The following is a 56,378-nucleotide window of genomic DNA, read 5'->3' as shown; positions in this document are numbered from 1 at the left end:
AGCGTGGTGCGCAGCTCGGCGGGCAGGGGGCCGTCGGCCGCACGCTGTGAGGAGTCCACGACGATGCGCTCGGTGCCGCGCTTCGCATAGGCGGCGACATCGAAGTCGGTGCGCACCACCGGCGAGATGGTCTCGTCGAGGTGCAGATGGCCGACGAACTGACCGGTCTGCTGGGCTCCTGGAGCTGTCTCGGGAGCGGCACGTCGCCCTGTGCCCACTGCCGAACCGATGGCCACGCTCCACCTCTCCTCGGCCCATGACTGTGGTGTGGACGGTGCGTCCACGCCCGCAGGGCCGGTGAACAGTGTATGGAGTGGATCTGATCTGTGCAGGAGTCGACCTGGTCCGCTGTGTCGCCCAGGCGCGGGTTGGTAGGTTCTCTGCCGTGACCATTTCCGGCGCTTCCTCCCTCCCGGAGTCGGAGGAACGCCCCGAACTGGGCGAATTGCCGGATTTGCACGACCTGCGCGGCGCGCTGCGGCCTCCGGAGCTCCCTCTGCCCTACCCGCGCGATGTGCTGGCCGCGGCCGGTCGCGTGAGCGATCTCATCCATGCCGAGCGGTATGGCGACGCCCGTCGGCTCGCCGAGGCCTTCCGCGACCGCCCGGCCGACCCGGCGCACCGCCTCGCCCTGCTGGGCGCCGCCCTGCGCGGCGCGGTGCTGACGGCGGACGGCGAGCAGATCGACCGCGACACCGGCGACATCGTGACGATCCTGAAGCGATCCGGCCACCGCGAGCTCGCCGGGGCCCTGGTCGCGGAACTGCTGGCCCGCGGCCCCCGGCAGGGTCGGACCCCACCTGCCGGCCCCTCCGGTCACGGCCCGTCCGAGCCGCGCGGCCGTCGGCGCGGCGAGCAGTTGCAGCCCCGCCCCGAGATGAAGGCCCTCGTGCGCGGACTGGCCCGGACCGCCCTCCCCGGCCCCGGGGAGATCCGCGGCGCCGAGGTCGACCCGCGGCGCGCCGTCGCCCAGCTGCGCGCCGCGCTCGACGCCGTGCCGGTGGTGCGCGAGCAGCTGCCCGGCGATCCCGAGACGCAGCTCCGGGTCGGCCTCGCGCAGGCCCTCGAGCTGATGGGGGACCGGGCATCCGCCACCTCCCAGGCCCTCGACGCGCTCGAACGGATCGAGCAGGCCGACGCCGACGCCGGAGGAGCCCGACCGGACCCCCTGCGCCTCGCGACCGCAGCTCGCACGGTCCTCGCGCGCACCCTGGGCACCGAGCGACCGCTGCAGGCGGCCCGGCACGCCCTGGACGCCCTCGACGCCCTCCATGAGGTCGACGACCCGCCGCTTCGCGTCGGCCTGATCACGCACCTGCTGCAGGCGTTCATGGCCGCCGGCGCGATCGACCACGCGTCCCTCACCGCCGGGAGGCTCGCCTCCCTCCAGCGCACCGTGCAGCGGGAGTCGCTGCGCACCGGCCCGCTGCTCGCGGTCGCCGCCCAGCGCGTGCAGGCCGAGCGCTACGACGCCGCCTGGGTGCCTCTGGGGCGCGCCCGACGCATCGCCCGTGACCACCGCGACCACCGCTCCTGCCTGGAGGCGGCGCGGCTCGCGGCCAGCATCCATGAGCGCGTCGGCGATCATCCCGGGGCGCTGCACGAGCTGGGACTGCTCGCCGCCGAGGCCCGGTGGCTGGCCGATGACCTCGCCACCGCCCGCCCCGAGCGCGCCCAGCTCGTGAGCACGGAGCTCAGCGCCCAGGCACTGGTGCTGCGCAGGGCCCTGGACCTCGGTCATACCGCGATGGTCCACGAGGCCGCCGCGGCGATCGAGCACCGCGCCCGGCCCGAGGGCGGCAGGCCCCTGCTGCCGCCCGAGCTGCTCTGGGATCACCGGGTCGACGCTCGCGTGGCACGGTTCATCGCGGCCGGGGAGGCGAGCGGCCGGCAGGAGGAGGGGGCGACCCTCGCCGACTGCGACCGCCGACGCCGCGAGGCCCTGCAGATCGTCGACGAGGCTCCCGCCGGGCACGACGCGCGCGCCCGCTACTGGGCGGCGTACGTCGACGACCGCCACGCCCAGATGCTCGCCGACCGCGGGAAGCGGACTGCGGCCCTGCGCGCGGCCCGCCGCGCCCGCGACGGCTGGGAGCACCTCGGCCGGGCCGACGACGTCACCCGCACCGAGGCGCTCATCGCGCAGCTCGACGAGGCCTGAGCCGGGTCAGTGCTCGTCGGCCTCGAGCATCGTCGTGCGCAGCACGTCGATTACGGCCTGCGGGTCCGTCGAGGGGTTCACGAAGGCGAGCCGCAGGGCGATCTCGCCGCGGAAGGCCGTGGGCACGCAGAGGATCGTCCCGTCCTTCGCCAGACGCTGCGACCAGCGTCGATACGCTTCCGGGGTCCAGCCGGGGCGGCGGAACACGACGACGGACAGCTCCGGCTCGAGCAGCAGCTCGAGGTGCTCGGTCGTGGCGATCGCACGGGCCACGGTGCGGGCGGAGGCCAGGCATCGCTCGACGGCATCCCGGTAGGCGTCCGTGCCGTGCGTGGCCAGCGAGTACCACAGGGGCAGGCCGCGGGTGCGCCGGGACAGGTGCGCGGCGAGGTCCGCCGGATTGGACTCTCCGCGGTCGATCGAGTCGAGATAGGCGGCGTGCTGGGAGTGGGCGGCGGCGGCCGGGCGCGCGTCGCGGTACAGCAGCGCGCAGCAGTCGTACGGTGCGAACAGCCACTTGTGCGGGTCCACGATGAAGGAGTCCGCCTGGTCGATGCCCGCGAAGCGTCCTCGCGCGCTGGGGGCCGCGAGGGCCGCGCCGCCGTAGGCGCCGTCCACGTGCACCCACACATCGTGGCGGTGCGCGACCTCGACCACCGAGGCGATGTCATCGACGATCCCGGCGTTGGTGGTGCCGCCGGAGGCGACCACGGCGCAGATCCGCGGGTCGGCGGCCAGCGTGCTCTCCAGGACGTCGCCGGTGAGGTGGCCGCGGTCGTCGATCGGCACCGTCACCAGGTCCATGTCCAGCAGCCGAGCGGCGGAGGCGATCGAGGAATGCGCGGTCGACGCGCAGGCCAGGGCCCAGCCGCCCTCGGGCCGACGCCCCCGCGTGCGCAGGGCGTGGTCCCGGGCGGTCGCGAGCGCCGAGAGGTTGCCGGTGGTGCCGCCGGAGACGAACACCCCGGCGGAATCGGCCGGCCAGCCCAGCAGATCGCTCAGCCAGCGCAGCACCTGGTTCTCGGCGAAGATCGCCCCGGCGCCGTTCTCCCACATCCCGCCGAACACGTTCGCGGCGGAGACCACGGTGTCGAAGGCGACGGCGGCCCGTGTGGGCGCGGCCGGGATGTAGGCGAGGTTCATCGGATCCTCGGAGGCGCGCGTGGCCGGCAGCAGCACCTCGTCGAACAGGTCCATGGCGCGCTGCGCCCCGATGCCGCCGGCGGTGATCGTCTCGCCCGCGGCCTCGTGCAGCTCGGCGGCGCTGCGGGCGGTGGTCTTGGGGTCGGAGGCGACGGTGGCGCGGGCGGCCGCCCAGTGCAGGGCGATGTTCACGGCCTCGCGCTCATCGCCCCAGATCTCGGAGGGCTCACGATGACGTTGCAGGGCGTCGGAGGCGCGGGAGAACGCGGAGCGCTCGGCCTGATCCACCTGAGCTGACTGGTCACCGATGCTTCTGCGGGTGTCTCCATCGGCGTTCTCACCGGACCCGCCTGATCCGCCGGCCGCAGCAGCCGCGGCAGCGGAGGCTGCGGCGTCGGTGCGGGCGGGCAGATGGTCGGCGGTTTCGTCAGTCACGTCCTGCATGGTCGCACGGTGGCGGCCCTGGGCGGGACGGAACGAGTCCTGTCCACCCGGGCCTCCCTGCCGTACCGTGGAAGCACCTGCTGGAAGGAGCCGCCGCGCCATGGTGATCGACGCCGACGACGACACCCCGGACCCCGAGGACCACAGCCACGGTCCCGATGAGAGCATCGCCGTGCGCGACAACGCCGTCGCCGGTCGCTATGAGGCGGTGCGCAGCGGCGCCGTCGTCGGCATCATGATCTACGAGCGCACCCGCTCGCGCATCGAGCTGATCCACACCGTCACCGACCCCGCGCATCGCGGCGAGGGCGTGGCCTCGGTCCTGGTGCGCACCACACTGGCGGAAGCCCGCGCGAGCGGCCTGGGTGTGCTCGTGATCTGCCCTTTCATCGAGAGCTGGCTGCAGCGGCACCCCGAGCAGGCTGGCGGAGTCATCGCCGACGACTGACCTGCCCTCGCGCTCTGCGCTCCCGCCGGTCGGCCCGACGGCGTAGCGTCGGTCCCATGGACGCTCTCGATCTCCTCCGTGACCTCACCTCCCGCCCCCGCGACGCCGCCGAGCGGCTGCGCCCGGACCTCAACCCCGTGACGCTCAACGCCCGACCCGGCGGCCACGACAACTCCGTGGCCTGGCTGCTGTGGCACTCCGGCCGCGAGATCGACGTGCAGCTCGCCGCCCTCACCGGCGAGGAGCAGCTGTGGACCGCCCGCGGCTTCGCCGAGCGCTTCGACCTCGGCACCGAGGGGGACGGCGTCGGCTACGGCCATACCCCGGAGCAGGCCCGACGCATCCTCGTCGACGACGCGGACCTGCTGCTGGAGTACCTCGAGGCGACCCTCGACGCGGTGGTCGCCTATCTCGATCGGCTCACCGAGGCCGAGCTGGACGACGTGATCGATGAGGAGTGGGATCCGCCGGTCACGCGCGGCGCCCGCCTGATCAGCATCGTCGACGACGCCATCCAGCACCTCGCCCAGGCCGCCTACGCGCTCGGCATGCCGGTGGGCGACTGACCGTTCCGGCCTGCCGCCGGCACGGTCACTCGCTGGTGCCGGTGCTGGTCCCCGTGTCCGTCCCAGCGACGTCGCCCCCGGCGTCGCTGGCAGCCCCGGAACCGCTCGAGCCGTCGGGCTGCTGCCCGTTGGCGGGGGGCTCGCCGGAGCCCGGGCCCCCGCCCATCCCGCCCCCACCCATTCCGCCGCCCCCGCCCATCCCGCCGCCGAGGTCGTCGGCGGAGGTGATCTCGCTGCCGTTGGCGGTGAGGGTCGCCCCGTCCAGCGTGATGTCGCCGTTGGCGTCCACGGGGGAGTCGCCGCCGTTGTCGGCGCTCGTGATGGTCAGGTCGCCGCCGGTCAGCGAGATGGACCCGTTGGAATCCAGTCCGTCGAAGTCGGCGTCGATCGTGAGCGTCCCCCCGGTGACCGAGAGCCAGGAGCCGTCGTCGGTCTCGCCGCCGCCTCCCATGCCGCCCCCGCCCATCCCGCCCATACCGCCGCCGGGGAGCGTGTCCGAGGCCGCGCCGTCCGTGGTGGTCTCGTCGGTGTCGGTGTCGGTGTCCTGCGCCGCAGCCTCTGCCTCCTCCTGCTCCGCCTCCGTGGCGGCCTCCTCAGCCGTGGTCGCGGCGGTCGCGTTGATGCCGTCGTCCGAGGCGGTGATCGAGACGGTGCCCCCGTCGAGCATCACGTCCTGCGCTTCGATGCCCTCGACGGATTCCGCGATGTCGACCGTGCCGTCCACGATCTCGACGGCCTGCTCGGCGTCGATCCCGTCGTCGCCGGCGCTGATCGTGAACTCGCCGGCGGTGATGAGCACCCAGCCACGGTCCTCATCCTCGTAGTTGTCCGCCTTCACGGCGTCTCCTCCGCTGGTCAGATCGAACGTGCCGCCGGAGATCGTCACGTAGTCCTTCCCGCGGATCGCGTCGTCGACCGCAGTGACGGTGAGATCGCCGCCCGTGATCGCGAGGCCGTCCCGCGAGGAGATGCCGTCGTCGGTGCTGCCGGTGACGGCCAGCGCGCCGGTCCCGGCGATCGTGAGGTCCGAGGCGGAGGCGATCGCGGCCACCGGGGTGGAGTCGTCCGCGAGCTCGTACCCCGAGCCGTCCGTCACCGCGTTCGAGGTGCCGTCCTCGAGCACGAGGGTGGCCTCATCAGCGCTGGTCACGGCGATTCCCGGGCCTGTGCTGCTGGTGATGGTCGCGTCGTCCAGGATCACGGTGACGGTCTCGTCGTCCGGGACGGCGATCACGAGCTGACCGTCCGTGAGGCTGCCGGAGACGCGGTACACGCCTCCGGCGGCGATGGTCACTGTCGAGTCCTCGACCGTGACGTCGGAGGAGCTCGAGGAGGAGCCGGAGTCCGCGAGGTCGATGGTCTGCTCCTCGGAGGCCTCCCAGTCGAGGTCGTCGTCATCGACATGGGTGTCCAGGTTCGTGAGATCGAGGGACGAGAGCAGATCGTTCGTGACCGAGGCGGATTCGGCGATGCTCGCCGAGCCGGTGCTGCCGGAGTCGGTGGACGTCGAACCGGTCCCGGCGGTGGCCGCGCCGCAGGCGGCCAGGGCGAGGGCCGCCGCGCCGGCGACGACGGCGGCGGAGAGCCGGCGCACGCCGCGACGGCGGGAGGTCGTAGGGGAGGTGGTGATCGTGGAACGCATGGTGGGTCCTTCCGGAGGGTGTGCGGGTGGTGGGTCTGGAGTCGTGGATCAGGCGGTGCGGGCGATGCCCCGCACGGTGCGGTGCCAGCGGTTGGCCGACAGATCCGCGTCCAGCAGTGCGAGCCCGGTCGCGTATTTGGACAGGCGCTGCGGGCGATGTCCGGCCCGCCACAGCGCCCGGTCGACGCTGCCGGGACGGGTGCCGGCCTTGGTCTCGACGACGGTCAGCTCCTGGAGGCGCCGGCCGTGGCCGTCGGGATCGGTCCACTCGAGGGCCTGATCGATGGTGAGGCGGGAGTCCTCGTCGGCGACCAGCAGGGTCGTGCGGTCATAGGTGGTGGTGAGCGCCGGCAGCAGCGGACCGGCGGGGACGGCGCAGCGGGCGCAGGAGAGCTGGCCTCGGACGAAGTCGAGGGCCGGCCCGGCGAGGCATCCGTCGGCCGTTCCGTGCCCGTCGGCGGTCACGGCGATCCGTGCCTTCGAGGACTCGCCGCGGCCGGTGCGCGTCTTCACCTCGAGGAACGAGGTGCCGGTGTCGACGTAATCGCGCTGCCGCACCTTCCAGCGGCGTCGGCGGCCAGTGGCGGCGGCGCGGAAGGCGTCGAGACCGCCGGTGTCGTAGTACGTGGACCGGTAGGCGAAGCGGCGTCGGCCCTCGATCTCGAGCACCCGCAGGTCGAGGGTCAGACCCTCGAGCAGGTCCTCGATCTCCTCGCGGGGCACGAGGTACTTGCGGTCCACGCGGGTCATGAGCCCGGCGCGGGCGGTGAGATCCGCGAGGCCGATGCCTGCCAGGGCATCCAGTGTGCTCATCGCGTCATCGCCGGGAGGGAGGAGGTCGGGGCGGCTGTGCCGACCGCCGCGTCGGCGACCGGATCGTGGGCCGTGGACTGGGTGGCCGCCGTCCCCGGGACGAGGGCGCGCCGGCCGGCGCGCAGCCGATATCGGGCGTCGACCCAGGTGGTGTCGCTGACGGTGTCCAGCCGCTGGACGCTCACGGCGGTGACGTCGGCCCCGAGCATCTCCTCGAGATGGGCGCGCAGGGTCGCCTCGTCGGCGATCGCCCGGTCGAGCACGATCAGCTGGCGGCGGTGCGCGCCGAGCAGCCGCGGATGGTCCACGATCGCCATGGTCACCACGATGAGCGCCATGAACCCGGCGGACGCCCAGGTCAGTGCGGGGGACAGCCCGCCGACCAGTCCGAGGGCGAGCACCGCGAAGTAGTAGGCGATCTCGTGCTGGGTGAGCTCATCGGAGCGCAACCGGATGATCGACAGCACGCCGAACAGCCCCAGGCCGAGACCGGCGGAGAACGCGGAACTGGCGAGCAGGGCGGCGACGGCGAGGATCCCCATGTTGATGCCGAGGAACGCGACCACGAGGTCGCGGCGGCGGTGGCGGGGCCAGTAGACGCCGAACGTCAGGATGAGGGCGGCGACGAGATCGAGGCCGTACAGGGCATAGGCGGACATAGGAACCTTCTCCGGTAGTGGTGGTGTGCCGAGGAGTCTCCGGGGCCTGCCTATGGATCACCTATGTGTGCACTGTCGGCGACGTATGAGGGAGGGGCCGGTCGAGCGGAGAGATCGGTCGGATCGGGACCGGCGTCGTCTCATAGCGATCGCACAGCTGTCCCGTGACTCCGCCATAGCGGACCGGGAGAGCCTTCCGGCCATGAGCACCCCACGCAGCCCCCGCCCCTCCGAGACCGCGCCGCCCCGCAACGACCCGGCGCCATCACCACCGAGACCCCGACCGAGACGGCGACCGACGCGGCTGGGCCGGCGCGCCCTGCTGGGAGGGGGAGCGGCGGTCCTCGCCGGGACCGGAGGATCAGCGGCCTGGGCCTACGACCGCTTCCTGCGGGAGAAGGTGGAGGTCGCGGACGTCGCCGCGGCAGAATCCGCGGCCGGCACCTCGACCACGGCCGCGGAGCTCCCCGCCGACGGGACCTTCACGGCCGACGGGTACACCTCCTCGACCACCACGGTCACGGTCCGCTCCGACTCCATGGGCAGTGGTTCCGACACCTTGACCTGGTACGCCGCCGACGTCCAGGTCGCGGACGCGACCCTGGTCCGCTCCGCCTTCGCCCAGGACGAGTTCGGCCGGAACATCACCGAGAAGCCGAGCACCATTGCCGCCGACCACGCTGCCGTGCTCGCCATCAACGGGGACTACTACGGCTTCCGCGACACCGGCATCGTGATCCGCAACGGCGTCATCTACCGCGACGAACCGGCACGGGACGGCCTGGTCCTCTTCGCCGACGGCACCGTCGAGGCGTACGACGAGACCGCCACGAGCGCCGAGGAGCTGCTCGCCGCCGGGGCCTGGAACACCCTCAGCTTCGGGCCGACGGTGCTGGCCGACGGCCAGGTGCCTGCGGGCATCGAGGACATCGAGATCGATACCAACGTCGGCAACCACTCCATCCAGGGCGAGCAGCCGCGCACCGCGGTCGGTGTCATCGGGACCAACAACCTCGTGCTCCTGGTGGTCGACGGCCGCGACGAGGGGTACTCCCGGGGTGCGACGCTTCCCGAGCTGGGAGAGATCCTCGCCGACCTCGGCTGCACCACCGGGTACAACCTCGACGGCGGCGGCTCCTCGGTGATGATCCTCGACGGCGAGGTCGCGAACCAGCCCTCCAACCACGGGGAGCGCGCCACCAGCGACATCCTCTACGTGGCCGGGTGAGCGCGATGACCACCTCACCCCGCAGCGGATCTCTCCCGCGCCGCACCGGAGCCCACGCCTCCTTCCCGTCCGTGATCGTCATCCCCGCCCTCGAACCCGGTCCCGAGCTGGTGGAGCTGGTCTCCGCGCTGCGCGCCGAGGGCACCGAGGTGCTCGTCGTCGACGACGGCTCGGGGCCGGACTGGTCCGCCCTCTTCGACCGCTGCGTCGACGCCGGCGCCCGGGTGCACCACGAGAGCCTCAACCGGGGCAAGGGGGCGGCGCTGCGACGGGCGTTCCGCCTGGTCCACGACCGGTTCCCCGACCACGGGGTGGTGACCGCCGACGCCGACGGCCAGCACACCGTGGAGGACATCCGTCGGGTGCAGGAGGCGCTCGCCGGCGTGGAGCGCTCGCGGGCCGACGCCCTCGTCCTGGGCGTGCGCGACTTCTCGCTGCCCGAGGTGCCCGCCCGGTCACGACTCGGGAACGCCGTGAGCTCCGCCATGCTCGCCCTGGTCGCCGGGGTGCGGCTCGGAGACACGCAGACCGGACTGCGCGGGATCCCCGCCTCCAGGCTGGAATGGGCCCGCATGGTGCCCGGGGACCGCTACGAGTACGAGTTCTCGATGCTCCGGCAGGCGGCCTGCGACGGCCTCCCGCTGACGTCGGTGCCGATCGCCACGGTGTACCTCGACGAGAACGCGACCAGTCACTTCCGGCCGGTGCGCGACTCCCTGCGGGTGCTCGGGCCGGTCGTCGCCTTCTCGCTGTCGGGACTCGCCTCCTGCGCGGTGGACACCGCGATGTTCCTGGGCCTCCACGCCGTCGGGATGCCGTTGTGGGCCGCGCTCGTGCTGGCTCGGGTGATCAGCGGCTCCGCGAACTTCCTGCTCAACCGCCGCGTGGTGTTCGACAAGGAGGGACGCGCGCCGCTGGGGCGTGCCGCCGGGCGGTACGGCCTCCTCGCCGCCGCGATGCTGGCCGGCGGGGTGCTCCTGGTGGACGCTTCGGTCGCGCTCGGTGCGTCGCCGCTGTGGGCGAAGCTGGGGACCGACGTCGTGCTGTTCGGGCTCAGCTTCGCGGTGCAGCGACTGGTCGTCTTCCGAGCCCGGTGAAGGCCTGGTCGGATCAGGTGCTCAGATCAGCTGGCCGGATCAGCTGCTCAGACCAGCTCGCCCTCGATGCGCCCGAGATACGCGCGGCCCACGGGGGTGAGCGCGAAATCCTGCCGCTTCGCCCCGGTCCGGGCCACATCGACCTTCTCCAGGCTGAGCACTCCCGAATCGGCGAGGCGCCGCAGCGTGCGGTAGAGGCCGCGGTCGGTGATCGTCCATCCGGTCGCCGTCGCGAAGCGGGGCGCGATGTCCGCGGCGGGGATCGGGCCGTGGTCGCGGATGATCCGCAGCAGGGTGAGCGTGGTCGCCGACTTCTTGTAGACCTCGACCCAGGATCGGGCCAGCTCGTCGGCCCATTCGACGTCCTCCGGGGAGGGGGAGGCCTGCGGGACGGGGGCAGCGTTCTCGGTCATGCCCGCGGCGCCTCGAAGCCGCGTTCGCGCAGGGCGGCCAGGCCGTGCGCGATCAGTCCGAGCCCCCAGAATCCGGCCATGCCGACGGTGGCGCCGAACCATCCGGCGTCTAGGGCGAGATGGCCGTCCCCCTGGATGGCGGGCGCGGCCGACGCGAGCAGCACATAGGCGTGCAGCAGATAGCCGGTGGTGACGATCGCGTAGGTGAGGGCATGCGCGACCAGGCGCCCGTAGCGGACCCGGCCCAGCGAACGGCCGTAGGTCACCAGGTAGATCGCGTAGCCCAGGGCGATCACGACCAGGGGGAGCGTGGTCAGCACGGTGATCCGGTTGCCCGCCAGCACGATGAGCAGATGCACGACCGCCGTGGCCACGAGCACGGCGAGGGCGTAGGGGAGCAGGCTGGAGTGGGCGCGGGCGGCGCTGGACGGGATCCCGGCGCGGGGTGACGCGGATGAGGCGGTCATGAGGTGTCCCTCCTGAGTGCCCAGCGGCTGTGTACCACTGGTGCAGTGATGTGGGAACTGTACCTTTGGTGCACCACAGTGTGTCAAGGCCTCGTCGGGGTCGGGGTCGGGGTCGGGGCCGGGGCGGGAGCGGGAGCCCGCCTCCGAGGATCAGTCCGGCCGCACCGCGCTCAGGCAGAACGGGTGCCCGACGGGATCGAGCATCACCCGCCAGGCCGACGGATCGGGCTGCACGTCGGCCTGCCGCGCCCCGATCCGACGCGCCGCGTCGACCGCGCTCTCGAGGTCCTCGGCAGCCAGGTCCAGGTGCATCTGCGCCCGCTGCGGACCGTGCGGCCACTGCGGGGCGACGTACTCGTCGGCCTGCATCAGCGTGATCATCGGACCCGCGCCGGCCAGGCACACCACGCTGCGGTCCTCGGCGGCGAAGGCTCCCTCGAGGCCGAGCAGCGCACAGTAGAAGGGGGCCAGATCATCCGGTCGGGGGCAGTCGATCGAGACGGAGGCGAGCGGGGCGATGGCGGACGGGGGAGTGTTCTCAGGCATCGCGCCACTCTAGGGGCGCGGTCCGACAACGGAGCGGCGCCTTGTTGCTCCACTCAGCCTGTTCTTTCCTCCACACCGTCCCGTCGTCCCCAGCCCGGACAAGGATCACGTCCCGACGGTCAGTGGAGGTTCCTACACTGGAGCGGTGACATCTACCGAGGCCTTCGAAGCTGGACCCGATCGCGCCCTGGAGCGCACCCCGCCCCAGGATCTCCCGGCGGAGCGCGGCGTGCTGGGCGGCATGATGCTGTCCAAGGACGCGATCGCCGACGTCGTGGAGACCCTGCAGGGCAATGACTTCTACCGCCCCGCGCACGAGATGGTCTTCGAGGCGATCATCGACTTGTACGGCCGCGGGGAGCCCGCTGACCTGGTCACCGTCTCCGATGAGCTCTCCAAGCGCGGCGAGCTCGCGCGGGTGGGCGGCGGTGCCTACCTCGCCGACCTCATCGACATGGTCCCCACCGCGGCGAACGCCGGGTTCTACGCCGAGATCGTCGTCGAGCGCGCGCAGCTCCGTCGTCTGGTGGAGGCCGGGACCCGCATCGTCCAGCTCGGCTACGCGGCCGACGGCGGCGAGGTCGACGAGGCCATCAACGAGGCGCAGGCGCAGGTGTACGCGGTCACCGAGCGCGGCGCCTCGGAGGACTTCCTGCCGCTGGGCGAGGTCATCGACGAGACCCTCAACACGATCGAGGCCACCCAGAACCGCGGCGGCCAGGTCACCGGCGTTCCCACCGGCTTCGCGGAGTTCGACGAGCTCACCCAGGGACTCCACGGCGGCCAGATGATCATCTTCGCCGGCCGTCCCGCCATGGGTAAGACGACCCTCGGCATGGACGTGCTGCGCTCGGCCTCGATCCACAACGGCAAGGCCAGCGTCATCTTCTCTCTGGAGATGGACAAGACCGAGATCACGATGCGTCTGCTCAGCGCCGAGGCGCAGGTGCCGATGAACCGCATGCGTGACGGCTCGATGGACGACCGCGACTGGCAGGCGATGGCGCGCGCCATGAGCCGCATCGCCGATGCCCCGCTGTTCATGGACGACTCGGCGAACATGTCGCTGATGGAGATCCGTGCGAAGTGCCGTCGTCTGAAGCAGAAGCACGACCTCTCGCTCGTAGTCATCGACTACCTGCAGCTGATGAGCTCGGGCAAGAAGGTCGAGTCCCGTCAGCAGGAGGTCTCGGAGTTCTCGCGTGCGCTGAAGCTGCTGGCCAAGGAGATCCAGGTGCCGGTCATCGCGATCTCGCAGCTGAACCGTGGCAGCGAGCAGCGCACCGACAAGACCCCGATGATGAGCGACCTGCGTGAGTCGGGCTCGATCGAGCAGGACGCCGACCTCATCCTCCTGATCCACCGCGAGGACTACTACGAGAAGGAGTCCGCCCGCGCCGGCGAAGCGGACCTCATCATCGCCAAGCACCGTAACGGCGCCACCAAGACGATTCCCGTCGCCTTCGAGGGCCACTACTCCCGCTTCAAGGACATGGCGCACGGCGGGGGCGGCTTCAGCGGCTGACCTGCTGACCTGCTGACCTGCTGAACCGTCCGGCGATGTTGCGGGTGGCTCGTCAGGCGGCGAGCTCCACGGCGTTGTCGCAGAGGGCAGCCACGCAGTCCGCGAGGCGGAAGCCCTCCCCTCCGGTGGTCGCGGCGATGCGCTCCGGATCCGGGCGGATGTCGTTGGTGCTGGTGCTGGTGCTGGTGCTGGGAGCGCCGGACGTGCTGGTCGTGGCGGGTGCACGGTGGATCGAGAGGTGCTCGAGCATGGCGGGCCAGCGTGCCTGGACGGGGCGACCGTCGGCGTCGACCACGGTGAAGCGCTGGCCCAGGGTTTCGGCGGCGGGGTCTCGGGGCATCAACCGCAGGCCCCCTTCATGGACTATCACGTGATGACGGCGGCACAGCAGCGCCAGACCGTCGATATCGGTGGGTCCGCCTTCGGACCACGGGACCACATGGTGGGCGTCGAGGTGCTGGGACTGGTGGCAGCCTGGAAAGCTGCAGGTCGTGTCCCGCAGGCGCAGCGCGCGACGCTGAGCCCGCGATGCCAAGCGCCGTGACCTGCCCAGATGGAGGATCTCGCCCCCGGTATCGGTGATCGTGATCGCGACCTTACCGGTGCAGGCGAGCCGTTCGGCGGTACGTGCCTCCAGTGGTCCCGCCCCGAGCGCCCTGCAGAGCTCAGGCGTTCCCGCGGGAACGTCCGGTGACGGTGCGTCGGCGGTGGTTCTCTCGCCGGCAAACGTTCCCGCGGGAACGTTCTGGATGAGTGACTCGGCGCTGACCTGGACGACCACCAGGTGGCGGTCCTCGCCGGAGCGATCATCGGGCTCCGCATCGAGGAAGGTGCGGGCGAGCTGCAGCACGGCATCGGCCTTGCGCTGATCAAGGGTCGGGTCCGTGGTGACCTCGGCGGCGCTCTGCGTGGCCTCCGCCTCCGAGAGTTGATCCGCACGGGAGACGGCCCGCGGGGTGACACGGTTCCCGGAGCCGTCGAGTGACGGTGCGTCGGCCCCGGAGTCACCGGGCCTGGGGTCGACGGCCCCGGGATCGACGGGCGGCGGCTGGGTCCCGTCGCGGTCCAGTGCGAGGTTGAGAGCGGTGACCACCTCGGCGCCCATCTCGGCGGGGAGCAGTGCGCGGATCTCGACCATCCCGTCGTCGCGGACCTGCCAGCGGGCCTGGCGCACGGCGTCCTGGCCGAGCCGGCTGCCATCGACCGCACGGAAGGAGGCGATGGTGCTGGCGAGCTGCGACGCCGTCATGGAGCGCGCGAAGTCCACGAGGAGCGCCTCGTCGATGCGGTCGACGACGCGGGTGATCTCGCGGACCTTCGAGTAGGAGAGGCGCCCGGCGCGGAACTCGGCGACGGTCAGCGGCATCGTCGGCAGCGCGCGGGCCACGCGGACGTGCTCGCGGGCGGTTCCCGGCGACATCGAGCAGGACCAGGACAGCCAGTGCGCCGTGGACTTCAGGCCTCCGAACCAGCCGAGCCCGTCGCGGGCGTCGAACTCGCCGACCATGAGGAGCAGCTCGCACGTGGCCTCGGCGATCACCGCCGCCTGCTGCTGGATCCGGGTCCCGAGCTCTTCGGCATCGGTGCGCGTGAGCCGGGCAGGGACCTCCGGCGTGGGCGGTGGAGCCGCCGAGAGGCTCTCGGGGCTCTCGGGGCTCTCGGGAGGTTCGGAACCCTCTGGTCCTCGAGCACTCTGGGGCGGCGGGCTGGCGGTCATGGCACTCTCCAAGGGACGTCGACTCTGATCGTCGATGTCAGTCCATCAGAGGGGTGTGACAGATGAGCCGCACCGCCCACCGGGTGCGGGGACGGGGTGCGGAGACGGGGTCCACTTGTGCGTGGTGCGTCGAGTCAGGAGCGCTCGGGGCGCGCGACCTTCCGCAGCTCGGCGCCGGTCGCGCTGTCGGGGGCCTCGAGGATCTCCGCCGGGGCGCCCCGGGCGATGATCCGTCCGCCCTTGTCCCCGGCGCCTGGCCCCATGTCGATCACGTGGTCGCTCTGGGCGATCACGCGCTGGTCGTGCTCGACCACCACCACGCTCTGCCCGCCGTCGACGAGCCGGTTCAGCTCGCCCACCAGCAGATCCACGTCGGCCGGATGCAGTCCGGAGGTGGGCTCGTCCAGCAGGTACACGCTGTGCCCGCGCACGCTGCGCTGCAGCTCGGTGGCCAGCTTGATCCGCTGCGCCTCGCCGCCGGAGAGCTCCGTGGCGCTCTGCCCGAGGGTGAGATAGCCGAGTCCGATCGCGGCGAGGGCGTCCAGGGCCCGCGTGATGCGGGGATCGCCGGCGAACACCTCGCGGGCACGGGCGACGGACAGCTCGAGCACCTCGGCGATGGTCAGGCCCTCCCAGCGCACCTCGAGCGTCTCGTCGGCGTAGCGGCGGCCGTGGCAGAGCGGGCAGGTGGCGTACGAGCCGGGCAGGAACACCAGCTCTACCTCGATCTGGCCCGTGCCGCTGCACTCGGGGCAGCGCCCCTCCGCGACGTTGTACGAGAAGCGGCCCACGCCCCAGCCGCGCCGACGGGCCTCCGGGGTGTCCGCGAAGAGCCGACGCACCCGGTCGAAGAAGCCCGTGTAGGTCGCCAGGCACGAGCGCGGCGTGCGACCGATCGGCTTCTGCGTGATGTGCACCAGACGGTCGATGCCCTCGGCGCCGCGGACCTCGCCATGGCGCACCTGCTCGCCGCCGCGATCCTGATCCGATCCGGCACCGTGGCCGGCCCCGACGAGGCCCGCCGAGAGATCCTCCGCGCCGGCGTCGGCCGACGGGTCGGGCTCGTCGGCCACCGTGGTGCGCACGCGCTCACCGAGGATCGTGCCCAGGCAGTGCGTGACCAGCGTGGACTTGCCGGCGCCGGAGACGCCTGTGACGGCGGTGAACGTGCCGAGGGGGAGGCGCAGGTCGACATCGCGCAGGGTGCGGGCGGTCAGGGCGTCGACCTCGAGCCGGCCGCGCGCCTCGCGCACGTCGCCGGGCCCTCGCAGCGCCAGCGGCCCCGGGTCGAGATAGCGCGCGGTCATGGACTCCTCCGCCTCGGAGAGGCCCTCGACCACGCCGGAGTAGAGCACCTCGCCGCCGTCGGTCCCCGCCCCGGGTCCCACATCGATCACCCAGTCGGCGTCGGCCACCAGCGTCATGTCGTGCTCGACCAGCAGCACCGAGTTGCCCTCGGCGAGGAAGGAGTCCAGCAGATGGCGCAGCACGTCCTTCTCGCTCGGGTGCAGTCCGGCCGACGGCTCGTCGAGCACATAGGCGACGCCGAACAGGCCCGAGCGCAGCTGCGCCGCGAGCCGCAGCCGCTGCAGCTCGCCGGTGGAGAGGGTGCGTGCCGGACGATCCAGCGCCAGGTGCCCGAGCCCGAGGCCCACGATGGTGCGCAGCACCGGCAGCACGGTGGGCAGGAGGATCCGCTCCGCCTCGTCCTCGGGGGTGCCCTCGACCTCCGGCAGCGCCTCGAACCGTGTGCTCAAGCTGGTCAGGAGCTCATCCAAGGGCTGCTGCGTGAGCTGCCAGATCGGCAGGCCGACGTAGGTGACGCGCAGGGCGTCGGGCCCCAGGCGGTGCCCCTCGCACAGAGGGCAGACCGACATCTCGAAGTGCGTCAGCGCCCGTCGGCGCGTGGACTCCGCGGCGGAGTGGGAGACGGTGTCGCGCAGGTACCGCTCGACGCTGCGCCACTGGCCGCGGTAGGTGCCGTGGGCCTGGCCGGGCTCCCGCACCGGTTCGACGGTCACGACCGGCTGCTCCTCGGTGTGGAGGATCCAGTCGCGGGTCGCCTCCGGCAGCTCGCGCCAGGGGGCGTGGATGTCGACGCCGAGCGTGGCGAGGATGTCGCGGAAGTTCTTGCCCAGCCACGCCCCGGGCCAGGCGGCGATCGCGCCGTCGGCGATCGAGAGCGAGTCGTCGGGGACCATCGAGGACTGGGTCGGCTCCCGCAGCACGCCCGCCCCGTGGCAGCGCGGGCACGCGCCGTCGGGCGTGTTTGGCGAGAAGAAGTCCGAGGTCAGGCGCCCGCTGGGGAGGCCGCTGGGTGATGCGTGGCCCTGCTCGAGGATGTCGGCCGGATGCTCCCCGGCTCGCGAGTACAGCAGGCGGATCGCGTTGGAGAGGTTCGTGGTGGTGCCGACGGTGGAGCGGGCTCCGCCGACGGTGGAGCGCTGTTCGAGGGCGACCGTGGGCGGCATCCCGGTCACGGACTCCACGCGCGGGTCCACGGCGCTGCCGATCAGCCGACGGGCGAAGGGCGCGACCGATTCGAGGTAGCGGCGCTGGGACTCGCCATGGATCGTGCCGAAGGCGAGCGACGATTTCCCGGAACCGGAGACGCCGGTGAACGCGACGAGGCGGCCGCGGGGCAGATCGACGGCGACATCGCGCAGATTGTGCAGGCGCGCGCCGCGCACATGCACGAAGCCGTCATCGGCACCGAACGGGGGGAGTGCGGGGGTGGCCATCTCGACAACGTAGCAAGAACGAGGTGGGCAGGGCCCGACGGGTCGCGTGCCCGACCAGGAGGTCCGCCTGCCGCGACGGGCATCGACGAATGTGCCTGTGATGGCCATCACGACTGCTACGGTCTGCGGGAGTCCGGGAACCTCTGATCCGATCTGACCCGATCTGATCCTCCCCGCCCGGGCACAGAGCAGAACGAAGGAGTTGTGCCCGTGACCTCCCCTCCGCAGGGATCTTCCGGACCCGCCCCGGGTCCCGTCGGCCCCACCCCCGAACCCACCCCCGAGCAGTTCCTCGCGGTCCAGCAGTCCGAGGAGTTCGCCGGCCTGCGGCGCAGCTTCCGCGGCTTCGCGATCCCGATGACCATCGCCTTCCTGGTCTGGTACCTGGCGTACGTGCTGCTGTCGACCTATGCCGAGGGCTTCATGTCGATCCAGGTGATCGGCAACCTGAACCTCGGGATCATCCTGGGTCTGAGCCAGTTCGTCATGACCTTCCTGATCACCTGGCTGTACATCCGCCACGCGAACAAGAACCTCGATCCGGTCTCCAGCCGGATCCGTGACGAGCTCGAGGGGACCCTCTGATGGAATTCGGCAATCCGGTCCTGAACATCGCGATCTTCCTGGTCTTCGTGGTGGTGACCCTGGTGGTCGTCATCAAGGTCTCCAAGACCACCACCAAGGCCAGCGACTTCTACCACGGCGGCCGCAGCTTCTCCGGTCGCCAGAACGGCATCGCCATCGCCGGCGACTATCTCTCGGCGGCGTCGTTCCTCGGCATCGTGGGCTCCGTGGCCCTGTACGGCTACGACGGCCTGCTGTACTCCGTCGGCTTCCTCGTGGCCTGGCTGGTCGCGCTGCTGCTGGTCGCCGAGCCGCTGCGCAACACCGGCAAGTACACGATGGCGGACGTGCTGAGCTTCCGCATGCGCCAGCGCCCCGTGCGCACCGCCGCGGCGACCTCCACCCTCGCCGTCACCTTCTTCTATCTGCTCGCCCAGATGGCCGGCGCCGGGGCCCTGGTGTCCCTGCTCATCGGCATCGAGGGCAAGGTGGGCCAGTCGATCGTGATCGCCGTGGTCGGCTTCGTGATGATCGCGTACGTGATGATCGGCGGGATGAAGGGCACCACCTGGGTGCAGATCATCAAGGCGGTGCTGCTGATCACCGCGGTCGGCATCACCACGGTGTGGATCCTCGCGATGAACGGCTTCAACCTCTCGGCCGTGCTCGGCAACGCCGTCGACTCGCACCCGGACGGAACGGCCATCCTCGAGCCGATGCTGCAGTACGGCACCTCGGGCTCCTCCAAGCTCGGCTTCGTCTCCCTCGCGATCGCGCTCGTGTTCGGCGCGGCCGGCCTCCCGCACGTGCTGATGCGCTTCTACACGGTGCCCACCGCGAAGGAGGCCCGCCGCTCGGTGGTCTGGGCGATCGCCCTGATCGGCTTCTTCTACCTGTGCACCCTGGTGCTCGGCTTCGCCGCCGCGTACATGGTGGGCGTGGACGTCATCGGCGATCTCCCCGGCGGCTCGAACTCCGCGGCGCCGGCGCTCGCCTATGCCGTGGGCGGCACCGTGCTGATGGCCATCATCTCCGCGGTCGCCTTCGCGACCATCCTCGCGGTGGTGGCTGGGCTGACGATCACCGCCTCGGCCTCGTTCGCGCACGACATCTACAACGGTGTCATCAAGCATGGCGAGGCCGACCCGAAGAAGGAGGTCGCCGTCGCCCGACGCACCGCCGTGGTGATCGGTGCGATCTCCATCCTCGGCGGCATCCTCGCCGCCGAGCAGAACGTGGCGTTCCTGGTCTCGCTCGCCTTCGCGATCGCCGCGAGCGCGAACCTGCCCTCGATCCTGTACTCGCTGTACTGGAAGCGGTTCAACACCCGCGGCTCCCTGTGGAGCATCTACGGCGGCCTGTTCAGCGCCCTGTTCCTCATCGCGTTCTCGCCGGTGGTCTCCGGCAGCGAGACGGCGATGATCCCGGGTGCGGACTTCGCCTGGTTCCCGCTCACGAACCCCGCGCTCATCTCGGTGCCGCTGGGCTTCTTCCTCGGCTGGCTGGGCTCGGTGACCTCCTCGGAGAGCAACGAGCTCAAGCAGGCCGAGATGGAGGTGCGCTCCATGACCGGGGCCGGCTCCGAGAAGGCCACCGTCGAGCACTGAGGTCGGGTGCTGATCCGGCCGACACCGGACCGACGCTGGACCGAGAGAGCTCTGCCCCCGTGACGACCGATCCTCACGGGGGCAGAGTTCTGCGGGGCGGTCCGACGGGGTGGTCCGACGGGGTGGTCCGACGGGGGCACCGCGGCGGGCTCAGGCCAGGCGCAGGCCCGACGTCGGTCGCACCGCGCGGTCGTGCAGCTCGATGATCTGCTGCTCCACGGCCGACGGCGCCGGGCCGGAGGCGTCCAGCAGACGGCACACGGCGACGTCCTGGGACGCCGCGCGATAGCGCGCCACCCAGTCCTGATGCTCCTGGTCATCCGCGAAGCGGGTGCCGAGGGACTCGAAGCGGTCCACCTCGATCCGCCAGGCCTTCGGGGTGAGGCGGGCGCGGTAGGTGTCGTGGACGCGGCACAGGATCATGTAGAGCTCGTCGCTCCATACCTGCTCCATCAGCTCCCGGGCGCGCTCGCTCCGCGGTGCGGCCTCGCTGCCGGTGACCAGGAGTCGGAAGCCGTTGCGGGTGCGGTACGTGCGCACGCCGAGCTCCGGATGCTGGGAGCGGAAGGTCTCGATCAGCGCCAACGAGCGGGCATGGTGCTCTCCTCGCCGGTGGAGGCCCGGCAGGCCGAAGGCATCCGGATCGGCCTCCTCCTCGGGCAGCGGCTCCGGCGCACTGCCGAACAGGCGGGAGAGGAAGCTGCCTCGGGGATCCTGTGCGCGGTCCTGCGGGGACGGCTCGATGAGGTCGATGTCGGTGATCAGCAGGGCGTCCGTGTTCAGCACGGCGGCGCCGTACCGGTTGCGGGTGATCGCGGCGATCAGCTCGCCGTCCGGCCCGTGGAGCTCCTCCAGCAGCTCCTCGGGGAGCCGGCGGTCGGGGTAGTACTCGCGGTCGGGGTCGTTCGCGCGCCCCGGACCGCCGGAGGCCACGAGGCGCTCCAGGCGGTCGCGGGCATCGCGCTCGGCATCCTGCGGTGACTCGTCCGAGGAGCCGTGGACGGTGAGATCGAGCTCGCGTCCGTCCGCGAGGGTCCGGGTCTCGCGGACGGACGCCCAATGACGAGGGATCGGCTTCATGTCTCGACCGTAACCCCCCTGGAGGAGGTCAGCCGGGCCGGGTCAGCTCAGCGTGGCGGTGAGGGTGATGTCCACGCCGGTCAGGGCCTTGGAGACCGGGCAGGCGCTCTTGGCCTCGTCGGCGATGCGCTGGAAGTCGGCGTCCTCGATCCCGTCGATGCTCGCCGTGACGCTCAGCGCGATGCCGGTGATGCCGCCCTCGCCGATGTTGAAGCTGACGTCAGCCGTGGTGTCGACCGAGGTGGGAGGGGTGTCGTTCTCCGCCAGCATGTTGGAGAACTGCATCGAGTAGCAGGCGGCGTGCGCGGCGCCCAGCAGCTCCTCGGGGGAGGTGGTTCCCTGCGCGGACTCCTCGGCGCGGGCCTTCCAGCTGAGATCGAGGGTGCCCAGCTTCGAGGTCTCCAGGGTGGTGGTCCCGGAACCCGAGATCAGATCGCCCTTCCAGGCGGTGGAGGCGGTGGAGGTGACGGTGCGGGGCATGGTGACTCCTTCGATCGGCGGTCGCCCAGCGCTGTCGCGAAGGGCGCTCGCTGTCCACCGTAGCCCCGACCTCCGGCCGAGGGGAGGGGCCCATGGTCCCGCCAGCGTCCGGCCAGCGCGTTCGGGGGTCGGTGAGCTGCGGCGAACGGCAGTCAGCAGAGATCCGCAGGGATCAGCAGGGAACGACGCACAGCAGGGGGCGACGAGCAGTGGCGACCGATGGTCAGCGGGGCAGAGTTGGGGGAATGGCCCGGGCGATTCCCCCAACTTTGCCCCGCTCACGGTGAGAGATGGGTGCGGGCGGGGGCGGGGGAGCGCTGCGGGGGACGGAGTGCCGCCGGGGGTGGGGTGCCGCGCGGGTTACTGCAGGGACTCGAACTTGCGGATCCAGGCCGAGCCGATGGGGTTGGCGTCGGCCATCATGATCACGAAGCGGTCCCCGGCGATCTCGGCGACCTCGGTCAGCGCCACGCGGCGCTCGTGCTCGAGGGAATGGTCCAGGCGGCGCACCCCGTCGGCGATCACCTTCGCGAAGGTGTCGGTGCGGCCCAGGAACGCCACGAAGGGCATGTCGAACTTCTCGGAATAGCGGGCGGAGAGGTCGCGCACCGCCAGGATGTCCTCGTCCGACAGGTTCTCCAGCGCGAAGGAGCCCACGTCCTGGCTGATCACGCCGGCCTGCTCCTCGTCGGCGGTCACCAGGGTGGCCATGTCGGGGTAGCTCGCCACCAGGGAGTCCTGCTCGGCGCGGTCCGCGGAGAGCACCTCGTCCTCGATGGCCGCGCGCAGAGCGGGGGCGTCGGCGAAGGGGCGCGACTCCCAGGCCTGCTCGAGCGGCCAGGTCGCCCCGTTGAACAGCGACCCGAAGGTGCTCACGAAGGTCTCGCGAGCCATGTCGTTGACCTCGGAGATGCCGATGCGCTCGCCGGCGGCGGTGGTGGTGACCTTGGAGCCCTGCTGGCCGCCGATGTGGAAGAAGAGCACGTTGAGCACGATCGCGGTGATTGCGCCGACGGTCACGCCCGAGGAGACGAACACCTGTGCCCAGGCGGGGAACACGCCCGCGATGTCGGGCTTGAAGCTGACCAGCATCGCCAGGCCCAGCGAGGTGCCCACGATGACCGAGTTGCGGTTGTCGGTGAGATCGACCTTGGACAGGGTCTGGACGCCCACGAGCGCCACCGAGGCGAAGAGGGCGAGGGAGGCGCCGCCCAGCACGGGGGAGGGGATCGCCTCCACGACGGCGCCGGCCTTGGGCAGCACACCGAGCACGATCATGATCACGCCGGCCCCGGCCACCACCCAGCGGGACTTCACCCGGGTCAGGCGCACCAGGCCGATGTTCTGGGCGAAGCAGGTGTACGGGAAGGAGTTCAGCACGCCGCCCAGCAGCGTGGAGAGACCGTCGGCCCGGATCGCCTCGGAGATGTTCTTGGGCCGGATCCGCTTGCCGACGATCTCGCCCGCGGCGAAGACGTCGCCGGTGGTCTCGACCATGGTGATCAGCATGACGATGATCATCGAGACGATCGCGGTGAGCGAGAAGGTGGGGATGCCGAAGTAGAACGGTGTGGTGACGCCGAAGGCGGAGGCCTCGGTGACGCCGCCGAAGGAGGTGTCGCCCAGGATCACCGCGACGGCGGTGCCGATCACGAGGCCCAGCAGCACCGCGATCGTGCCGAGGAAGCCGCGGAAGAACCGCTGCACCAGCACGATGATCCCCAGCGTGCCCAGGGCGTAGGCGATGTCGCGGCCGGCCGGGACGCCCTCGGCGTAGTTGGTGATGTCCCCGGCGGAGACGCCCAGCAGCGTGATGCCCATCGTGGTCAGCACGGTGCCGATCGCCACCGGCGGGAAGAACCGCAGGATCTTCGCGAAGTACGGGGCCACCAGGAAGGTGAACAGGCCCGCCACGATGATCGAGCCGTAGATCATCGGCAGACCCTCGACGCCGCCCTCACCACCGGTCGCGGCCAGGCCGATCGCGATGATCGGGCTCACCGCGGTGGTGGTCACGCCCTGGATGATCGGCAGGCGCACGCCCACCTTCCAGAAGCCCACCGACTGGATCAGCGTCGCGATGCCGCAGGTGAACAGGTCCGCGTTGATCAGGTGGATGGTCTGCTCCGCCGTCAGGCCCAGGCCCGAGGCGATCAGCAGCGGCACGATGACCGCGCCGGCGTAGAAGGCCAGCACGTGCTGGAGGGACAGCACGCCGAGCCGGGCAGGAGGAGGCACCTGGTCCACGGGATGCGTGCGGGGCGTCTCGAGCGCGGGTGAGGCGGTGGTCATGGGCCGTCCTTGGGGATCCAGCGGGTGAAGGGAGGGGGAGCCGGGAGAGCAGGGGAGGCCCCGCGCATCAGGGTAGGGCCCGGAGGGTTCTCGAGGCCGCCCAGGATCACGCCTCGGCCGCTGGACGCCCCCGAACGAGAGGCACCCCACGCGCTCTGCGGAACCGGCGGCCGGACGGGCGTGACGCGTGACATCAGGGGCAACAGATGGCCCTTCTGCGCGTCGCGGTGTAGAAGGGAGGCGTGAGCACCTCCCCGTCGTCGACCCCGCCCTCGACTCCGCCCTCGACGCCGCCGTCGGCCCAGCCCTCGAACCAGCCGTCGACCCCAGCCCCTGCTGCGCCCGCCCGTGCCGCCGCTGTCGGCGGTGTGCTCGCGGTGCTGGCCGTCGGCGTCATCGCCGTGAACCTGCGTCCCGGGGCGACCAGCATCGGGCCGCTCATGGAGGACATCGTCGGCGCGTTCGGTCAGGGCGCGATCGCCTCGGGCCTGCTCACCGCCCTGCCCTGCATCGCCTTCGGCGTCTTCGGCTTCCTGGCCGTCCCGATCTCCCGCCGGCTGGGCCTGACCGGCACCATCGTCGCCTCCTTCGTGCTGGTGGCGCTCGGGCTCCTGCTGCGGCCCGCCGCCAGCAGCTTCGGCATGTTCCTCGCCCTGTCGCTGCTGGTGCTCATCGGGCCGGCCCTCGGCAACGTGGTGGTGCCCGCCTGGATCAAGCAGCACGGCGGACTGCGCACCGTGGGCCTCATGACGCTGTACAGCGTGACCCTCGCGATCGGCGGCTCCGCGGGGGCCGCGTTCGCGGTGCCGCTGGCGGGCGGTGCGGCCGACGGGTGGCGCGACTCGCTCCAGTTCTGGGGGATGGTCGCCGTCGTCCCCGTCGTGGTCTGGGCCGTTGCGCTCACGCGCACCGGGCACGACTTCCCGCCCGCCCCGCCGAGCGGCGACCTGCCCGGCTCTCTGCTGCGCTCGCCGACGGCGATCGCGCTGACCGTCATGTTCGGCGTGCAGTCCACGAACGCCTACACCCAGTTCGGGATGCTGCCCCAGATCCTCACCTCCTCCGGCCTCACGCCCACGCGGGCGGGGTTCATCATCGCGGTGATCTCCGGCTGGGGGATCGTGGGCGGGCTCGTCATGCCCACCGTCATCTCCCGCTTCCGTCGGCTGCCCTGGCTGGTCGCGGGCTTCGGCGTGCTCACCACGATCGGCTACCTCGGCTTCTGGCTGGCGCCGGCCGCGAGCCCGCTGCTGTGGGCCTGCATCCTGGGGATCGGTGGCTTCGCCTTCCCCACCGCGATCGCCCTGCTGCCCGCCCGCACCCGGTCCGCCCGGGTGACCGCCCGGCTGGCCGGGATGGCCCAGCCCCTGGGCTATGTGTTCGCGGCGATCGGTCCGATCGCCGCCGGCGCCCTGCTGGACACGACCGGATCGGTGCCGGCCGTGCTGCTCTTCCTCGCCCTGACCGGCATCGTCCTCGCCGTCGCGGGCTATCGGGCGGCGCTGCCGCGGATGGTCGACGACGAGATCGCCGGCTGACCTCGGCCGGCACCGCGCTGCGCGACGAGCCGCCCGGCGATTCGTGGGAAGATGCCGTCATGAGCATCGTCAGCACGCTGCGCATCCTGGCGTCCCAGCGACCGTCCCTCCCGTCCCGCGCCATCGCGGCTCCTGCTCGCGTGGAGCGTCGGCGGCCGCGGCATGTCCCGGTGACCTGGATCGACGCGCCCCTCGCAGCAACCGCCACCATCGTCCACCTGCACGGGGGCGGCTACGTACGCGGCGAGAGCCCGAACCACTGGGGCTGGGTCGAGGAGGTCGGTCGGCGCAGCGGCGCGGCCACCGCGATGGTCCATTACCGGATGCCCCCGCGGCACCCCTTCCCGGCCGCGATCGAGGACGTCCTGCATGCCCTCGACGCGATGGCCGAGGAGAGCCTGCTGCGTCCCGGACGCTGGGTGCTCTCCGGGGACAGTGCCGGTGGCGGCCTCGCGCTCGCCGTCGCCCAGACCCTCGCCCACTCCGGGGGCGACATCCCCGCCCTGCTGCTGCTCGAGTCCCCCTGGGCGGACCTCACCGTCCAGGTGGACGAGGAGAGCGACCACGGCACCGCGGCGCGCCTCTACGCCGGCACGGTCCCGGCGGACAACCCGCGCATCAGCCCCCTGCTGGGCGACCTCGGCACCCTGCCGCCGGTCCACCTGGTCACCGGCAGCCAGGATCCGTTCGTCACGGACTCCCGCCGGCTGCACGAGGGGATCGCCGCGGCCGGCGGCGAGGTCGAGTACCTCGAGGTGGCCGGGGCGGGCCATGACCCCGCAGTGCTCGCCTCGGGCCCGACCGGGCAGGCCGCGCGCCGCTCGCAGATCGAGGCCGTTCGCGCTGGTCTGGGTCTCCGCGCGAGCGTCTGAGTCGCCGCGCGAGCGTCAGAGCACCGCTAGGGAGCCCCCGCGGGTCACGCGTCGGCCGGGACGTTCCTCGGCAGGCGGTCGAGCGCCTCGACCAGGGGTGAGAGCTCCGGGATGTCGCGAGCTTCCTGGAGGGTCTCCTCGAGGATGCGGTCGTAGGTGGGGCGCGCCTCCTCCAGCAGGTCGACGCCCGCAGGGGTGAGCTCGGTGTAGATGCCGCGGCGGTCGTCCGCGCACAGCACCCGGGTCAGCAGGCCGCGATTCTCCAGGCGGTTGACCAGGCGTGTCGCCGCGCTCGCGGAGAGTGCGGCGGCCCTCGCGAGCTGGCTCATCCGCATGTGCCAGCCGTGCTGACGGCTGAGGGCGTCCAGCACGGTGAACTCGACGACCGACAGGGTGTGCCCCTCGCCGAGCGCCTTCTCCAGGCGGGTCTCGATCAGGCCGTGCAGCGAGGCGAGCGTGCGCCAGCCCCGGGCGCGGATCTCGAGGGAGTCATCGGCGATGCCCATGGGGCCTCCTGAGGTGTGAGCTGTCTGGTGGGTGAGCTGTCTGGGATGCGAGCAGTGGATCGCTCGTGAGCAGTGGATCGCTCCCCTCAGGATAGACGCTCTTGCAATAGCCCGCGCATGCAACTACTGTCCTCTCGTCACCACATAGTTGCATGCGCGGCATGACGGCGTGCGCGACGATATGTCTGCTCCGGATGCTGTGCCCCTTGTGGCCTGCCGCCCGGCCACCCTGAAAGGACCGCGATGCCCCTCGCACTGCTCGCCCTCGCCCTCGGAGGCTTCGGGATCGGCCTCACCGAATTCGTCATCGCCGGCCTGCTGCCCGAGGTCGCCCAGGACCTCCAGGTCAGCGAGGCCGCCGCCGGCATGCTCATCTCCGGTTACGCGCTCTCCGTGGCGGTCGGCGCGCTGGGCCTCACCGCGCTCGTGAACCGTCTGAACCGCAAGCACGTCCTGTCCGGGCTGATGATCCTGTTCATCGCCGGCAACCTCGTCTCCGCGCTCGCCCCCAGCTACGAGCTGCTGCTGCTGCTGGGCCGGATCCTCTCCGCCCTCACCCACGGCGCCTTCTTCGGGATCGGGGCGGTCGTCGCCGCCTCCCTCGTCGAGCGGTCGAAGCAGGCCGGGGCGATAGCCCTCATGTTCGGCGGTCTCACCACAGCCAACGTGCTCGGCGTTCCGCTCGGCACCCTGCTCGGCCAGCAGCTCGGCTGGCGCTCCACCTTCTGGGCCATCACCGTGATCGGCGTCCTCGCGCTGATCGGCATGCTCGTGCTGCTGCCGGACCGCCCCGTCGACAAGGGCGCCCCCGGGCTCCGCCACGAGGTCACGGCCTTCCGCAACCGGCAGGTGTGGTTCTCGCTCGGCGTCACGGTGCTCGGCTTCGGAGGCATGTTCGGTGCCTTCACGTACATCGCCTTCACCCTGACCGGGGTCTCCGGCTTCGCCTCGAGCTGGGTGCCGGGCCTGTTGATCCTCTTCGGACTGGGCATGTTCGCCGGCAACCTCCTCGGCGGGCGGGCGGCGGACCGCTCCGTGCCCCTCACCCTCGTCGTGGTGCTGTCCTCCCTGCTGGTGGTCATGATCGCCTTCGCCCTGCTCGCGGGATCGCAGATCGCCACCGTGCTGCTGCTGATGGCGATGGGGGCCTTCGGCTTCGCCACCGTCCCCGCACTGCAGACGCGGATCATGGGGGACGCGGGCGAGGCTCCCACCCTGGCCTCCGGTGCCAACATCGCCGCGTTCAACGTGGGCAACGCCCTCGGGGCCTGGCTCGGGGGCCTCGCGATCACCGCCGGAGGTGGCTACACCTCCCCGCTGTGGGTCGGGGCCGCCCTGACCGCAGGGGCACTCCTCGTGCTGGTCGTGGCGGAGAACTCGCGTCGGCGAGCGGGTCGTCCGTCGGCCGACGGGACGCAGGACATCCCGCAGTTGACCGGCATTCATGAACATGTGTGACGATACGTCTCGTAGAGCCGTCGGCCAGCACTGCCCGCAGTGCCAGCACTGTCTGCGTCGTCGGCACCGTCGAGCGGAAGGCGCATCATGCTTCTCGAACGATTCTTCGAGACCGATCTCGCGCAGGCGAGCTATCTGATCGCCTCGACCGACGCCGGTCGCGCGGTCGTCGTCGATCCTCGCCGCGACGTGCAGGGATATCTGGACCTCGCCGCCAAGCACGGCGTGAGCATCACCGATGTCACCGAGACCCACATCCATGCCGACTACCTCTCGGGCACCCGGGAGCTGGCCGCCGCCACGGGCGCCACGATCCACGTCTCCGGCCACGGCGGCGCGGACTGGTCCTACGGCTACGACGCGCACCTGCTCCACGACGGCGACGAGATCGCCGTCGGCGAGGTGCGGCTGCGCGCGCTGCACACTCCCGGGCACACCCCGGAGCACCTGAGCTTCCTGGTCACCGACGGGAGCGTCGCCGACGAGCCCGGCTACCTGCTCTCGGGCGACTTCATCTTCGCCGGGGACCTGGGCCGGCCCGACCTGCTCGACGAGGTCGCCGGGGGAGTGGACACCCGCGAGGACTCCGCCCGCACCATGTTCGCGTCGCTGCGGGACCGCTTCGTGACGCTGCCGGACCACCTCCAGGTGTTCCCCGGCCACGGCGCCGGGTCCGCCTGCGGGAAGTCGCTCGGCGCGGTGCCCTCCACGAGCGTCGGCTACGAGAAGCGCTTCGCCTGGTGGGCGCCGTTCGTCGCCGCGGGCGACGAGGCCGGGTTCATGGATCAGCTGCTGGGCGGTCAGCCCGAGGCGCACGCCTACTTCGCACGGATGAAGCGGCAGAACCGCGACGGGCCGGCCGTGCGCGGCGCCGTCGAGCCGCTGCCCGAGCTCGATCCGGCCGACGTCGCCTCCGCCCTCGCCTCCGGCGCGGCGGTCCTCCTGGACACGCGCAGTCTCGAGGAGGTGCACAGCGGCGCCGTGATCGGCGCCCTCACGGTGCCCGCGACGGCCAGCCGCTCCACCTACGCGGCCTGGACCTTCGATCCCGAGCGGGAGGACACCTCGGTGATCCTGCTGGCGCGCGACGACGACCAGGCGCAGGAGCTGCGCGACAACCTGCTGCGCGTCGGGATCGACGCCGTGGCCGGGTATGTCACCGCGCTCGGTGACCTGCCCGGCTTCGTCCCGGAGATCGTCGCCCCGGCGGACCTCGAGGGTCACCGGCACGATCTGGTGCTCGACGTGCGCGGCCGCGACGAGCACGCCGACGGGGCGGTTCCCGGCTCGCAGCAGCTCCACGGCGGGCGGGCCCTGTGGGAGCTCGAGGAGCTCCCCGAGGGCGGCCGGATCGTCGTGTACTGCCAGTCCGGGCTGCGCGCCGGGGTGGTCTCCTCCGCACTGCGCCGTGCGGGCTACGACATCGTCGAGCTCGAGGGCAGCTACGCCGGCTGGTCGCGGTGGGCTGACGCGGCAGGGACTGAGGCAGCAGAGACTGAGGCAGCAGGGGTGGGGACAACCACGGAGGCGGCGGCCGGGGCAGAGGACGTCGTGGACGCCCGCTAATCTGATCCCATGACCCGCGGCGACCAGCCTCCTGATGACCAGGCGATTCGGGGCGGCAGCTCGTCGGCCGTCCCCGAGATCCGTGACCTGCTGCTCGCGCACACCTCCGCCGGGACCCTGCGGATCGTGCTCCAGCAGCTGACCCTCCGCGACGAGGGCCGCGAGGTCGGGGTGCATGAGGTGATCGATGCGGTCACCGACGTGGGCGGCAACCTCGTGACGTTCTCCCTGCGGGCCTCCGTGCACGGCGACCCCGAGGACTCGGCCCGGCTGGAGGCGGCGATCCGTCGGCTGCGCGAGGACATCGCCGCCGACCCGGCACGACCGATCGACAGCCTCGTCGTGATCCTCGACGGGGACGGGCGGCACCGGGTGAGCGTCGACAGCGGGCTGGAGATCCCCCCGCAGGATGCGGCCGCCCACCTCGCGCTCCGCGACGGAGCCCACCACATCTCGCACGAGTCGCCTGCGCTGGATGACCTGCGGGACCGGCTCGCGGGCCCTCCGCCCAGCCTGCTGCGACGGGGCCGTGACCTGGTGCGCGGGTGGCTGCGTCCCTCCGGCTGAGCCGACTTCTGCGGCGCCTCGGACCGGACGCCTCAGATCGGGCGCATCCCCTGCGTGGTCGCCGCGGGCAGCTCCACGCCGATGGCCCGTGCCAGTGTCACGCCCAGATCGGCCCATGACCCCTCGACGTCCGACGTCGGCAGCCCGGGCCCGCGGGCGACCGCGACCGTGCGGGCCGAGGGATCCGTGGCGGCGCGGGGCCCGTCGTCGTAGGGATCACCGCCGTCCACCAGCGAGCGCCGCGTGGCCGAGAGCCCGAGGACGGTTCCCGGGGAGCCCTCGAGCACCGCGATGACGTCGGTCTCCGCGGACGCCCCGGCTCCGCCGTCAACCCGGCGCAGGCTCAGCCGGGGAAGGTCGTCGCGCCGGTCGTCCGCCTCCTGTGCGGCCAGGTCGTTCCGCCGCGCGAGGTCGACGAGATCGGTCAGCGCCGCGAGAGCGGACTCCCGCACGGCCTCCCCCTCGTCCCGGCGCACGTGCAGCACGCCGCGCGGCCCGTCGGGCCACACCAGCGCGCGCACATCCTGCAGCCGCGGACCGTCGGCGCGCAGCAGACCGCGCTCGGCGAGCACCGCATTGGGATGCACCCGCAGATCCGTCGGGACCAGCGGCCTGCCCGGCACCAGCACCACACGGTCTGCGTCGTCCGGGGCGAAGGAGGTGAGCACCTGGTCCAGGGCATCGATCGTGTCGGCGAGAGCGCGAGAGGGATCGGGGCCGGTCATGCCCGCCCGACGGCGCACGGACCCGAGGCCGGTCAGGCGCAGGGCGAGGAGATCGACGGGTCCGAGCCGCAGGCAGTCCGCCGCGATCTCGGCGACCAGGTCGTCCGGCGGGACCTGCGAGAGCTGCACCCCGGCCTCCCGTCGTGCCGTGAGGTGCTCGGCGACCATCCGCGGCGAGCTGGTGGCCTCGGCCATCTCCCAGCGATGGCGATAGCGGTGCGGATCCTCGGTCAACGGCAGGCAGAGGTCGATGTCGGCGCCGGCCGTCGCCGGCCACTGCAGGGCGGCGGTGACCAGTCCCTGCTCGCGGGCCTGGTCGAACAGGGTGGGCACCCTGAGCGAGTCCGCGTACCAGTCGGAGCGCGCCGTGGCCGGTCCGGTGGAGAAGGGATGCTGGGTGGTCACCCCGGCCCGAGCGGGAGAGGTTCCCGTGACCAGGGAGAGCAGCGTCGGGACGGACTCGGTGGAGCCGCCCGGGGGGATCTGCAGGCGCGTGGCGGCGCCCGACGGCCCCTCCGACACGCCCCCGAAAAGTCCCCCGCGCAGCGATGCTCGCTCGGCGAGGTGGGGGAGGTCCTGCTCGTCGAGTCCGTCGACGGCGATGATCAGCGTGCGGCCGGACGTCACAAGGGCCCCTCTCGGCGGGATCGACGGACGGTGTCCCGACCACCGTAGGGCGGGGGTGTTGCCGGGGCGCGAGGTCGGGGTGAGCACGTGGCCACCTCCTGGTGAACACCGTGCGCCTCGGCGGACGCCTGGTCAGGCGCAGGCCGCGTTCGTCGCGTCGTCCCCGGTCAGTGCCGCCGACCCGGGATCCAGCAGGTCCTCCCGCGCGATGCGGGGAGCCGCGATCACGGTCGCCATCGTGGCCCGCTGCGCGGCGCGCTGCTCCACGGTGTCCGCGAGGGCCGGCACGACGAGCCCGCCGGATTCGCCGACGGCGCATGCATCCAGACCATGGATGGTGGCGCGGAGGGCGGCGGTGGAGATGGAGCCCGCGACAGCGCTGGTTCCTGTGTCCGTCTCTGACTCTGCCTCTGTCTCTGTCCCGGTGCGGAGGGTCGCCACGATGCCCACGCGGTAGGCGACCACGCCCACGGCGCGGGTGGCGGTGTCCAGCACCGTCCACGCGATGGTGCCGCCCAGCAGGAGCGCCGGGGCGCCGTCGTGATCGGCGCGGAACCAGTCCATCGACAGCGCGGGGCGTCCGACGCTCGCGAAACCCTCCGCGGGGGCGAAGCAGTAGACCTGGCGATCGCCGCCGTCCCAGGCGGACTGCAGGAGGTCCCGCCAGTACTCGGGACTCGCGGAGCGGACATGCTCGAGGGTGGCCGCGTCGTCGAGCCCGCGGACCGCGCCGGGGGAGAGGTAGGCGGCCTCGAGGAAGGAGATCAGCGACTGACGGGCCGGGTCCAGGACCGCATCGTCGTCCCCGAGCTCCCCCCAGGTCTCCAGCTCCGACGCCGCGCCGGCGATCGGCAGGGCCAGCACGTCGTCCGCCGTGCGCCCGTCCCAGCGCACCTCATCGAGGTGGGCCAGCGGGTCCCGTGGGACATCGCCCGAGGTGGGGACCGGAGCCGGATCGCGACCGCATCCCGCCGCGAGCAGGATCGCACCGGAGGCGGCGACCAGGCCGGCGAGGTCCCGTCGGCGCAGCGAGGAGACGGGCGGAGCTGTCATCGCGTGCGGAGCCGTCGTCGACTGCGGAGTCATCGGTGGTCGTGGGGTCATCGCCGGCCGGGGGTGGAGGGATCCGCGCGCCCGGCCTCGGCGTCGAGCCGGTAGCGGACGTCGTCGGCCCGACCTCGGTCGCGCCGCGTGGCCCGGTCCACCAGCTCCCGGGTGTCGTGGCCAGGCTCCTCGGACTGCAGCACAGCCCAGGCCAGGAGGCCGATGGTGAGCACGGCGGTGAGGGCCAGGAGGATGCCCAGGATCGGCCAGGAGAAGGCGACGGGATCCCAGAACGGATCGCTCCGGAAGGGTGCGGCCAGGACCACGAGAACCCCCATCCGGTCGTGGTGCGCAGGGGCCCGGGGACGGTCCCGGGCCCACAGAGATGAAGGTCAGCATAGCTGTCGGGCGTTTCGTGGTTATGCTGGGGAAGTTATGGCTGATGTGATCGTCGGGCGCTTCGCCCTCATCGACCTGATCGCCAAGGGCGGTTCCGGGTCTGTCTGGCGTGCCTGGGATTCGAAGACCAAGGAGCTGTGCGCGGCGAAGGTGCTGCGCCAGCGCGACTCCGCCGATCTCATGCGCTTCGTGCGCGAGAAGGGCGTCAGCTTCGACCACCCCCATCTCCTGACCCCCTACGGCTGGGGTGCGGAGGACGAGCACGTGGTGATCGCGATGCCGCTGGCCTCCGGCGGCACCCTCGAATCCGTGGTCAAGACGCGCGGCAAGCTCGCCGAGCCCGCCGTGGTCGTGCTCCTGGACCAGCTGCTCGACGGGCTCTCCCATATCCACGCCGAGGGCTGGATCCATCGGGACGTGAAGCCGGCGAACATCATGTTCGAGCCGCGCGGCCGCGCCGCGCCCGTCTCCCGACTCGCGGACTTCGGCATCGCCGTGCACGAGACCGATGTGCGCTTCACGCATGTGGGCATGGTCAACGGCACCCCCGGCTACATGGCACCGGAGCTGTTCGCGATGGCCGAGCCCGTGCCCTCCCACGATCTCTACGCCGCGGGCGTGGTGGCGATGGTGGCCCTGAACGGCCCGATCAAGCTCCATGACGGCTCCTTCCGGCCCGACGAGCTCACCCAGTACCTGCGCGGGGTGACCCCGAAGCTGTCCGCGGTGATCCGCAAGCTCGTCGCCGCCCAGCCCGAGGACCGCTACCAGGACGCCGACTCGGTGCGCCGCGATCTGCCGCGCGTGCCGCAGGGCTACCCCCTGGCCCACGCCGACGGCAGTCCGCTCGATCTCCGCGACACCCTGGACCCGCTGCCGGCGGACGCTCCCGGGGCGGTGCGACCCGAGCGGCCCGTTCCCCAGGTCAACCCCTCCTCGCTCGAGGCGATCCGAGCCGGCCAGGTCCAGCAGGGCTTCTCCTCCGGCTCGCCGTCCCCGCAGACAGGACCGCAGTGGGCCGGGCAGCAGACGTCGGCGCAGCGCCAGCCCGGTCAGTACGCCCCCACCCAGCAGGGGACAGCCCCGTACGGGGCTCCGCAGCAGGGACCGGGACCGCAGCAGGGAGCGGGGCCGCAGAGCGGGATGCAGCAGCAGTACTCGCCGCAGCAGTACTCGCCGTCGTCCGGCCCCCGTCCGGGCGTCCAGTCCCCGTCGGGCGCCGCCACCTCCCACGGTGGGGTCAACGGGGTCAAGGACCGCAGCACCCTGATCGCCGTGGGCCTCGGGATCGCCGCGGCGGTCGTGCTCGGCGTGATCGTGGCCATCACCTTGCTGATGATCTTCCCCAACGACTCCGCACTCGGCGCAGGCGGCGACGGTGCGGGCGCTGCCGGTGCTGGCACCAGCAGCATCGACGCGGCCTTCGCCGAGGTCGACCCCGGCCAGGAATGCGCTGAGCAGGACGAAGGGGTCATCGCCCTCACGCCCGAGGGTGACTACATCTCCTGCACCCTCGCCGACGACGGCGACGGGTACGCCTTCGCCTGAGCGGCCGACCGGCCTCAGCGCGGTGCGACCGCCGTGGTGTCCAGGGACTGCACGAGCGCCTCGCGCCGGGGGTCCATGAGCAGGTCGATGCGCAGGGAGGGGGCGCCGTCCCCGACACCGGGCAGCACCCAGCGCAGCTGCGCACGGCTGATCGCCGTCGCATCCTCCGCGCGCAGGGACGCCAGGGCGTCCGAGCTGTTCGTGCCCAGACCCGTCGCGGCGAGGGCAGTGTCCAGGCGTCGGCGGCGCTCGGCGCGGGAGGTGTCGAGGTCCATGTTGTCCGCGAACCAGGCGTCGGCCACGGAGTCCTCCCCGGTGCGCAGCCAGTCCAGGGCGGCCGAGGCGGCCTCGAGGGTGCGGGGTGCCGCCTGCGTCGCGGCGGGGGCGAGCAGGGCCGGGGCCTCGCGCTGCAGGATCCGCAGGGCCTGCATCGACAGCGGGACGGCGGGGGCGTACTTGGAGTTGGCGAGCGCCACGATGCCCACGCCGGTGGGGCGGTGCCACACCATGAACGAGCCGTACCCGGGGTATCCGCCGGAGTGGGAGATGATCTCGCCGAGGTCGGGGAACTGCTCGACGACCAGCCCGAAGCCGTACCCTCGGATCCGGTCGAAGCCGGGCGAACGGCCGTCCTCGCCGGCGGGGAGGGCGGGCATCCGGTGGTGGCGCTTGAGCTGCTGCATCTCGCGGCGCGAGGCCGACGAGAGCAGTGCCTGCTCGCGGGTCGCAGAATCCGGGGCATCGGCGGCGGCGAGGAAGCGCACCCAGGTGGCGACGTCGTCGACCGTGGAGAACAGGCCGGCCATCGCGCCGTACACGCCGGGGGAGTCCAGCGGCACCGGCTCGAAGCGGGTGGCGTCGGTGCGGTCGGCCAGGCGGTGACCGGTGGCGACGCGGGAGGCGTCCAGGGTGGAGGTCTCGAAGGCGGTGTCCGCCATGCCCAGCGGCTCCAGGAAGCGCTCGCGGATCTGCGCGGTGTAGTCCGAGCCCGTGACCTCGTCGATCACGCGGCCCAGCAGGGCGTATCCGGTGTTGGAGTACTCGAAGCCGGTGTCGGGGTGGTGCACATGTCCGAGCCCGCCGGCGAGCAGCGCCGCGAACTCCTCGCGGGTCATGGCCTCCTGCCGGTCGCCCCACGGGTTGTCGGTGACCAGACCTCCACCCATGGTGAGCAGGTGGCGCAGGGTGGGCTCGGGGTCGTCGGAGGCGAGCTCGAAGGCCCCGGCGGCCTCGGGCACGTAGGCGCTCACCGGATCGTCCAGGCGGAGCTTCCCCTCATCGCGCAGGGCGAGGAGTGTCGCGGCGGTGAAGGACTTCGTCATCGAGGCGATGCGGGAGATCGTGGCCCCGTCCATGGGGGCGGACCCGGCGGCGAGCTGTCCGGCGTCCAGCTCGCGGTAGCCGGCGGCGCCGTGCGCGAGGACAGCCTGCTCGTGGTCGTGCCCGCCGATGATCGCCCAGGTCACCCCGGAGGTCCTGTGGCCGGCGACGGCCTCCTCGAACAGGGCGGAGATCGCGGCGAGGGCGGCAGGGGGCACCGTGGTGCTGGGGGTGCCGGGCGTGCTGGGACGGGGAGCGGTGGAGCTGGAGGGCATGGATCTCACTCTAGGACGTCGGGCGGCGTGGGGTGGTCTGGCGACTCCGGGGACTCCGACGGCTCCGGGGCCGCCGGGCCGCGCGAGCCGTAGAACTCGGCGATGATCCGGGCCGGCTCCGCGCCGATCGCCGCGGCCAGCAGCGAGGGGTCGGTGCGCCCGGGATCGAAAGGGGCCGGCATCGGTGCGGGACCGGGGGAGGACCCGGCGTCATCGTCGGCGTCCGCCCCCTCGGCGTCCGTCCCGTCGTCGTCCTGGGGATCGGCCCGCTCGGCGGAACTGCTCGCCGCTGCGCTCTCCCGCGGCGCGATCAGATCCTCGAGGGTGAGGCCGCGCAGGGTCACCAGGTGCACAGGGTGCTCGTCCACGGCTTCGACCAGCACGTACACCAGGGCCGCGACGTGGCGGCAGGGTCCCGGCCAGTCCAGGCAGGAGCAGTCGTGGCTCAGCTCGGAGGCGTCGCGCGGCAGCAGCGAGATCTCGTGCGGGGCCAGCGCGCCCTCGATCTCCTGCGGGTACTGGCCGGCGGCGAGCCGGGCGGGCAGCTCGGGGCGGGCCCGGACCACCTGCAGGAACACCTCGCGGTCCGACGGGGAGTAGACGGGCAGGTCGAGGCGGGCCTGATACAGCTCGCCGTCGGCGTCGAGCACGTCGCCGCGGGCGATCCCCGCCTCGACGTCCAGCCACTGCACGCGCCCCGCGCGGGCGTCGGCCCTCCCGCTGCCGGAGCGGCCCACGCCGAGGAGACGCTCGGCGGCATCGCGCAGCGCGACGGCGTGCCAGCCCTTCCCGATCGCGCCGCGGCGCGAGACCAGTTTGATGCTCATCGACCGTCCCTCATGTCTCGTCCTCGTCCAGGGTCAGCAGGTCCAGCAGACGGTCGTCGTCGAGATCGGAGAGCCAGTCCTCGCCGGGGCTGATGGTGAGATCGGCGAGGGACTGCTTGTCCGCGAGGACCGTGTCGATCTTCTCCTCGACGGTGCCGGCGCTGACCAGCTTGTGCACGGTGACGTCGCGGCGCTGGCCGATGCGGAAGGCGCGGTCGGTGGCCTGGTTCTCCACCGCCGGGTTCCACCAGCGGTCCAGGTGCACCACGTGGTTGGCGGCGGTGAGGGTGAGGCCGGTGCCGCCGGCGCGCAGGCTCAGCAGCATGAGCCCGGGGCGGTCGCGATGCTCCTGGAACTCGGCGACCATCTGATCGCGGTCGTGCTTGGAGACGCCGCCGTGGAGGAAAGGCACCGAGGAGACCCCCATCTCGGCGAAGCGCTCCTCCCAGTAGGGGACCAGCAGATGCCCGAAGGTCGTGAACTGGGTGAACAGGATGACCTTCTCGCCCTCGGCGAAGGCCGCCTCGAGCACGTCGTCGATCAGCTCGAGCTTCCCGGACCGGTGCTGGCCGTCGCGCAGGATCGCCGAGCCGTCGCCCAGGTAGTGGGCGGGATGGTTGCACACCTGCTTCAGGCGGGTGATGGTGGAGACCACGAGGGTGCGCCGGGTCTTCTCGTCGGCCCCGTCGATCTTCGCCATCAGCTCGTCGACCAGCGCCTGGTAGAGGCCGGCCTGCTCCGGGGTCAGGTTCACCACCCGGGTGAGCTCGCTCTTCTCCGGCAGGTCCTTGATGATCGAGCGGTCCGTCTTCACCCGGCGCAGGATGAACGGGGAGGTCACGAGCTTGAGGCGGCTCAGCGCCCCGCTGTCCCCCTCCTCCTCGATCGGGGTGGCGATGCGGTCCCGGAAGCTGTTCGCGCTGCCCAGCAGCCCGGGGTTCGCGACCTCCATGAGGGAGTGCAGATCGGCGAGCTTGTTCTCCACCGGGGTGCCCGTCAGCGCCAGGCGATGGGGGGCGTGCAGGGTGCGGGCGGCGCGCGTGACCTGGGTGCCCGGGGTCTTCACGTGCTGCGCCTCGTCGAGCACGATGCGGTGCCAGGGAACGGCCGAGAGCACCGGGAGATCGCGGGCCAGCAGCGAGTAGGTGGTGATCACGAGGTCCAGATCGCCGGCGCCGGCCACGAAGGACTCGTCCCGCAGGCGGCTGCCGCCGTGGTGCACGTGCACCGCCAGGTGCGGGGCGAAGGTCGCCGCCTCGCGCTGCCAGGCCCCCACCACGGACATCGGGCACACCAGCAGGGTGGGGCCGACGCTCCCGGGCGTCGCCGCCGGGACGACATCGGGGACCTCGACGGAGTGCCGCTCGTGCCCGAAGGCGTCGGTGCCCTCCCGCTCACGGCACAGCAGGGCGAGGACCTGCATCGTCTTGCCGAGCCCCATGTCGTCGGCGAGGATCCCGCCCAGCCCCATCCGGTCCAGCGCCCACAGCCAGTTCAGGCCGTCGACCTGATACGGCCGCAGCGTGGCCTGCAGGGAACGGGGCTGCGGGTGGGGGAAGGCGCCCTCGGCCCCGGGCATCAGCCGGGCCAGCCCGTGGCGGCCCCCGGAGACCATTGCGGCCAGCCCGAAGTCCACGTCGGCGGCGTCGGGGGAGAGGATCAGCGAGAACATCTCCAGCCAGGGCGCCTGCCCGGCGATCTCGGCCGGCGGGGGCGGGAGATCCGGCATCGACGGGGCCGACGGGGTTGACGCGGTTGACGGGGCCGACGGGCGGCCGCCGGGCGAGGTGAGGGGCGGGGCGTCCTGCACGATCCCGTCGTCGCCGGTGCGCAGGCGACGGTCGCGGGTGCGGGAGGTGAAGGCGTCGAGGAAGCGCTCGGCGGCGCGCAGGGTGGTGGCGTCCAGGCGCACCCATTGGCCGCGCAGCTGCACGAGCTCGGACTGCGCCTCCCGGATCTGCTCCATCTCCTCCTCGGTGAGCTCGGTGTCGCCCACGGCGACCCGCCAGCGGAACGAGGCCATCGCGCCCAGGCCCACGCCGGAGGATTTCCTCTCCTGACTGCCCTCCTCCTCGGCCTCCTGCGGGCGCAGAGTCGTGCGCTGCTTCGTCCAGTCGCGCGGCAGCAGCACCGTGACCCCGGCGTCCTCGAGGGCCGGGGTGTCCCGGGAGAGGAACTCGCCGGCCTCGGCGGTGGTCAGCAGCCAGTCCACCCCGGTCTCGTCGACGGATGCGCTGCGCACCGTCGGAGCCAAACGCATCACCGCGGCAGAGGCCTCGGCGGCCCCGGCGGCGGTGAGGTCTCCGACGGCGCGCAGATCGGCGATGGGATGCACGGTCCCGTCGTGCTCCCGCAGGCAGGTCTGCAGGGGCCAGGCGGTGCCCACCGGCGGCTGGAACAGTCGCACCACCAGCTCGCTGTCCGTGGAGGTGAGCTGCACGCCGGGGCGGCCGGAGTCCACGAAGGCGTCGAAGGCGGCGGTGATCCGGCGCTGCGCGGGCAGGTCGGCGCGCAGGTCCCCGTCGTCGGCGAGCGCCCACAGCACGCCGAGGCGATCCTCGGCGGGAGCCTGCACGGTCCGCAGGTGCTCCGCGAAGGCGGACCGGGCGTGCCCGTCCACCAGGGCGTGGAGCAGCGGCGGGGCGTCCCGCTCCGGGGCGCGCCACTCGAGCACGGGACGGCCGAAGCGCTCGCGGGCGCGCACCCGCATCGCGCGGTCGGCGACGACGCCCTGCGCACGCAGATGCAGCACGGTGGCCGCGATGAGGTCCGGCATGGCGATCAGCTCGCCGCCGAGCCGGGCCGCGGCGCCGTCGGCGAGCAGCGCGGAGACCTGCTCGGCGAAGGCGTCGCCGAACCGTGCCTCGAGCAGCTCGGTGGCCGCACCCACGACGGCGGTCAGGGCGGTGCCGCTCAGCGGCAGGGCGGGGACCCGGCGATCCCCCGCACGGCCCGCGATCCGCACCCGGTGGCGCAGCTGGTCCGGGGCGTCGGCGAGGGCCTCTGCGAGAGCAGCTGGGGCCTCCCGCCGCAGGTCGGAGAGATCCTCGAGGGCCTTCGAGCGGCCCGGACCGGTCTCCTCCCGCACCCACAGGGAGGGTCCCAGGTCCTCGTCGACGACGAGGCTGAGGCGGCGGGTGGGCATGGTCCCAGCCTAGGCCCCGCGACCGACGTCCGGGCCGACGGGGCCCGCGTTGTGGACGGGGAGCTCAGAGCCCGTCGATGATCAGTGCCGTGGCGTCGAGCCAGGCCTCCTTGGTCTTCGGCGAGACGCGCGTCCAGTCCAGGTGGGAGCCGTCCACGAACTGCTGCTCGTAGGGCACCTCGGCCACCGCGCGGGTGTGGGCGCCGAAGTGCGCGAGCAGGCGGTCGCGCAGCGTCGGATCCACCTTGCCCTTGGAGGAGTGGGACAGGATCGTCACCGCGTGGTCGACCTGCTCGGCCAGACCCGTCGCGCGCAGCTCGTCGATCATCCACGCGGCCGCGTTGAAGGTGTCCTCACGCACGGTCGAGACGATCACGAGCTGATCGGCGTTGCGCACAGCGGCCAGCCAGTTCGAGGCGCGCACGTTGTTGCCGGTGTCGATGACCTTGATCCGGTAGAAGCGGGAGAGAGCGTCGTTGAGGTCCGCGAACGCCTCGCCGTCGATGGAGGCGGCCGAGCCGGGGTCCTCGTCGGAGGCCAGGATGTCGAAGCGCATCTCGCCCTGGGGGCGCACGTACGGATCGAGGTCCGCGTTGCTCGCGTCCGGGGCGCGCAGCTTCTCGATGTCCTGCAGCAGGTCGACCGCGGTGCGGTGGTGGTCGGTGGGGATGCCGCGCCAGCCGAGGGTTCCGCGGGTCTCGTTGTTGTCCCAGGCCAGCACGTTGCCGCCGCGGGTGACGCCGAGCGACGCGGCGATCATCAGGGAGGCGGTGGTCTTGTGGGCCCCGCCCTTGAGGTTCACGACGGCGATGTTGCGCGGTCCGTCGAGCGGCTGGCGCACGCGCTCCAGGCGCTCGGTGTCCCGACGCTCGGCCGTGCCGGGCCGCGGGGAGATCGCGCCGCCGGTGACCCGGGTGATGAACCCGGGGATGCCGCGGGTGGCCTTGATCTTCTCCGGCTTCGAGGTCGAGCTCTGCAGATCCTGCAGAGTGGGTCGGGACTCGGCTTCCGGGGCGGTGCGCCCCGGCAGCGGACGCTTCGACGCGGGGGAGGGGATGGGGCCGGTGGCGGCCGGGACCGGGGACGGCACCGGTGTGCCGGGCACTGACGAATTCGACGACGCCGACGAATCCGACGGATCCGACGGAGCCGCCGGGGCCGACGACGCGGAGAGCGCGGACTCCGCCGAGGCGGCCGACGGGGCGGGCGACGGCGAGCTCGACGAGGCGGCGGAATGGCTGTGCCCGGCGGAGCTCGGCGATGTCGCCGACGTCGCCGAAGATGCAGAAGCCGCCGAGGTCGCGGAGTGCGGCGACGGGGCGGAGTCGGTCGAGCTGCTCTGGCCCTCGGCAGCGGGCATCGCGGCCGCGCGGCGGCGGCGTGCGCGGGACCGCACGGCGGGGAGCTCCCCGGTCTCGTCGGCGCCGATGGCGGCATGCTCGCCGGTGACCGGGCTCGAGGCGGTGTCGGAGCTCGGCACGGGGGCCGGCTTCGCGCCGACGGTCGTCAGCATCGCCGGATCGATCGAGCTGAGGTCCACGGTGTCGTCCGTGGGCAGCTCCTCCTCGACGACCGGCGGAGCGATCAGGGGCGAATCGATCGGGGGACCGTACAGCGGCTGGTCGTCCGCCGCACGGCCGGCGATCCGGCCGGTGGGCTCGACCCGCAGGTGGTGACGGACGTCGGGCTCGACGATCACCACATCCACGGCCTTCTCCCCGGTACGGGCGGTGGTGATGAAGACCTGCTTCACCCGATTGCGGATCTCCGGCAGATCCGCCCCGGTGACCTCGACGGTCTCGTCGGCGAGGTGCACGGTGGCGGTGGTGTCGGAGGTGATCCGCGCCTGCGCGATCATCGATGAGTTCCTTCCGGATCCTGAATGCCCGCCCGGCCGGGTGCGACCGGGTGGCAGGGGTCGGCTCTACTGTACGGGGGGCGGGCCATCGGGCGCTCCTCGACGAGACGTCCCGGGCCTGCCTACAGTGGCGACGTGCACACCTTCCTGCTGTCCGAGCCCGCGGGCACGGGCGAGAACGAGGACGCCGCCGGTGCGCTCGGCGAGGTGGCCGTGCTGCTGGACGGGGCCGGGGTGCCGCAGCGCTTCCGCGCCGGCTGCCACCACAGCGTCGCCTGGTTCTCCCATGTCGTCGCCGGGCGCCTGCTGATCCGCGCCCAGGACCGCTCCACCGATCTGCGCAGCGCGCTGGCCGGTGCCATCGCCGATGTGCGCGGACTGCACGAGCACGAGTGCGATCTGGACTTGGGCGGACCCTCGGCCACCGTGGTCGTCGCACGACGGGTCGGAGAGCACCTCGAGCACCTGGTGCTGAGCGACTCCTCGCTGCTGCTGCGAGGCACGGATGGTCGCGTCGCGCGGATCACTGATCAACGGGTCGACGAGGTGGTCGCCCGGGAGCGGGAGGCCACGGCCGTCGAGGCGCGGCGCAACGCCACGGGCGGGTTCTGGGTGGTGCGGCACGAGAGCGAGGCGGCGCAGCAGGCACTGGTCGGGCGCACGCCGTGGGCGACGCTGGGATCGGTGCATCTCGTCTCCGACGGCATCACCCGGGCCGTGGACCTGCTGGACCACGAAGGGGACACCTCGCTGGCGCTCGCGCTGGAGGACGATCCGCGTCGCGTGATCGACGAGATCCGGGCGGGGGAGCGGTCGCTCGAGGGTGCTCGACGCCCGCGCAAGCTCCATGACGATGCGACGGTGATCACACTTCGTCCGTGACGGGGCGGCCTTCGGGCCGGATCCTGAACCCCTGCTGACCGCGGCCCGAGAACACTCTCGACCCGGCGAGAATGAGCGCCGCAGCGAGAACCGGGGCCTCGCCTTCGGGTTTGAACTTTTCATGACGGATGTTTGCCCCGAGCGACCCCTGAGGATGCCACTGAACCTGCATGCCACCTGCGAAAACAGGGGCGCGTGGCGCGTTTACACGATGCCGGAGAAGGCCTAGACTCCAAGGGAGCGCGTCGTCGTGGCGAGCAGGTCCGCACAGCAGTGCGAGGCATGGTCGGAACGACGGAGGCGATCAGCGATCGGGTGGCGCGATCCCCCGGTTGGGCTGGTAGTGTTCCGGCTGAACGAGTACGTTGAAAACTTAACAGATGTGTCGCTTCTCGAGACCCCCCTCACGGGGAGCGGCCGGACGGGCACCACGCCAGGTTCCCCCACTTTGGCAGCCCGTCCAGCCTGATCGCCCGCACCCACCCCTGACGGACGACAGGCATGACGAGCGGTCCGTGAGCCCCCGACAGTGTCGGTTGAGTGCTCCGGGCCGCTCGTCGCATTCCGGGGCCGATGGGCCGCCTCGCGGCGGCCCATCGACCTCACGGATCAGCCGAGGATGGCGACGTCGCTGCCCGGGTCGAGGCGGTAGCCGGCCCCGCGGACCGTCGAGATCAGGCGGCGGTAGCGGCCCAGCTTGGTGCGCAGACGCCGCACGTGCACGTCGACCGTGCGCTCCCCGGTCTCCGCCGGCGACTCGGCCCACACCGTCTCCATGAGCTCCTCGCGCGAGATCGTGCGACGCGAGTTCTGGGCCAGCTGCCCGAGCAGCTCGAACTCCTTGTAGGTCAGGTCGACATCCTGGCCGTCGATCCGCACGCGGCGGCCGAACAGGTCGATGACGAGGCTGTCCTCGGTGGCGACCGACGGGCTCGACGGGCTCACGGCGGTGGCCTGCAGTGCTCGGCGGCGGGCATTCTCGGCGTCCTTGCGAGCGGGCGAGTTCGGGGAGACGACGCCGGCCCGGCGCGGGCGCAGCGGGCTCACCGCGGCCGGGGACTGGCTGCGCGGCGGCAGGGCTCGGACGGCGGAGCGGGTCCCGGTGCCGGTCGCCGCGAAGGCGTGCGGACTGTTGACCGCGACGGTGGTGCGGCCCTGCCGGGTTGCCGTGAGGCGCTGGGCGTGGGTGCGCAGGTCGTCGGCGATCAGGGCGGCCTCGACGTCGCCGGTGCCGGCGGGGAGGGTGACGGACAGGGTGACCGTGACGCCGTCCTCCGAGGCCTGCGGCTGCAGGGCTCCGGTGCCGGCGCGGTGCAGAGCGCGGGTCGAGGTGGCGTAGCGGGTCGGGGTGGTGGGACGTTCCAGGGCGATGGTCATGATGAGAGTTCTCCGAGGTGCGGCGCAGCGAGCGCGGCGGGTGGTGGACCCGGGATCCCTGGGATCGACGCCTGTCGGCGGATCTTTCAGGGGTGTGCTCCCGGTAGCACCTGGGGCCCGCGCCTTCCGGCCGGCTCCTGTCAGCCGACCCCGGAGGTGTCTTGAGCTCTCAGAGGCTCGGCTGACGATGCATCATCGGCATCATCATCATGAACATCATTCGGCGCATCGCGGAGCGGACCACCCGGTGGGTGGTCTCCAAGCGCGCGATGGGGGACGTCATGCCCCAGACAATGCCCTCTGAGGATCGATCGGGCAAGGGGGTGTTCACATGTCGATACGCCGCAGGCGGGTGGCGGCGGTGCCGGCGCCCGCGTGTGACGGAATGTGTCGCCACGGCGGAGAACTGTGTCGGCGTATGTCGCGACTGCGCCCACCCGAGCGCAGATGCGGAACGCCCCCGCCGAGGGGCGGGGGCGTTCGGGCGGGGCAGGGACCTGCCGGAGGTGCAGGAGGTCAGTCGACGACGCCGAAGAGCCGGTCGCCCGCATCGCCGAGGCCGGGCACGATGTAGCCCTTCTCGTCGAGCTTCTCGTCGATCGCGGCGGTGACGATGGTGAGGTCGATCGAGGGATCGATGTCCTTCTCCATCGCCGTGAGGCCCTCGGGGGCGCAGAGCAGGGTCACGCAGGTGATGTCACGGGCGCCGCGCTCGTGCATGTACTCGGTGGCCGCGATGAGGGTGTGCCCGGTGGCGAGCATCGGGTCCAGCAGGAAGCACTGGCGGCCCGAGAGGTCGTCGGGGAGCCGGTTCGCGTAGGTCGTGACCTCGAGGGTCTCGTCGTTGCGGACCATGCCCAGGAAGCCCACCTCGGCGGTGGGCAGCAGGCGGGTGAGGCCGTCGAGCATGCCGAGGCCGGCGCGCAGGATGGGCACCACCATCGGCTTGGGGTTCGAGAGCTTGGTGCCGGTCATCGTGGTCACCGGGGTCTCGATCTGGACCGGCGAGACCGAGACGTTGCGGGTCGCCTCATAGGCCAGCAGGGTCACCAGCTCATCGGCGAGCTGACGGAACACGGAGGAATGGGTGGCGCGATCGCGCAGCACGGACAGCTTGTGGGCAACGAGGGGGTGGTCTATCTCCAGGACGCGCATAGGGGTGAATCTACCGGAGGGTCGAGCTGGGCACGCACCGATCGGCCGCGTCGCCGTGGGCGCGAGGGGGTTGTCACGCCGGGGGCGGCCCGTGGGCGAGGACCGCACGTTCGGTCAAGCGCGAACCTCCCGTCGGCGCGGATACTGCTTCCATGCCTGATACCGATCCGATGCGGCGACTCCTGGACGCGGTCCTCGACGTCGGCGGAGGCTCCCTCGGCGAGATGGCGTCCCGGGCGCATCTGTCCGCTTTCCACTTCCAGCGCATGGTGCGCTCGTATGCAGGAGAGAGCCCCTCCGCGCTCCGTCGACGGGTCAGGCTCGAGCAGGCGGCGTGGAACCTCCAGCGGGGCAGCTCCGCGACCGATGCGGCCTTCGCGGCGGGCTACGACTCCCTCGAGGGCTTCTCCCGCGCGTTCCGCCGCGCCTTCGGGTGCGCGCCCTCGGAGCTGCCCGCCCGCTCGGAGCGCGGTCACTGGCTGCCCGCGCCCAACGGGATCCATTTCCACTCCCCGACCGTGCTGTATGTCGACGCCGGCCAGGTCCACGAGCACTCCGCGGGTGACGTGCTGGCTCTCCTGGTCGACCACGATCTGGAGGACATCGACGCGCTGCTCGACGCGGCTCGCGACCTCCCAGCTGGAGAGCTGCGAGCGGTGCGTCTGCCGGGCAGCCGGCCGCGCGGTGGGGACGGGGCCGACGAGTCGATCCTCCAGGTGGCACGCCATCTGGTGCTCAGCAAGGAACCATGGCTGGCAGCCATCGCGGGGGAGTCCGCCCCGGACCTCACCGGTCCCGATGACGTCCCTGCGCTGCTCGAGAGGCACCACCAGGTGTCACCGCGCTGGCTGGCGACGGTGCGGGACGTCGACCGACGCGGAGCCTGGCAGGACTCGATCATCGACGCACTCTGCGACCCGCCCGAATCCTTCCTGCTCTCTCAGATCCTCGCCCACGAGCTGACCTACTCGACGCACCGCCGGCAGCTGCTGCGCTGGATGCTCACGGACGCCGGCCTCTCCCTGGAGGCCCGGCACCTCGACCCGGACCCCATCCTGTGGCACCGCAGGAAGATCGGAGAACGACCATGACCGCACCGACCCGGCCCACCTACCGCTTCTACACCGCGACCAGCCTCGACGGCTTCCTCGCCGATGAGCACGACAGCCTCGACTGGCTGCTGTCCCAGCCGCTCGGTGCAGGCACCCTGCTGGACTACGACGCCTTCTACGCCGGGGTCGGCGCCCTGATCATGGGCAGCACCACCTACCAATGGGTCCTCGACCATCCGCAGGAGCAGTTCGGCGATGCCGTCGGCTGGCCCTACGACAAGCCCACCTTCGTGTTCTCCCACCGCGACCTGGAGCGGGCCTCCGACGCCGTCACCGTCCTGTCCGGCACTCCCGCCGAGCATCGCGAGGCGATCGAGACGGCTGCCGGTGACCACGCTGTCTGGGTCATGGGAGGTGGGGACCTCGCCGCGCAGTTCGCCCGTGCGGGAATGCTCGACGAGGTCCTGGTCTCGATCGCCCCGGTCACGCTCGGTGCCGGCAGGCCTCTGCTCGGGGGTCGCGTCGACCTGCAGCTGCAGGAGTTCGGCCGCAACGAGGCCTTCCTCGAGGCGCGGTACACCGTCGTGAGGGAGCATCCCTGACGACGCCTCGGCGGGAGCACGGGACAATGGCCCCATGACCGATGACGAGCTGATGGGCCTGGCGATCGACGAGGCGCGGGCGGCGGCGGACCGCGAACCGTCCGACGTGCCGATCGGTGCGGTGGTCGTCGGCCCGGACGGGCAGGTGCTCGCCACCGCCGGGAACCGTCGTGAGGCCGACGAGGATCCCACCGCGCATGCGGAGCTCCTCGCCCTGCGCCGGGCCGCCGCGGCCACCGGACGCTGGAACCTCACGGGCTGCACGCTCGTGGTGACCCTCGAGCCGTGCACGATGTGCGCGGGCGCGATCGTCCTGGCCCGCACGCAACGCGTCGTCGTCGGCGCGATGGATCCCAAGGCAGGCGCGGCCGGGTCCCTCTACGACCTGGTGCGCGAACCCCGCCTGAACCATCGCGTCGAGCTGACCACGGGGGTGCGCGAGCAGGAATGCGGCGACCTGCTGCGGGAGTTCTTCCGCGCCCGCCGCAAGCGCTGACACCGACTCCATCGGCTCCTGCAGCGCGGCCCTCACCGATGCTCCGGCACGGTGTCTCATCGCGTCCGATCCGTGAGAACGCGTGAGCCGTCCTGTACCCGGGACCTACAGTGGGGCAGTCCGCACCCAGGGGTCCGCCCCGCCCGCCCGAGAACCGCACCGCCTGCCGCCGACTTCGCCGCTGGACGGTGGAGGAGCGCCCATGCAGCCAGTCGACCACGCGACCGTCGTCGCCGAGGACGTCTCGAAGGTCTTCTTCTCCGGCGGGGAGCCCGTGTGGGCCCTCGAGAACTTCTCCCTGACGATCGAGCCGGGATCCTTCACCTGCATCGTCGGCCCCTCGGGCTGCGGCAAGTCGACCTTCCTCCGGATCCTCGGCGGGCTCGAGGAGCGCACGGTCGGCGAGGTGACCATGAGCGGTGCCGATCACCCCGTGCCCGCGGCGTTCGTGTTCCAGGAGCACGGCGTCTTCCCCTGGATGAACGTGCTGGACAACGTCGCCTTCGGCCTGCGCATGACCGGTATGGGCGCCCGTGAGCGCCACGGGATCGCGATGGACTGGCTGCGACGCGTGCGCCTGGAGTCCTTCGCGTCGTCGTACCCTCACCAGCTCTCCGGCGGCATGCGCCAGCGCGTCGCGATCGCCCGTGCCTTCGCCACCGGCTCCCCGGTGCTGCTCATGGACGAGCCGCTCGGCGCCCTGGACGCGCAGACCCGCATGCTCATGCAGGAGGAGCTCATCGCCCTGTGGGAGCAGGAGCGCAAGACGGTCCTGATGGTCACGCACGACATCGACGAGGCGATCATCCTCAGCGACCGCGTGATCGTCATGTCCGGCCGCCCCGGCACGGTGCGCGAGGACATCGCCGTCCCCTTCGAGCGCCCCCGCTCCTTCGACATCGAGCGCAGCCCCGAGTTCGGCGAGCTGCGATCCCGCATCTGGAACCTGCTGCGCGAGGACGTGCGCAGCGCGGAGGAGACGGCATGAGCTTCACGGACCGAACCAGCACGGACGACACGGGCACGGACGGGAAGAGCGCGGACCGCACCCCTGCGGAAAGGGCCGACGCGGACCGTGCACGCGCGCAGAGCACTCATGGTGACCGAGAGCAGCGAACCCTGGTCGCCGCCCGCGCCCAGCGTGCCCGCGACCGTCGGCTGCGCACCCGCGACCTGGTGCTCTCGATCGCCGCGCCGATCGTGCTGCTGGTGCTGTGGGAGGTGTGCGCACGGCTGCTGATCATCGACCCGCGCTTCTTCCCGGCCCCCACCACGATCCTCGCCGCGCTGGGGGAGATGCTGGCCAGCGGCGAGCTGTGGGAGCACGCCGGGCCCACCCTGCTGCGACTCCTCGTCGGCGGCGGCCTCGGCGCCGCGGCCGGCATCGTGGTGGGGCTGCTGATGGGCTCCTCGCGAGCCCTGAACGCCGCGTTCGGTCCCCTGTTCAGCGCGCTCTACCCGCTGCCGAAGATCGCGATCTTCCCGATCCTGCTGATGATCTTCGGGCCCACCGAGCTGCCCAAGATCATCGCCGTGTTCATCACGACCTTCTTCGTCATGCAGATCGCGACGGTCTCCGGCGTGTGGGCGATCGATCGCAAGCTGCTCGAGGCCGGCACCGCCTATGGCGCGACCGGCTTCGCCCGCTTCCGCTTCGTGGTCCTGCCCGGGGCGATGCCTTTCGTGTTCTCCGGGCTGAAGACCGCCACCGGCACCGCTGTCGTGGTCGTCACCGCCGTCGAGTTCACCGGCGCCTCCACCACGGGGCTCGGCTATCTGATCTGGAACTCCTGGCAGCTGTTCATCCCGGAGAAGCTGTACGTGGGACTGCTGGTGATCGGCATCATCGGTGCTGTCCTGACCACGCTGCTCAGCCGATCGGAGAAGCTGCTTCTGCCCTGGCGACGCGGCTGACCCTCACCACCCTCCACCACCCCTAAGGACACACCATGCGTCGTCGCACCCTGCTCTCCCTCGCCTCCGTCGGCGCCCTCGGCGGAGCGCTCGCCGCCTGCGGCCCCGCTGTCACCGGGAAGGACTCCGGCTCCGGCGGCGGTTCCTCCTCGGGCACCGTGCGCGTGGGCCACGTGCCCTCCTCCCTCTTCGCCCCGCTCTACATCGCGGACTCGATGGGCTACTTCGAGGACGCCGGCATCACCCTCGAGCTGACCCCGCTGAAGTCCGGCCAGGACGGCATCCCGATGCTCGCCAACGACCAGCTCGACGTGATGATCGCCGGCTTCAGCGCCGGCATGTTCAACGCCCTGGACCAGGGCCTGGCCTTCAAGATCGTGGGCTCCATGGGCATCTCCCCGGGGGACCCCGAGAACTCCCCGACGGCGCTCGAGGTCAGCCAGAAGCTCCTCGACGACGGCTCCGTCTCCTCGATCGCCGACCTCAAGGGTCGCAAGATCGGCGTTGCCGGCGGGCCCGGTGCCACCGGCGGCTACCTGCTCGCCGCGATGCTCGAGGAGGAGGGGCTGACCCTCAACGACGTCGAGGTCTCCAACCTCTCCACCCCGGACCAGGAGCCGGCGCTGACCAACGGCTCTGTGGAGGCGGCGACCCCGTCGGCCCCGTTCTCGACCGCCATGGAGGAGGCCGGCGTGGCCTCACCGCTCGCCGTGCCGAAGAAGGGCACCACCGGTACCGGGGTCCTCTACTCCGAGACGTTCGTCGGCGCGGATCTCGCCCAGGACTTCTTCTCCGCGCTGGCCAAGGGATCCCAGGAGCTCTCGGCCGACGGTGCGCAGACCGACGAGGTCTACCAGATCCTCGCCGACACCCTCGGCCAGGAGAGCGACGTGCTGAAGTCCGCGCCGATGTACTCCTACCTGCCCGATCTCGCCCCGCAGCCCGACCAGCTAGAGGCCATGCAGACGGTGTGGATCGACGCTGAGCAGATCACCTACACCGAGCCGATCGACGTGACCACCGTGGTCGACGCGAGCTTCGCCGAGGGTGCCTCCGCGTGACCCGGCCTGTCGTGGCCTGGCCTGGCTGACACGGCCGGGCGGGTCGGGGCAGGGCCGTGCTGGCCGGGGTCGGATCACGGGAGGGCCCTCCGCGCATCATGGGGCGAACTCCCCATGGACGGCGGGGTGTCCGCCGCCGACCATGTAGCCATGCAGACAGAGCCGAGGGATCCGATGGGCCCGAGCGATCCGACGGACGAGAACGGTCGGGCGGACGAGAACGGTCGGGCGGACGAGAACGATCCGACGGACGAGAACGAGCCGACGAGCCGGCCCTGTTCCGTGCGCCCGGCAGGTATGGCGAACCCGGCGATCTCGTCCAGCCCAGCGGAGCCGGCCAGGACGGTCGGCCGTGCCGCGGCATCCCGGCGACGTCGCGCGATCGGTGCTCTGCTCGGGGTCCTCGCGATCGTGGTGGTCCTCTACGGACTGGGCGTGCTCCTCGCGCCGACGGAACATGCGAACGGCGCCTGCACAGGGATCGGGTTCGGGTGCACCCCGTCGCCGCGGGACGGCCTGGTCCTGCTCGGGGTGATCATCGGCCTGCCCACGCTCGTCGCCATGCTCGTCCTCGGGGGAGCGGCCGTCGCCGCCCTGCTGCGCTGGACGCGCCTGCCGGGGGTGGCCGTCGGGATCGGTGCAGGGCTCGCTGCGACGGTGGCCTGCGTGCTGGTGCTCCTGGTGGTCCTGCTGCTGATGTGAGCTGCACGGGTGCACTGCCGAGGAGCGCACCTGGGGCGGGTGGATGGGTGGGCATGCGCCCCCAGGGGATGGATGGGCACGCGCACTCAGTGGATCGGTGGGCATGCGCACCCAGACGATGGGTGGGCAAGCGCATCCAGTGGCGTGTGGCGTACAGGGAGCGCGATATATAGCGCTGCCACCTCGCCTGGCGCCAGTGGATGCGGCGCAGCCTGGCGCTAGTGGATGCGGCGCGTCCGGTTCGGGCCGGGGTCAGATCCAGCCCTGGCGGCGGGCGATGGCGACGGCCTCGTGGCGGTTCGCGGCCTGCAGCTTCGCCTGGGCGCTGGAGAGGTAGTTGCGCACGGTGCCCTCGGCCAGGTGTGCGCGTCGGGCGATCTGCTCGATGGCGGCGCCGTCGGCCGCGAACTCCAGCACATCGGCCTCCCGCGGGGTCAGCGGAGAATCCCCGGAGGAGATGGTCTCCGCGGCGAGCTCGGGATCGATCACCCGGCGCCCGGCGGCCACGGAACGCACGGCGCGGGCCAGCTGATCGGCCGAGGTGGTCTTGGGCAGGAAGCCGAGAACGCCCTGGGCCAGCGCGCGCTTGAGGTATCCGGGCCGGGCGTGCGAGGTGAGGATCAGGGTGCGGGTGGCGGGGGAGAGCTCCGCGATCCGGGCGGCCAGTCCCAGGCCGTCCCCGTCAGGCAGCTGGAGGTCGAGCACGGCGACGTCGGGCTGCTCGGCCCGGGCCAGGCGCGCACCGTCCGCCACGGTCGCCGCCTCCCCGCGCACGTCGAGATCGTCCTCGAGGGAGAGCATCGTGGCCAGCGCGGAGCGGATCAGGTTCTCGTCGTCGACGAGGATCACCCGCAGCGGGGCGGCGGCAGTCGCTGCGGCGGAGGGGTCGGCGTTCATCGGGTGCCTCCAGGGGCATCGAAGCGGACATCGAGGGTGAAGATGCCGCCCTCGCGGCGGATGGTCAGCATGGACCCGGCGCCGAGGCGCTCGCGCATCCCGATCAGCCCGCTGCCCTCGATCACCTCCGAGTCGCCGGGGGCACCGTCGTTGACCAGTGTGACCCCGCCCGAGGTGAGGGTGATGGTCACGGCCGAGGGATCCGCATGGCGAAGGACGTTGGTGCCTCCCTCGCGCAGCACCCAGGCAGCGGTGCCGCGATGGCGGGCGGGAACGTCCTCCGACGCGCCGTAGACGGTGACCTCCGCCTGTGCCGAGCGCAGCAGGGACGCGGTGCCGCGCAGCTCGGTGGCGAGGTCGACCTCGCGGTAGCCGCGCACGAGAGCTCGGATCTCGGTGAGCGAGGCACGCGCGATCTGGGCGACCTCGCGTCCGTGCTCCACGGCGCGCGGGTCCTCGCGCTCGGCCAGCTGCGCGACCAGCTCGGACTTCACCGCGATCACGGAGAGGTCCCGTCCGGTGACGTCGTGCAGGTCCCGGGCGAAGCGCAGCCGCTCCTCGGCGACGGCGAGCTGGGCCAGGGCCTCGCGGGCATCGTCGAGCTCGCGCACCATCGCGGCGAGCCACAGGGAGAGCCGGGCGGTGAGGACGGCTGCGATCACGAGGAGGCCGCTGGAGAGGGCCCCCGGCAGAGAGCCCAGGAGCAGCGCCGACACGGCGGCGAATGCCACGGCGAGCCCCACACCGATCTCCCAGCGCCACCGGACCGCGGCCGTGGTGATCACCAGAGACAAGGACATGATCAGCAGGCGCGGATCGGCGTCGCCGAGCAGCGACGTCCCGGCGATCACGGCCGACGGTGCTACGGCGGCCAGGAAGGAGAGGTCCGAGGGGAGGTTTCCCACCTGACGGATGCCCCAGCGGTCCCGCTCGGAGTGGGCATCGGCCGCGGCCCAGGCCTCCATGGCCCGCCAGGCGGACCAGGCCCCGAGCGCGATCTGCCCGCACAGCACGGCGACGGTCAGCGGTGCGGAAGCGGCTGCCACCGGGATCCGCAGGTCCAGGAACAGTGCGATGCCCAGCGGGAGCAGTGCCACGACCCCGACGAGGGTCCATGCCGTGTAGGCGTAGAACACGCTCCACTGTCGACCGGCGCTGGTGTCCACATCAATCCTCTCGTGATCGCCGAACAGGCGGACGACCTGGTGGGGAGCCTATCGGGTCAGGCGATCGCGGCGAGGAACAGGCTGCCGAAGATGCCGAAGGCGATGCCCCAGACGACGATCGAGATCCCCATCCACAGGTACACCTTGCGGCGAGCTGCTCCGAGGGCCACGAGTGCGGGGCCCGACAGCTGCGAAGCGACGACGAACGGGCCCAGCAGGGCGACGCCGGGCACGCCGTACTTGTCGAGGGCGGTGGCGACCTTCGCGCGGAACCGCGAGGGCTTCGCGTCGCGTCCGGTCGCCCCGCCCTTGCGCCGACGCCGGCCGTCGGTGACCGCGTCACGGGCCCGGCCGGACAGGGCGATGGCGAGGAAGGTCGCGATCAGGTTCCCGGCCACGGCCGCAGGGATCGCGAGCGCGGGGTGGATGCCGAGGGAGGAGCCGAGGAAGCTGCCGAGGTAGGACTCGATGAAGGGGATCGCTCCGGCGGGCACGAGGGCGAGCACCTGCTGCCACGGTTCGAGGCCGGAGACGAGGGTGTGGAGCTGGGCGAGGAGGTCCTGGAACATGAGAGGGCCTTTCGGGGATCGGGGTGGCCGGACCGATGTCGAGGTCTGGCTGATGCCTCCACTCTCCGTCGGCGGGCCGGCTGCCAGTAGAGCGCCCTCTCACCTGCATCGATGGGTCCGTCATCGGTCACCCATGAGATATGTCAGATCGGAAAAGGGCATGACGGATCTGGAGTCGGGGCCTAGCCTCCCGGCATGGCTGACTTCATCCCTGGTTCGGACCTGGCACGCACCTTCTACGCCGAGGTCGTTGCCGGGGCGGTCGACCGTCCTCACACGGCCTGCCTGATCGGGGAGGGCTCGGAGGTGCAGGGGTACGACGACGAACGGTCCAGGGACCACGAGTGGGGTCCGCGGCTGCAGCTATTCGTCGCGGCCGCCGACGTCGACGACGTCTCCCGGGCCGTCCGTTCCAAGCTGCCTCCGGAGCATCGTGGCTATCCCACACGCTGGTTCTCGCTGGCAGAGGGGCGCGTCAGCGACCATCTCGAGATCACGACGACGGAGCTGTGGATGTCGACGCGGCTGCCCACGGTGTCGGCCCTCGAGCCCGACACCGCGGCGTGGCTCGCGATACCGCAGCAGCACCTGCGTCAGCTCACTGCGGGGGTCGTGTTCCATGACGGGCTGGGGGAGCTGAGCCGGTTGCGCGCCGACTTCGCCTGGTATCCGACCGATGTGTGGCGGTGGCTGCTGGCGTGCCAATGGCACCTGATCGGTCAGGCGCTCCCGCTGCACGGGCGCTCGGTCGAGACCGCGGACGATCGCGGCGCGCAGCTCCTCGCCGGCCGGCTCGCCGAGCTGATGATGGGGATGGCCTTCCTGCAGGAGCAGGTCTACCGCCCCTACGCGAAGTGGTTCGGTCGTGCCTTTGCGGACCTCCGGGCTGCGCGTGATCTCGGCCCCTTGATCGATCGGATCCTCGTCGGCCGTGACGACGACGCTTTCGCGCAGGCGCTGCTGCTGCTCGGGCACCGTCATGACGAGCTGGGCATCATCGAACGGGTGGGCCCTCGGATCGAACAGTTCACCGTCGGCATCGGAGACGCGGTGCGCCCCTATCCCGTGCTGAACACTGGTGAGTACATCGACGCGAGCGTCGCTTCGATCAGCGACCGGGCGCTGCGGGACCTCCCGCGGGTCGGCTCCCTCGACCAGCTGACGCACGCCGACGACACCCTGATCACCTTCACGGACTGGCCGCAGGCGCTCGCCGAGCGCTATCGTGCGCAGCTCTCGTCGTGAGCAGGTCGAGCCGCGCGCCTGGGCAGCACGGCGGGCCGAGGCCACGTGGCGTGCCTCCGCCGGGGCGCAACAACGACCGTATATTCACCTGACTCCGTGGCGCTTCTGGGATACACCTGGGGGCATGGCACACCTCGACATCGCCGGCATCGACTACACGCTGGCCGACGGCAGACCGCTGCTGAGCGACGTCTCCTTCCGGGTGGGCGAGGGCGCGCGGGTCGCGCTCATCGGGGCCAACGGCGCCGGCAAGACCACTCTGCTGCGCCTGATCACCGGTGATCTGAGCGCGGATTCAGGGGCCATCACCCAGGACGGCACGTTGGGGGTCATGCGCCAGTTCCTCGCCGGCGGCACGGTGCGCGAGCTGCTGCTGGCCGTCTCGCCCCCGGCCCTGCGTCGGGCCGCCGCCGCGGTGGACCGCGCCGAGCAGGCGATGGTCGAGACCGATTCGACCGCCGCGCAGATGGATTACGCGAGGGCGCTCACCGGATGGGGCGAGGCCGGTGGCTACGAGGCCGAGGTGCTGTGGGACGTCTGCACGATAGCGGCGCTCGGGTCGACGTACGAGGGCTGCGCGGAGCGGGACGTCCAGTCGCTCTCCGGCGGCGAGCAGAAGCGACTCGCCCTGGAGGCGCTGCTGCGCGGGCCCGACGAGATGCTGCTGCTGGACGAGCCGGACAACTTCCTCGACGTGCCCGGCAAACGCTGGCTCGAGGAACGCCTGGTGGCCTCCGAGAAATCCGTGCTGTTCGTCAGCCACGACCGGGAGCTGCTGGCCCGCACCGCGACAGCGATCGTCACCCTCGAGCTGGGGGCCGTCGGGAACACCTCCTGGACGCATCCCGGCGGGTTCGCCACCTACCAAGAGGCCCGAGAGAAGCGCTTCGAACGGCTCGACGAGCTGCGCAGGCGCTGGGACGAGGAGCAGGCCAAGCTGCGCGCCCTGGTGCAGATGTACAAGCAGAAGGCGGCCTACAACTCGGATATGGCCGCCCGCTACCGGGCGGCGCAGACCCGCCTGGCGCGGTTCGAGGACGCCGGCCCGCCCGAGCAGCAGCCGCGCGAGCAGAAGCTCGGCATGCGACTGCGAGGCGGGCGCACCGGCAAGCGGGCGATCATGTGCGAGAGCCTCGAGCTGACCGGCCTGATGCAGTCCTTCGACCTCGAGGTGCGCTTCGGGGACCGGATCGCGGTCCTCGGCTCCAACGGTTCGGGCAAGTCGCACTTCCTGCGTCTGCTCGCCGCCGGCGGCAGCGATCCCGCTCCCGGGTCAAGTCCCAGGTAGTGGTGTAGCGATCCTTCGATGAGGGGTCAGGCTGTCAGTGCGGGCAGGGCATCGGCGTTCACCT

General features: G+C 71.9%; 49 protein-coding genes and 1 pseudogene (1 of these 50 running past the window's edge). 24 read left to right on the top strand and 26 right to left on the bottom strand.

The features are described from left to right. Positions 1-236, bottom strand: the beginning of a protein-coding gene (locus ABD093_RS09890) for a hypothetical protein (RefSeq protein WP_343924159.1). The gene continues 703 nt to the left of window position 1, outside the view; only the first 236 of its 939 coding nucleotides appear in the window; the start codon lies at positions 234-236; its stop codon lies off the left edge, out of view. 149 nt (positions 237-385) lie between these two features. Between ABD093_RS09890 and ABD093_RS09885 the strand changes: the two genes are divergently transcribed. Continuing rightward, entirely contained in the window at positions 386-2,161 is a 1,776-nt protein-coding gene (locus ABD093_RS09885) for a hypothetical protein (RefSeq protein WP_343924157.1), read from the top strand. A gap of 6 nt (positions 2,162-2,167) precedes the next feature. Here ABD093_RS09885 and ABD093_RS09880 read toward each other — a convergent pair whose 3' ends face one another. Next, a complete protein-coding gene (locus ABD093_RS09880; protein ID WP_343924155.1) occupies positions 2,168-3,739 on the bottom strand; it encodes a pyridoxal phosphate-dependent decarboxylase family protein in 1,572 nt (523 codons plus the stop codon). 109 nt (positions 3,740-3,848) lie between these two features. On the opposite strand from ABD093_RS09880, the gene ABD093_RS09875 reads away from it, so the two are divergent. After that, positions 3,849-4,196 (top strand): GNAT family N-acetyltransferase, encoded by a 348-nt coding sequence (locus ABD093_RS09875; RefSeq protein WP_343924153.1) that lies wholly within the window; start codon positions 3,849-3,851, stop codon positions 4,194-4,196. Between the two features lie 56 nt (positions 4,197-4,252). Next, positions 4,253-4,762 (top strand): mycothiol transferase, encoded by a 510-nt coding sequence (locus ABD093_RS09870; protein WP_343924151.1) that lies wholly within the window; start codon positions 4,253-4,255, stop codon positions 4,760-4,762. Between the two features lie 25 nt (positions 4,763-4,787). On the opposite strand, the gene ABD093_RS09865 is transcribed toward ABD093_RS09870, so the two are convergent. Genes ABD093_RS09865 through ABD093_RS09855 form a run of 3 tightly spaced genes read right to left on the bottom strand, consistent with a single transcriptional unit; the run spans position 4,788 to position 7,876 of the window. Further along, the gene (locus ABD093_RS09865) at positions 4,788-6,404 is read right to left on the bottom strand and encodes a carbohydrate-binding domain-containing protein (protein WP_343924149.1); all 1,617 of its coding nucleotides are present in this window, start codon (positions 6,402-6,404) and stop codon (positions 4,788-4,790) included. Positions 6,405-6,452: 48 nt separating this feature from the next. Further along, entirely contained in the window at positions 6,453-7,217 is a 765-nt protein-coding gene (locus ABD093_RS09860) for a VTC domain-containing protein (protein ID WP_343924147.1), read from the bottom strand. Further along, positions 7,214-7,876 (bottom strand): DUF4956 domain-containing protein, encoded by a 663-nt coding sequence (locus ABD093_RS09855; RefSeq protein WP_343924145.1) that lies wholly within the window; start codon positions 7,874-7,876, stop codon positions 7,214-7,216. Before ABD093_RS09855 ends, ABD093_RS09860 begins: the two co-directional genes overlap by 4 nt. A gap of 202 nt (positions 7,877-8,078) precedes the next feature. Here ABD093_RS09855 and ABD093_RS09850 point away from each other — a divergent pair, with 202 nt between their 5' ends. Together ABD093_RS09850 and ABD093_RS09845 are read left to right on the top strand one after the other, a co-directional pair. Continuing rightward, positions 8,079-9,104 (top strand): phosphodiester glycosidase family protein, encoded by a 1,026-nt coding sequence (locus ABD093_RS09850; RefSeq protein ID WP_343924143.1) that lies wholly within the window; start codon positions 8,079-8,081, stop codon positions 9,102-9,104. Positions 9,105-9,109: 5 nt separating this feature from the next. Further along, positions 9,110-10,201: a GtrA family protein gene (locus ABD093_RS09845; protein ID WP_343924141.1), complete on the top strand. Its 1,092-nt coding sequence runs from the start codon at positions 9,110-9,112 to the stop codon at positions 10,199-10,201. A gap of 47 nt (positions 10,202-10,248) precedes the next feature. Here ABD093_RS09845 and ABD093_RS09840 read toward each other — a convergent pair whose 3' ends face one another. From ABD093_RS09840 to ABD093_RS09830, 3 genes are all read right to left on the bottom strand, one after another. After that, positions 10,249-10,614 carry a hypothetical protein gene (locus ABD093_RS09840; RefSeq protein ID WP_343924139.1) on the bottom strand — a complete coding sequence of 122 codons (366 nt, stop codon included), beginning with the start codon at positions 10,612-10,614 and terminating at the stop codon, positions 10,249-10,251. Next, positions 10,611-11,081, bottom strand: coding sequence for a hypothetical protein (locus ABD093_RS09835; RefSeq protein ID WP_343924137.1), 471 nt, complete (start codon positions 11,079-11,081; stop codon positions 10,611-10,613). The genes ABD093_RS09840 and ABD093_RS09835 overlap by 4 nt, the downstream gene beginning before the upstream one ends. A 150-nt stretch (positions 11,082-11,231) precedes the next feature. Beyond that, positions 11,232-11,627: a VOC family protein gene (locus ABD093_RS09830; RefSeq protein WP_343924135.1), complete on the bottom strand. Its 396-nt coding sequence runs from the start codon at positions 11,625-11,627 to the stop codon at positions 11,232-11,234. Positions 11,628-11,772: 145 nt separating this feature from the next. On the opposite strand from ABD093_RS09830, the gene dnaB reads away from it, so the two are divergent. After that, positions 11,773-13,152 carry a replicative DNA helicase gene (dnaB, locus tag ABD093_RS09825; RefSeq protein ID WP_193115739.1) on the top strand — a complete coding sequence of 460 codons (1,380 nt, stop codon included), beginning with the start codon at positions 11,773-11,775 and terminating at the stop codon, positions 13,150-13,152. Positions 13,153-13,204: 52 nt separating this feature from the next. Here dnaB and ABD093_RS09820 read toward each other — a convergent pair whose 3' ends face one another. Both ABD093_RS09820 and ABD093_RS09815 read right to left on the bottom strand, forming a co-directional pair. Continuing rightward, positions 13,205-14,869 (bottom strand): HNH endonuclease signature motif containing protein, encoded by a 1,665-nt coding sequence (locus ABD093_RS09820; RefSeq protein WP_343924133.1) that lies wholly within the window; start codon positions 14,867-14,869, stop codon positions 13,205-13,207. 134 nt (positions 14,870-15,003) lie between these two features. Then, on the bottom strand, positions 15,004-17,610 hold the full coding sequence (locus ABD093_RS09815; protein ID WP_343924131.1) for an excinuclease ABC subunit UvrA: 2,607 nt from the start codon (positions 17,608-17,610) through the stop codon (positions 15,004-15,006). Positions 17,611-17,820: 210 nt separating this feature from the next. Between ABD093_RS09815 and ABD093_RS09810 the strand changes: the two genes are divergently transcribed. Together ABD093_RS09810 and ABD093_RS09805 are read left to right on the top strand one after the other, a co-directional pair. Continuing rightward, positions 17,821-18,195: a DUF485 domain-containing protein gene (locus ABD093_RS09810; RefSeq protein ID WP_343924129.1), complete on the top strand. Its 375-nt coding sequence runs from the start codon at positions 17,821-17,823 to the stop codon at positions 18,193-18,195. Beyond that, positions 18,195-19,781 (top strand): solute symporter family protein, encoded by a 1,587-nt coding sequence (locus tag ABD093_RS09805; protein ID WP_343924127.1) that lies wholly within the window; start codon positions 18,195-18,197, stop codon positions 19,779-19,781. The genes ABD093_RS09810 and ABD093_RS09805 overlap by 1 nt, the downstream gene beginning before the upstream one ends. A gap of 150 nt (positions 19,782-19,931) precedes the next feature. Here the strand turns inward: ABD093_RS09805 and ABD093_RS09800 are convergent, their stop codons facing one another. From ABD093_RS09800 to ABD093_RS09790, 3 genes are all read right to left on the bottom strand, one after another. After that, positions 19,932-20,861 (bottom strand): hypothetical protein, encoded by a 930-nt coding sequence (locus ABD093_RS09800; protein WP_343924125.1) that lies wholly within the window; start codon positions 20,859-20,861, stop codon positions 19,932-19,934. 42 nt (positions 20,862-20,903) lie between these two features. After that, a complete protein-coding gene (locus ABD093_RS09795; protein ID WP_343924123.1) occupies positions 20,904-21,341 on the bottom strand; it encodes an OsmC family peroxiredoxin in 438 nt (145 codons plus the stop codon). Positions 21,342-21,701: 360 nt separating this feature from the next. Beyond that, positions 21,702-23,633: a solute carrier family 23 protein gene (locus ABD093_RS09790; protein WP_343924121.1), complete on the bottom strand. Its 1,932-nt coding sequence runs from the start codon at positions 23,631-23,633 to the stop codon at positions 21,702-21,704. A gap of 242 nt (positions 23,634-23,875) precedes the next feature. Here ABD093_RS09790 and ABD093_RS09785 point away from each other — a divergent pair, with 242 nt between their 5' ends. Both ABD093_RS09785 and ABD093_RS09780 read left to right on the top strand, forming a co-directional pair. Further along, the gene (locus tag ABD093_RS09785) at positions 23,876-25,171 is read left to right on the top strand and encodes an MFS transporter (protein ID WP_343924119.1); all 1,296 of its coding nucleotides are present in this window, start codon (positions 23,876-23,878) and stop codon (positions 25,169-25,171) included. A 59-nt stretch (positions 25,172-25,230) separates the two neighbouring features. Next, entirely contained in the window at positions 25,231-26,043 is an 813-nt protein-coding gene (locus tag ABD093_RS09780) for an alpha/beta hydrolase (RefSeq protein WP_343924117.1), read from the top strand. A gap of 44 nt (positions 26,044-26,087) precedes the next feature. On the opposite strand, the gene ABD093_RS09775 is transcribed toward ABD093_RS09780, so the two are convergent. After that, a complete protein-coding gene (locus tag ABD093_RS09775) occupies positions 26,088-26,549 on the bottom strand; it encodes a MarR family winged helix-turn-helix transcriptional regulator (protein ID WP_343924115.1) in 462 nt (153 codons plus the stop codon). A 243-nt stretch (positions 26,550-26,792) separates the two neighbouring features. Between ABD093_RS09775 and ABD093_RS09770 the strand changes: the two genes are divergently transcribed. From ABD093_RS09770 to ABD093_RS09760, 3 genes are all read left to right on the top strand, one after another. Then, entirely contained in the window at positions 26,793-28,007 is a 1,215-nt protein-coding gene (locus ABD093_RS09770; protein ID WP_343924113.1) for an MFS transporter, read from the top strand. Between the two features lie 87 nt (positions 28,008-28,094). Next, positions 28,095-29,573, top strand: coding sequence for an MBL fold metallo-hydrolase (locus ABD093_RS09765; RefSeq protein WP_343924111.1), 1,479 nt, complete (start codon positions 28,095-28,097; stop codon positions 29,571-29,573). Between the two features lie 9 nt (positions 29,574-29,582). Continuing rightward, positions 29,583-30,140, top strand: coding sequence for a hypothetical protein (locus ABD093_RS09760; protein WP_343924109.1), 558 nt, complete (start codon positions 29,583-29,585; stop codon positions 30,138-30,140). Positions 30,141-30,172: 32 nt separating this feature from the next. Here the strand turns inward: ABD093_RS09760 and ABD093_RS09755 are convergent, their stop codons facing one another. The 3 genes from ABD093_RS09755 to ABD093_RS09745 all read right to left on the bottom strand — a co-directional run bounded on the left by ABD093_RS09755 (position 30,173) and on the right by ABD093_RS09745 (position 32,874). Next, complete coding sequence (locus ABD093_RS09755; protein WP_193115726.1) at positions 30,173-31,492, bottom strand: alkaline phosphatase family protein; 1,320 nt, start codon at positions 31,490-31,492, stop codon at positions 30,173-30,175. A gap of 132 nt (positions 31,493-31,624) precedes the next feature. Continuing rightward, on the bottom strand, positions 31,625-32,578 hold the full coding sequence (locus ABD093_RS09750; RefSeq protein WP_343924107.1) for a hypothetical protein: 954 nt from the start codon (positions 32,576-32,578) through the stop codon (positions 31,625-31,627). A 14-nt stretch (positions 32,579-32,592) separates the two neighbouring features. Next, the gene (locus ABD093_RS09745; protein ID WP_193115724.1) at positions 32,593-32,874 is read right to left on the bottom strand and encodes a hypothetical protein; all 282 of its coding nucleotides are present in this window, start codon (positions 32,872-32,874) and stop codon (positions 32,593-32,595) included. Between the two features lie 97 nt (positions 32,875-32,971). Here ABD093_RS09745 and ABD093_RS09740 point away from each other — a divergent pair, with 97 nt between their 5' ends. After that, a complete protein-coding gene (locus tag ABD093_RS09740) occupies positions 32,972-34,483 on the top strand; it encodes a serine/threonine protein kinase (protein WP_193115723.1) in 1,512 nt (503 codons plus the stop codon). 14 nt (positions 34,484-34,497) lie between these two features. On the opposite strand, the gene ABD093_RS09735 is transcribed toward ABD093_RS09740, so the two are convergent. The 4 genes from ABD093_RS09735 to ABD093_RS09720 all read right to left on the bottom strand — a co-directional run bounded on the left by ABD093_RS09735 (position 34,498) and on the right by ABD093_RS09720 (position 41,908). Further along, a complete protein-coding gene (locus tag ABD093_RS09735) occupies positions 34,498-36,078 on the bottom strand; it encodes a serine hydrolase domain-containing protein (protein ID WP_193115722.1) in 1,581 nt (526 codons plus the stop codon). A gap of 5 nt (positions 36,079-36,083) precedes the next feature. Further along, positions 36,084-36,905, bottom strand: coding sequence for an SWIM zinc finger family protein (locus ABD093_RS09730; RefSeq protein WP_343924104.1), 822 nt, complete (start codon positions 36,903-36,905; stop codon positions 36,084-36,086). A gap of 10 nt (positions 36,906-36,915) precedes the next feature. Further along, the gene (locus ABD093_RS09725; RefSeq protein WP_343924102.1) at positions 36,916-40,050 is read right to left on the bottom strand and encodes a DEAD/DEAH box helicase; all 3,135 of its coding nucleotides are present in this window, start codon (positions 40,048-40,050) and stop codon (positions 36,916-36,918) included. A gap of 64 nt (positions 40,051-40,114) precedes the next feature. Further along, positions 40,115-41,908, bottom strand: a complete 1,794-nt coding sequence (locus ABD093_RS09720) for a MinD/ParA family ATP-binding protein (protein ID WP_193115719.1) — start codon at positions 41,906-41,908, stop codon at positions 40,115-40,117. 135 nt (positions 41,909-42,043) lie between these two features. Here ABD093_RS09720 and ABD093_RS09715 point away from each other — a divergent pair, with 135 nt between their 5' ends. Then, the gene (locus ABD093_RS09715) at positions 42,044-42,790 is read left to right on the top strand and encodes a protein phosphatase 2C domain-containing protein (protein ID WP_343924100.1); all 747 of its coding nucleotides are present in this window, start codon (positions 42,044-42,046) and stop codon (positions 42,788-42,790) included. 609 nt (positions 42,791-43,399) lie between these two features. Here ABD093_RS09715 and ABD093_RS09710 read toward each other — a convergent pair. After that, a complete protein-coding gene (locus ABD093_RS09710; RefSeq protein ID WP_343924098.1) occupies positions 43,400-44,167 on the bottom strand; it encodes a winged helix-turn-helix domain-containing protein in 768 nt (255 codons plus the stop codon). Between the two features lie 516 nt (positions 44,168-44,683). Next, the gene (gene upp, locus ABD093_RS09705; RefSeq protein ID WP_343924096.1) at positions 44,684-45,322 is read right to left on the bottom strand and encodes a uracil phosphoribosyltransferase; all 639 of its coding nucleotides are present in this window, start codon (positions 45,320-45,322) and stop codon (positions 44,684-44,686) included. Between the two features lie 152 nt (positions 45,323-45,474). Here upp and ABD093_RS09700 point away from each other — a divergent pair, with 152 nt between their 5' ends. The 7 genes from ABD093_RS09700 (at position 45,475) to ABD093_RS09670 (ending at position 51,149) form a co-directional block, all read left to right on the top strand. Next, positions 45,475-46,413 (top strand): helix-turn-helix domain-containing protein, encoded by a 939-nt coding sequence (locus ABD093_RS09700; protein WP_193115715.1) that lies wholly within the window; start codon positions 45,475-45,477, stop codon positions 46,411-46,413. Next, the gene (locus tag ABD093_RS09695) at positions 46,410-46,976 is read left to right on the top strand and encodes a dihydrofolate reductase family protein (RefSeq protein ID WP_343924093.1); all 567 of its coding nucleotides are present in this window, start codon (positions 46,410-46,412) and stop codon (positions 46,974-46,976) included. The genes ABD093_RS09700 and ABD093_RS09695 overlap by 4 nt, the downstream gene beginning before the upstream one ends. Positions 46,977-47,010: 34 nt before the next feature. After that, on the top strand, positions 47,011-47,472 hold the full coding sequence (tadA, locus tag ABD093_RS09690) for a tRNA adenosine(34) deaminase TadA (protein WP_193115713.1): 462 nt from the start codon (positions 47,011-47,013) through the stop codon (positions 47,470-47,472). A gap of 202 nt (positions 47,473-47,674) precedes the next feature. Further along, positions 47,675-48,460: an ABC transporter ATP-binding protein gene (locus tag ABD093_RS09685; RefSeq protein ID WP_343924090.1), complete on the top strand. Its 786-nt coding sequence runs from the start codon at positions 47,675-47,677 to the stop codon at positions 48,458-48,460. Beyond that, positions 48,457-49,386: an ABC transporter permease gene (locus ABD093_RS09680; protein WP_343924088.1), complete on the top strand. Its 930-nt coding sequence runs from the start codon at positions 48,457-48,459 to the stop codon at positions 49,384-49,386. The genes ABD093_RS09685 and ABD093_RS09680 overlap by 4 nt, the downstream gene beginning before the upstream one ends. A gap of 35 nt (positions 49,387-49,421) precedes the next feature. Continuing rightward, complete coding sequence (locus tag ABD093_RS09675) at positions 49,422-50,447, top strand: ABC transporter substrate-binding protein (RefSeq protein ID WP_343924086.1); 1,026 nt, start codon at positions 49,422-49,424, stop codon at positions 50,445-50,447. A 150-nt stretch (positions 50,448-50,597) separates the two neighbouring features. After that, positions 50,598-51,149: a hypothetical protein gene (locus tag ABD093_RS09670; protein WP_343924084.1), complete on the top strand. Its 552-nt coding sequence runs from the start codon at positions 50,598-50,600 to the stop codon at positions 51,147-51,149. 252 nt (positions 51,150-51,401) lie between these two features. On the opposite strand, the gene ABD093_RS09665 is transcribed toward ABD093_RS09670, so the two are convergent. From ABD093_RS09665 to ABD093_RS09655, 3 genes are read right to left on the bottom strand one after another with little or no spacing between them, the layout of a single operon-like run. Continuing rightward, a complete protein-coding gene (locus ABD093_RS09665) occupies positions 51,402-52,046 on the bottom strand; it encodes a response regulator transcription factor (protein ID WP_193115708.1) in 645 nt (214 codons plus the stop codon). After that, complete coding sequence (locus ABD093_RS09660; protein ID WP_193115707.1) at positions 52,043-53,212, bottom strand: sensor histidine kinase; 1,170 nt, start codon at positions 53,210-53,212, stop codon at positions 52,043-52,045. Before ABD093_RS09660 ends, ABD093_RS09665 begins: the two co-directional genes overlap by 4 nt. 56 nt (positions 53,213-53,268) lie before the next feature. Further along, positions 53,269-53,781 carry a hypothetical protein gene (locus ABD093_RS09655; protein ID WP_193115706.1) on the bottom strand — a complete coding sequence of 171 codons (513 nt, stop codon included), beginning with the start codon at positions 53,779-53,781 and terminating at the stop codon, positions 53,269-53,271. Positions 53,782-53,976: 195 nt separating this feature from the next. Here ABD093_RS09655 and ABD093_RS09650 point away from each other — a divergent pair, with 195 nt between their 5' ends. Then, positions 53,977-55,026: a DUF4037 domain-containing protein gene (locus tag ABD093_RS09650; RefSeq protein ID WP_343924079.1), complete on the top strand. Its 1,050-nt coding sequence runs from the start codon at positions 53,977-53,979 to the stop codon at positions 55,024-55,026. Between the two features lie 124 nt (positions 55,027-55,150). Beyond that, positions 55,151-56,308, top strand: a pseudogene (locus ABD093_RS09645) (ATP-binding cassette domain-containing protein); the annotation flags it as partial. Positions 56,309-56,378: the final 70 nt, after the last annotated feature.

The organism is Brachybacterium tyrofermentans (assembly GCF_039526165.1).
In the GTDB taxonomy this organism is placed as follows: domain Bacteria; phylum Actinomycetota; class Actinomycetes; order Actinomycetales; family Dermabacteraceae; genus Brachybacterium; species Brachybacterium tyrofermentans.
Note: the sequence above shows the minus strand (reverse complement) of the source record. Positions and strands in the feature narration are given on the sequence as shown.

Coding starts and splice junctions, on each gene's coding strand:
- ABD093_RS09655 (WP_193115706.1), bottom strand. CDS start 53,781: ATGTTCCAGGACCTCCTCGCCCAGCTCCACACCCTCGTCTCCGGCCTC.
- ABD093_RS09845 (WP_343924141.1), top strand. CDS start 9,110: ATGACCACCTCACCCCGCAGCGGATCTCTCCCGCGCCGCACCGGAGCC.
- ABD093_RS09840 (WP_343924139.1), bottom strand. CDS start 10,614: ATGACCGAGAACGCTGCCCCCGTCCCGCAGGCCTCCCCCTCCCCGGAG.
- ABD093_RS09670 (WP_343924084.1), top strand. CDS start 50,598: ATGCAGACAGAGCCGAGGGATCCGATGGGCCCGAGCGATCCGACGGAC.
- ABD093_RS09815 (WP_343924131.1), bottom strand. CDS start 17,610: ATGGCCACCCCCGCACTCCCCCCGTTCGGTGCCGATGACGGCTTCGTG.
- ABD093_RS09770 (WP_343924113.1), top strand. CDS start 26,793: ATGCCCCTCGCACTGCTCGCCCTCGCCCTCGGAGGCTTCGGGATCGGC.
- ABD093_RS09760 (WP_343924109.1), top strand. CDS start 29,583: ATGACCCGCGGCGACCAGCCTCCTGATGACCAGGCGATTCGGGGCGGC.
- ABD093_RS09790 (WP_343924121.1), bottom strand. CDS start 23,633: ATGACCACCGCCTCACCCGCGCTCGAGACGCCCCGCACGCATCCCGTG.
- ABD093_RS09710 (WP_343924098.1), bottom strand. CDS start 44,167: ATGACCATCGCCCTGGAACGTCCCACCACCCCGACCCGCTACGCCACC.
- ABD093_RS09700 (WP_193115715.1), top strand. CDS start 45,475: ATGCCTGATACCGATCCGATGCGGCGACTCCTGGACGCGGTCCTCGAC.
- ABD093_RS09695 (WP_343924093.1), top strand. CDS start 46,410: ATGACCGCACCGACCCGGCCCACCTACCGCTTCTACACCGCGACCAGC.
- ABD093_RS09830 (WP_343924135.1), bottom strand. CDS start 11,627: ATGCCTGAGAACACTCCCCCGTCCGCCATCGCCCCGCTCGCCTCCGTC.
- ABD093_RS09865 (WP_343924149.1), bottom strand. CDS start 6,404: ATGCGTTCCACGATCACCACCTCCCCTACGACCTCCCGCCGTCGCGGC.
- ABD093_RS09680 (WP_343924088.1), top strand. CDS start 48,457: ATGAGCTTCACGGACCGAACCAGCACGGACGACACGGGCACGGACGGG.
- ABD093_RS09820 (WP_343924133.1), bottom strand. CDS start 14,869: ATGACCGCCAGCCCGCCGCCCCAGAGTGCTCGAGGACCAGAGGGTTCC.
- ABD093_RS09675 (WP_343924086.1), top strand. CDS start 49,422: ATGCGTCGTCGCACCCTGCTCTCCCTCGCCTCCGTCGGCGCCCTCGGC.
- ABD093_RS09745 (WP_193115724.1), bottom strand. CDS start 32,874: ATGGGGGTTCTCGTGGTCCTGGCCGCACCCTTCCGGAGCGATCCGTTC.
- ABD093_RS09835 (WP_343924137.1), bottom strand. CDS start 11,081: ATGACCGCCTCATCCGCGTCACCCCGCGCCGGGATCCCGTCCAGCGCC.
- ABD093_RS09850 (WP_343924143.1), top strand. CDS start 8,079: ATGAGCACCCCACGCAGCCCCCGCCCCTCCGAGACCGCGCCGCCCCGC.
- ABD093_RS09800 (WP_343924125.1), bottom strand. CDS start 20,861: ATGAAGCCGATCCCTCGTCATTGGGCGTCCGTCCGCGAGACCCGGACC.
- ABD093_RS09685 (WP_343924090.1), top strand. CDS start 47,675: ATGCAGCCAGTCGACCACGCGACCGTCGTCGCCGAGGACGTCTCGAAG.
- ABD093_RS09735 (WP_193115722.1), bottom strand. CDS start 36,078: ATGCCCTCCAGCTCCACCGCTCCCCGTCCCAGCACGCCCGGCACCCCC.
- ABD093_RS09795 (WP_343924123.1), bottom strand. CDS start 21,341: ATGCCCCGCACCGTCACCTCCACCGCCTCCACCGCCTGGAAGGGCGAT.
- ABD093_RS09720 (WP_193115719.1), bottom strand. CDS start 41,908: ATGATCGCGCAGGCGCGGATCACCTCCGACACCACCGCCACCGTGCAC.
- upp (WP_343924096.1), bottom strand. CDS start 45,322: ATGCGCGTCCTGGAGATAGACCACCCCCTCGTTGCCCACAAGCTGTCC.
- ABD093_RS09740 (WP_193115723.1), top strand. CDS start 32,972: ATGGCTGATGTGATCGTCGGGCGCTTCGCCCTCATCGACCTGATCGCC.
- ABD093_RS09730 (WP_343924104.1), bottom strand. CDS start 36,905: ATGAGCATCAAACTGGTCTCGCGCCGCGGCGCGATCGGGAAGGGCTGG.
- ABD093_RS09870 (WP_343924151.1), top strand. CDS start 4,253: ATGGACGCTCTCGATCTCCTCCGTGACCTCACCTCCCGCCCCCGCGAC.
- ABD093_RS09775 (WP_343924115.1), bottom strand. CDS start 26,549: ATGGGCATCGCCGATGACTCCCTCGAGATCCGCGCCCGGGGCTGGCGC.
- ABD093_RS09725 (WP_343924102.1), bottom strand. CDS start 40,050: ATGCCCACCCGCCGCCTCAGCCTCGTCGTCGACGAGGACCTGGGACCC.
- ABD093_RS09765 (WP_343924111.1), top strand. CDS start 28,095: ATGCTTCTCGAACGATTCTTCGAGACCGATCTCGCGCAGGCGAGCTAT.
- ABD093_RS09665 (WP_193115708.1), bottom strand. CDS start 52,046: ATGAACGCCGACCCCTCCGCCGCAGCGACTGCCGCCGCCCCGCTGCGG.
- ABD093_RS09875 (WP_343924153.1), top strand. CDS start 3,849: ATGGTGATCGACGCCGACGACGACACCCCGGACCCCGAGGACCACAGC.
- ABD093_RS09780 (WP_343924117.1), top strand. CDS start 25,231: ATGAGCATCGTCAGCACGCTGCGCATCCTGGCGTCCCAGCGACCGTCC.
- ABD093_RS09750 (WP_343924107.1), bottom strand. CDS start 32,578: ATGACTCCGCAGTCGACGACGGCTCCGCACGCGATGACAGCTCCGCCC.
- ABD093_RS09805 (WP_343924127.1), top strand. CDS start 18,195: ATGGAATTCGGCAATCCGGTCCTGAACATCGCGATCTTCCTGGTCTTC.
- tadA (WP_193115713.1), top strand. CDS start 47,011: ATGACCGATGACGAGCTGATGGGCCTGGCGATCGACGAGGCGCGGGCG.
- ABD093_RS09860 (WP_343924147.1), bottom strand. CDS start 7,217: ATGAGCACACTGGATGCCCTGGCAGGCATCGGCCTCGCGGATCTCACC.
- ABD093_RS09650 (WP_343924079.1), top strand. CDS start 53,977: ATGGCTGACTTCATCCCTGGTTCGGACCTGGCACGCACCTTCTACGCC.
- ABD093_RS09855 (WP_343924145.1), bottom strand. CDS start 7,876: ATGTCCGCCTATGCCCTGTACGGCCTCGATCTCGTCGCCGCCCTCATC.